This is a genomic window from Xinfangfangia pollutisoli (assembly GCF_020179405.1).
In the GTDB taxonomy this organism is placed as follows: domain Bacteria; phylum Pseudomonadota; class Alphaproteobacteria; order Rhodobacterales; family Rhodobacteraceae; genus Pseudogemmobacter; species Pseudogemmobacter pollutisoli.
In genome coordinates this window covers 1-48,092 of sequence record NZ_JAICBZ010000024.1, presented here as the reverse complement: position 1 = coordinate 48,092, position 48,092 = coordinate 1, and the positions used below count along the sequence as shown (strand labels likewise).

Below are 48,092 nucleotides of genomic sequence, written 5' to 3'. Positions count from 1 at the left end.
AGCAAAGGCAGAATATAGGTGATCAGGATGCCGTGATTCAGATAGGCCAGGCCAAAGGCCAGCGTGATGGCCCAGAAGGCGGGCCGGCGCAGCGCCGCCCGCAGCGCGCCGGGCGGATCGGGCGGGCGCTGCAGCGCCGCCGCCCTTGCCCGCCGGCGCAGCCGCAGCACCGCCAGCGCATTGACCGGCACCACGCCCAGCGCCACGATCGCGGCAAAGACCGCAAGCGCGCCCTGCCCGCCGAAGGCATGGCCCAACACCCGGCCCAGCGGGAAGGCCACCGTCCCGGCAAAGCCCGCGACCAGCGTGACCCTTGTGATCGCGGCCCGCGCGCCCGTGCCCAGCCTGCGGGTCAGGAAGGAAAAGCAGGTCTCGTACAGCGCGCCCGCCTGGGCCAGTCCGACCAGCGCCCAGCCCGCCATCCAGCCGGCAGGCGAGGTGACACAGGACAGGATCGCCAGCCCGGCCGCCGCCAGAACCGGCGCCACGATCAGCACCTCTCCGCCCAGGCCGCGGTCGATCAGCCGGCCCGACAGCGGCGTCAGCAGCGCCATGACCAGAAAGGCCGTGGTCGGCCCGGCGGCCAGCATGGCCTTGGTCCAGCCGGTATCCGCCTCAAGATCCGGCAGCAGGGCGGCAAAGGAATACAGCGTGCCGGCATAGATCAGCGTCTGGCCCAGCGCCAGAAGCCAGACGGCAAGGGAATCCCCCGCCGCCGGCCCTTCGGTCTGCCCCGCGCTGGACCCGGGCGCTTGCAGATCAGACCCCGTAGATCGCGCCGAACTTGGCTTCCAGATAATCCAGCAGCGGGCCCGCCGAGGGCGCGAAGCCGCAGGCCTGGCTGATCACCTCGGCCGGCGCCATCAGCGAGCCGTGCCGCTGCACCTTCTCGCGCAGCCAGCCGGTCGCGGCCGACAGATCGCCCGCCGCCATCTGCGCATCCAGATCGGGCAGATCGGCGCGCAGCGCCTTGTGCAGGCAGCCGGCATAAAGGTTGCCCAGCGAATAGGTGGGGAAATAGCCGAACAGCCCGATCGACCAATGCACATCCTGCAGCATGCCCTGGCTGGGCCGCTCGACCGCCACGCCGAAATCGGCCTTGAAGCGGTCATTCCAGGCCGCCTCCAGATCGCCCACCGCCAGATCGCCCAGCATCAGCGCGCGTTCCAGATCGAAGCGCAGCATCACATGCAGGTTGTAATGCACCTCATCGGCTTCGGTGCGGATGAAGCCGGGCTGCACCCGGTTCACCGCGGCGAAGAAGGCGCGCGCATCGCCGATGCCGAAGGCGCCGAAGCGTTCCAGCATCTGGGTATACAGCCAGGAGGTGAAGGCCTGGCTGCGGCCCAGCTGGTTTTCGTAGATCCGGCTCTGGCTTTCATGCACCCCCATCGAGGCGCCCTGCCCGATCGGCGTCAGCAGATAATCGGGATCGACATTCTGCTCGTAACAGGCATGCCCGGTTTCATGGATGGTGGAGTAGAAGCAGTTGAACGGCTCGCTTTCCACAACGCGGGTGGTGATGCGCACGTCATTGCCCGAGCCCGAGCTGAACGGATGCACCGCAATGTCCAGCCGGCCCCGGCTCCAGTCATAGCCGAAGGCGGTGGCCAGATCGCGCGACAGGCGGATCTGCGCATCGGCGCCGAACGCGCCGTCAAGCGGTTTCGGCTGATGGGCCGCCCCCAGAACCTTTTCGCGCAAGGCCACCAGACGCGGGCGCAATTCGCCGAACATCCGCGCGATATCGGCGCCGGTCATGCCCGGCTCGTAATCGTCGACCATGGCGTCATAAACATCGCCACCTGCCGCCAGGGCCGCGCCTTCCTCGCGCTTCAGGCGGATCACTTCGGCCAGGGTCGGCAGGAAGGCCGCCACATCGTCGCGCGACCGCGCCTCGGCCCAGATTCCCTGCGACAGGCTGGTGACGCGGGCGATTTCCTGCGCCAGCCGGGCCGGAACCTTCACCGCGCGGGCATGGGCGCGGGCGATCTTGGCCAGCTGCGCCGATGCCACCGCGTCGGCAGGCTCGACCGCCGCCAGCCAGTCGGCCAGGCGCGGGTCGGTGCGGCGGGCATGCAGGACCCCCTCCATCGCCGCCATTTCCTCGCCCCGCTGCTCGGCCGCGCCGCGGGGCATGGTGGTTTCCTGATCCCAGCCCAGCCGGCCCGAGACCTGTTCCAGCGCCGCGGTTTCGCGCGCATGCGCCATCAGGGCCTCGTAAGCATCGTTTCGCATCATGCCGTTCCTTTCCGGATCGACCCCTGAACGGGGTATTGCGCCAGGTGCCGGGCCCGCAGGATCAGCACCCAAAGGATCACCGCACCGATCTGATGGGTGATCGCGACATGCAGATGAACGCCGGTCAGGATCGTCGCCACGCCCAGCGCCGCCTGGGCCAGCAGCATGGCCATGACCATATGGAAGGCAAAGCGCGTCTGCGCATGGGCCGAGCGGCGGCCGCGCAGCCAGACGATCACACCGAAGATCACCAGAAGATAGCCCGAGACGCGGTGCATGAATTGCACGAGCCCCGGATTTTCAAAGAAGGCATGCCAGACCGGCAGGCTGCCGCCCGCACCATCGGGCACATAGAAAGCGTCAGCCGGGAAGAAGCTGTCGCCCATCAGGGGCCAGGTCGGGAAGGCAAGCCCCGCGTCGATGCCCGCGACCAGCGCGCCCAGAAGGATCTGCAGGAAGGCGAAATGCATCAGCCCCGTCGACATCGAGAACAGCTTCGCCTCGCGCCCGCGCCGGGCCGTCATCAGGGCCGCCTCGCTGCGGCCCAGAAGCATCGCATACCAGGCCAGAAGCCCCAGGATCACGAAAGCCACGCCCAGATGGAAGGCCAGCATGTAGCTTGCGACGCTGACCATCTGGCCGACCAGGCCGGATTTGACCATCAGCCAGCCGACCCCGCCCTGCAGCCCGCCCAGCAGGCCGACCGCCAGCAGCCGCCCCGTCCAGCCGGTGGGGATCTGGCCGCGGGCCAGGAACCACAGGAATCCCAGCGCCCAGACCAGGCCCACCGCCCGGCCCAGCTGCCGGTGGCCCCATTCCCACCAGAAGATCGACTTGAACTCTTCAACCGTCATCTGGCTGTTGACCAGGGCGAATTGCGGGGTGGCCTTGTACTTATCGAACTCGGCGGTCCAATCGGCCTCGGACAGGGGCGGCACCATGCCGGTGACCGGCTTCCATTCGGTGATCGACAGGCCGGATTCGGTCAGCCGGGTCAGCCCGCCCACGACGATCATCGCCGCCACCATCAGGAACAGCGCGACCAGCCACAGCCGGATCGCCCCGCGCGCGCCCTTCGGCCGCTGGTCGATCAGCCCGCCGCCCGCCAGGGACCGCGCCGGGCCCTCGGCCCCCACCTCTTCGAAAATGCTGCGCTTGCCGGCCATGCCTCGCCCCACCCTGATTGCCGGCGGAGACTAGGCGCCCCGTCCGGCAGCTTCAAGGCCGCCCGAGGTCAGCGCAGCAGCGCCAGCAGGTCCAGCGAGGGCTCTCCGGTCACCGCAAGGCCGCGCGCGGCCTGATAGGCGCTGATCGCCGACTTGGTCTTGGCGCCGATCACCCCGTCATGCCCGCCGGTATCATAGCCCGCCGCGGTCAGGCGTTCCTGCAATTCCTGCCGGTCGGCCTTGGTCATACCGGCCTTATCCGGCCCGAAAGTCCCGACCAGCGGCCCGCCGCCCCGGATCCGGTCCGACAGCGTGCCGACGCCCAGGGCGTAATTCTCGGCATTGTTGTAGCGCAGGATGGCGTTGAAATTCTGCGTCAGCAGGAAGGCGGGGCTTGCCAGACCCATCGGCGCGATGATCGACCCCGACTGCAGCCCGCCGCCCTGTGCCGCCCGCACGCCCAGGCCCGACCAGTCGGCTGCCGAGCGCCCCTTGCCGCGGCCCAGAAGGCCCGCATCAAAGCCCGCGGGCAGGATCACCTCCATGCCCCAGGGCAGGCCATGCACCCAGCCCGCCCGCTTCATGTAATTCGCGGTCGACGCCAGGGCATCGGTCGGATCGCTGGACCAGATGTCGCGATGCCCGTCGCCGGTGAAATCCACCGCATATTCCAGGAACGAGGTCGGGATGAACTGGGTATGCCCCATGGCGCCGGCCCAGCTGCCGGTCATCCGGTCGGGCGCGATGTCGCCGGCCTGCAGGATGCGCAGGGCCGCGGTCAGCTGCTGTTCGAAGAACGCCCCCCGCCGGCCGTCAAAGGCCAGCGTCGCCAGCGCCGAGACCACGGGCACATTGCCCTGCCGCGTGCCATAGAAGCTTTCCAGCCCCCAGAAGGCAGTGACGACATGGCCTTCAACCCCGTAGCGGCTTTCGATCGCCGACAGCACGGGGCGCAGCGCGGCATAGCGCTGGCGGCCCATCGACACCCGCTCCTCCGACATGGCGATGTTCAGATAATCTTCGGTCGTGCGGCTGAATTCGGTCTGGTTGCGGTCCTTCTCGATCACCTCGGGGATATAGCCCGCATGGCGGAAGGCGGCATTCATCGTGCCTGCGCTGATCCCCCGCACCGCGGCGCGGTCGCGGAAGCCCGCCAGCCAGGCGTCGAAGGCCGGATTGGCGACGATCCGCGGCGGTGCCGAGGGGCTGGCGCCGCCCCCGCCGCCCGAGACCCCGCCCACACAGGCCGACAGGCCCGAGCCAAGCGCCGCAATCGTGAAGAACCGCCGTGAAATCATCTGCCTGCCCGCCTTTGCCTGTTTCCAGTCAGGTTAGACGACAGACCCCGCCGACGGAAGCCTTTGCCCTTGGCCTTTGGCAGCGGATGGGCGGCGATCAGCCGTCGGCCTGATCCTGCTTCTTCAGCCGGAAGGCGATCTGGCGCAGCATGCCGTGAAAGGTCTGCACCTCGGCCTTGGTCAGCGCCAGGCGGCCCCACATGTTGCGCAGGTTCAGCTTCATGCCCGCGGCCTTGGTCGGCGGAAAGAAGAAGCCCGCCGTCTCAAGCCGTTCCTCGAAATGCCCGGCCAGGCGCTGGATATCCTCGCGGCTGGCCAGTTCCGTCCGCGCCAGTTCCATCGCCGAAGCCGGCACCTCGCTGCCCTGCCGACCCCATTCATAGGCCAAGAGAAGCACCGCCTGCGCCAGGTTCAGCGAGAAGAATTCGGGGTTCACCGGCACGGTCACGATGGCATTGGCATGGGCGATGTCGTCATTCTCCAGCCCCGCGCGTTCGGGGCCGAACAGGAAGCCCAGCTTCTTGCCCTGCGCCGCCATTTCCCGCGCCATGGCCATGGCCCGCTCGGGCGTGACGATTTCCTTCACCAATTCGCGCGAGCGCGCCGTGGTGGCGAAGACGAAATCGCAATCGGCCACCGCGGCGCCCAGATCGGGGAAGATCCCGGCGTGGTCCAGGATCCGCCCCGCGCCCGAGGCCATCGCCACCGCCTTGGGGTTCGGCCAGCCGTCGCGCGGATCGACCACGCGCATCCGCGTCAGGCCGAAATTCAGCATGGCGCGGGCGGCGGCGCCGATATTCTCGCCCATCTGCGGGCGCACAAGGATGAAGGCGGGTTCGATCATCCCGCCCTGATACGGCGCGCGCGCGTTGGGAGCAATCCCGCCAGGGGGCCAAGGTAGCCAAGCCGCCCCGATGCTGCTAGGACAGGCCGGATTTCCCTTGGAGCCCGCCCGAGAATGGCCGCTGAAGACCGCCCGCAGATCACCCTGATCACCCCCGCCGTTCTGGACCTTGAAACCTTCCCCGACCGTCTGGCCGCGGTGCTGGACACGGTCGAGGTCGCCTGCCTGCGCCTGTCGCTGGCCAGCCGCGACACCGACCTGCTGGGCCGCGCGGCGGATGCCTGCCGGCTGGTGGCGCATGCCCGCGACGTGGCGGTGGTGATCGACAACCACCTGCTGCTGGCGGAACGGCACGGGCTGGACGGGGTGCATCTGACCGACGGCGCGCGCCAGGTGCGCAAGGCGCGCAAGGATCTGGGCGCGGATGCGATCGTCGGCGCCTTCTGCGGCACCAGCCGGCACGAGGGGATCTCGGCCGGCGAGGCGGGGGCGGATTACGTGGCGTTCGGGCCGATCGGCGGCGCGGATCTGGGCGACGGCAGCCTGGCGCCGTTCGAGCTGTTCGAATGGTGGTCCGAGATGATCGAGGTCCCGGTGATCGCCGAGGGCGGGGTGAGCGAAGAGCTGGTGGCCCGCTTCGGCCCGGTCACCGATTTCTTCGCGGTGGGCGAGGAGATCTGGGCCGCAACGGATGCGGCCCAGAGCCTGAAGCGGCTGGTGTCCTGTCTGGGGTGAGGGGGTGTCCCACGGTGGGACAGGGGGGTGGCGTGAGGGATTTCAAGGGGTTAGGTGGGTGGAATTAAGGGGTTGTTAGAGGTTGATGTGTTTCAAAATTGCATGGTCGGGTATGCCATGGGCACAGAGCGGCCTGAATTTCGATGCGGCAACAGAATCGCAGAAAACATAAAAGCATTCACTCGCCAATGCAGCCGAGTTTCGCATTCTTCATCGCGAAGTGCTGCAACATTCGCGCCCCAAAACGAAATCAATTGGAATTGCCAATCTTTCGTTTTTACATCCATTTGGCTGATATATCTTATGGATCAATACGATCAACGACACTGTCTACTGCATCAAGGCCGGCTTTGAGCTGACTTTTATTCACCTTTACATCTGGATCGCTGTGTACGGGGTAGTAGTCTTGGCGCATCCTAGACATCGGCGTCCCATGGTGCGCAGCGACTACCCCTGCAGTATTGAAATCTCGAAGTTCACCAACATAATCCTTAAGGAACAGGTCTCTATTTCCAGGGATGACCGCGCGAGCTGTAAATCGATGAGGATTGGACTGGAACTCCGCCCATAACTGATCAGCTGTGGCGTCCGAAAAAGCTTGAAATGCCGCAGCCGCGCCTTTAAATTGTGTGAAGCGGTTTCCTATAGCAAGATGAACCTGCGGGATCGTTATTTTTCGGTTATCAGCCTTAGCAGCAAATGTGTAGTTTCCGAAGAACGGATGTGGCGGAACGGTGCCATAAAGTAAAGCGAATAGCGCCTTCACTGCAACGCGCGATGAATCGTCCGCATTAACGGGCACCAGAATGCGCGACGAGCCACAGATAGCCAGCTCTGTATAAATCGAGAACGAAGGATTGGTGTCAAAAAACACGGTCCATTTCTGACCGTCGAGTGCATCCGCCATTCTCTTGAATATGAGATGGACCCACTCCCACGGATCCGCCAACCCAGGAAATGGAGTTCGATTTGCTTCATCGTTGATGGCTGGCGCCATCAGTTCCAAATTTCCATCCCCACAAAGAAGGAATAGATTTTTCGAAATATTACCATTGATGGAGGAAACTTGAACTGAATAGTTATGAATCTGCGGAGTAGCTCTATTCAGAATAGCATCAGATATGTACCCCACCACGCTTTTCGGCGTAGCGAGTGAGCACAACTTGAGAAGCTCGGTCTCACCGGCCACACCGCCCCCCAATAACAACATCGAGCTATTGGCCTGAGGGCACAGATCCACAACTAAAACGTTGCGATCAGGATGAGTCTCCGCAAAGCGAGATGCAATATGGAAGGTAATCGTACTCTTCCCAGTCCCGCCTTTGTTGTTCCAAATAGAGTACGATTCCAAATTTTGCCCCCAGACTTACATTTGCACACCACCGCCGAAGACCACACAAAACACCTGCATCGTCCAGCTAGTGCAAGCTAGTTTCGTGCGTTTAGCACTCAGACGCAAGGGTGACGGAGATTATATAGGACAGATTTATTTCTGCCTGATTGTCCGGAACATGTCTAGTTGGTGACCTTGGGCCACGCGCTGTCCACGCGCTGGCCACACGCTGCGCCAGACAAGAACGTCTATTCTGGGCCGTCCCCTACCCTCCATGCGACGCCCGCACGACCCGCTCGCAATGGGCCGCCAGCTCCTTGCGGGTCGCAAAGGCGTCCACCGGGACCGGGGGGTGGTAGATCACCTCGACGCGGCCATGCCGCCTTGCGGCCAGCATCCGCAGCAGATGCGGGGCGAAATCCATCTCTCCCCACCAGCCATAGAAACGCGGGTCGGCGCCCGCAGGCGCGCGGTAGATCACCGTGACGGGCTGGATCTGCAATTCCCGGTACAGGTCGGGGGCGAAGAAGGCCTGGAACAGCGTGGGCTTGAAGGGCAGCACGCGCGCGGAATCGGTCGAGGTGCCCTCGGGGAAGAACAGCAATTGGTGGCCGGCCAGCAGGCGGGTCTCGAACAGGCGTTGCTGATCGCGCGCCTCGGCGGCGTTTCTGCGGATGAAGACGGTGCCGGTGGCGCGGGCAAGCCAGCCGATGAAGGCCCAGCCCGAGACCTCGGCCTTGGCGACGAAATAGATCCGCTGGCCGGCATTCAGCACGAAGATATCCAGCCAGGAGGAATGGTTGGCCACCACCGCGCCGCGCGCCGTCATCGGCCGGCCGGTGACGCGAAGCCGCAGGCCCAGAAGCGCCAGGTTCATCCGGCAGACCGCCTGGGTCAGATGCGGCGTCCAGGGCCGGACGGGGCCGAACAGCGGCGCCTCGACCAGCCGCAGCAGCAAGAGCAGCACCAGACCCAGATAGGTCAGGATCGCCATCGGAATGCCCCGGGCCAGCGCGCGCAGCCAGCCAGCCGGGCCGATGCGCGGATGCGGGGGCGGCGCGGTCAGCCAGTCGCTCAAGCCGAGCCCTTCTTGCGGGTGTAGAAATCGCGGTGGCGCGACGACATGCGGCCCGTATCCATCACCAGGCAGACATCGGTGGTGTTGAAGGGCCGGTCGATGAAGGCGCCATCGCCCACCGTGCCGCCCAGCCGCAGATAGGCCTTGATCAGCGCCGGCATCGCCTTCATCGCGGCGGCGCGGTCCAGCTGCTCGGCCGGGATCAGGTTCATCTCGGCCCGCCCCGGCGGCAGGGCGCGCACCCGCATCTCGGGCGGCGACAGATGGGTGTGGTACAGATAGCTCAGCGGCATGGCCAGCGCGGCCACATCGGTGCCATGGAACGAGGCCGCGCCGAACAGCACTTCGATGTCGCGTTCCAGCACATAATCGGCCAGCCCGTTCCACAGATGGAACATCGCCGCCCCGCCGCGATGGTCGGGATGCACGCAGGTGCGGCCCAGTTCCAACAGCCGGCGCCCCGAGGCTAGCAGCGCGGACAGATCGTATTCGGTCGAGGAATAGAAGCGCCCCGCCCGGTCCAGCCGGTCCGAGGGCAAGAGCCGGTAGGCGCCGACGACATGGTCGGCGCTGGCCGGGTCGACCCTTGTGTCGATCAAGACCAGATGGTCGAAGACCGGGTCGAATTCGTCCCGCTCCAGCCGCTGGGCATGGTCGACCAGCGGGCCCTCGGCCCCCAGTTCCTCAACGAATACGCGATAGCGCAGCCGCTGGGCCCCCCGCAGGTCGGCCGGATCGCTGGCAAGGCGCAGCGTATAGACTGTGTCTTCGGCCAGTAGCATGGACCCCATCCCGTCGCGCGCCTATGGCTTAAAGTCCCGGGCCGGGCAATGCAACGACAACCTCCCCTTCCGCGGGTGTTGCGGGCGCGCGGCCATCACAGGTTGCAATGCCGGCGGGAATGCCCAGTATGGAATTTACGACGGAAATTCGGCCAGAAGGTCGATCTGTCGCATGTCGATGACCTGCTTGCCCGCGTGTTCGAAATTCACCGTGCAGCGCCAGGCGATCACCGACTGGACCTGACCCAGGCCCCAATCGGGGCGCCCGGGATGCCGGACGAACATGCCGGGTTCAAGAAACGAATTCATCGCGCAGACCCCAGAGGCCAAAGATGCAAGACAAGCCAGACCTCGCCGCCCTGATCGGATCGCGAATCTGCCACGACCTCATCAGCCCGATCGGCGCGATCGGCAATGGGGTCGAGCTTCTGATGATGGAGCGTGGCGCCGCAAGCCCCGAACTGGCGCTGATCGCCGAAAGCGTCGCCCATGCCAATGCGCGGATCCGGTTTTTCCGCGTGGCCTTCGGGGCGGCGGGGCAGGATGCGCGGATCGCCCGGGGCGAGGTGGTCTCGATCCTGACCGACATGATGCGCGGCGGGCGGCTGCAGGTCGAATGGATCAGCCCCTCGGAACTGGCGCGCAGCGAGGTGAAGCTGGCCTTCCTGCTGCTGCAATGCCTGGAAACCGCGCTGGCCTATGGCGGCCGGATTAGGATCGAGCGGGGCGAGACGGGCTGGCTGATGCAGGCCGAGGCGGCGCGGCTGAAGATCGACCCGGCGCTATGGGAGGTGCTGACCGAACGCCACCCCCCGGCCGAGATCGGCGCCGCGCAGGTGCATTTCGCCCTGGTCCCCGAGGCCTTGGCCCAGCAGGGCCGCCGGCTGGTGGCCGAACTGAAGGAATCCGCGATCCGGCTGAGCTTCTGATCCGGGCGCCGGCCTGCCCGGGCCGCGCGGCATGGGCAGGGTCAGGGGCAAGGTCGCGGGCAGGCCGGTGCCGATCTGCCGGATTTTTGGGCAACTGCGGCGCAAATGCCGGGAGATGCCGAAAACTTCACCGCTCTTCCGGAGCCAGACTTTCTTTCACCGCCCGGCCGCGACAGGTTGGTCCGAACCGTCAGAACGTCGGACCCGGGACATGTCGATCAAGGCCAGCATCTACCACCTTACCCATTATCGCTACGACCGGCCGGTGATGCTGGGGCCGCAGATCATCCGCCTGCGCCCTGCCCCGCATTCGCGCACCCGGGTTCTGTCGCACAGTCTGAAGGTCAGCCCGGACAAGCATTTCGTGAACCACCAGCAGGACCCGTTCGGGAACTGGCTGTCGCGCTTCGTCTTCCCCGAACCCGTGCGCGAGTTGAAGATCGAGGTCGATCTGGTCGCCGACATGACGGTCTACAACCCGTTCGACTTCTTCGTCGAGGAACAGGCCGAGCATTGGCCCTTCGACTACGCGCTGGATCTGGCCGAAGACCTGGCGATCTACCGCAAGACCGAAGCCGTCGGGCCGTTCTTCCAGAAATTCCTGGATGCCGTGCCGCGCGACCGGGTGCGCACCGTGGATTTCGTGGTCAACCTGAACGCCGCCATTGCCGGCAAGGTGGCCTATACGATCCGGATGGAGCCCGGGGTGCAGACGCCCGAGGAAACGCTGGGCATCGGCTCGGGCTCGTGCCGCGATTCGACCTGGCTTCTGGTGCAGGCGCTGCGGCATTTCGGTTTCGCGGCGCGCTTCGTGTCGGGCTATCTGATCCAGCTGAAGCCCGATCTGAAATCGCTGGACGGGCCCTCGGGCACCGATCACGATTTCACCGATCTGCATGCCTGGGCCGAGGTCTATCTGCCCGGCGCGGGCTGGATCGGGCTTGACCCGACCTCGGGCCTGCTGGCGGGCGAAAGCCATATCCCGCTGGCCGCGACCCCGCATTACCGCTCTGCCGCGCCGATCGTTGGCGGGTTTTCGGCCGCGGGCACGCCCGAGACAAAATTCGCCTTCGACATGAAGGTCGCGCGGGTGGCCGAACATCCGCGCATCACCAAACCCTTCTCGGATACTGCCTGGGACGAGTTGAACGCCCTGGGCCAGAAGGTGGACGAGGCACTGGTCGCGGGCGATGTGCGGCTGACCATGGGCGGCGAGCCGACCTTCGTGTCGATCGACGATTACGAAAGTGCCGAATGGAACACCGCGGCGGTCGGCCCGACCAAGCGCATCCGCGCCGATCAGCTGATCCGCCGCCTGCGCAGCCGCTTCGCGCCGAACGGCTTTCTGCATTACGGCCAGGGCAAGTGGTATCCGGGCGAAACCCTGCCGCGCTGGACCTTCAGCCTGTATTGGCGCAAGGACGGGCTGCCGGTCTGGCAGAACCCCGATCTGATCGCCGATGAGGGCGAGGATTTCGCGGCCACCCCGCTGCAGGCGCAGGAATTCCTGCGCGAGATCGCGGCCGAGCTGGACCTGCCGGAAGACAATATCGAACCCGCCTATGAGGATCCGGCCGAATGGCTGGTGAAAGAGGCGAACCTGCCCGACAATGTGACGCCGGAAAACTCGCAACTGAAAGACTCCGAGGAACGCCACCGCCTGGCCACGGTCTTCAACCGCGGCCTGACCGAACCCGTGGGCTTCGTTCTGCCGGTGCAGCCCTGGCAGGCGCGGTCGGGCGGTCGGAAATGGCATTCCGAGAAATGGCGGCTGCGGCGCGGCAAGATCTTTCTGGTGCCCGGCGACAGCCCGGCGGGCTACCGGCTGCCGCTGGCCAGCCTGCCGCATCTGACGCCCGCGCAATATCCCTATATCAACCCGATGGACCCGACGGTCGATCTGCCCGACCTGCCCGATCCCCTGGATCACGATGCAAGGCGCAAAAGCCCGCCCTTGGCCCGTTTCCTGCCCGCAGCCCCGGCCCAGACGCAGGTGCCGCAAGAGATCTCGGAAGTCGACGGCTGGGTGCGCACCGCCCTGTCGGTGGAACCGCGCGACGGGCGGCTATGCGTCTTCATGCCGCCGGTGCCGATGCTGGAGGATTACCTCGACCTTCTGCACGCGGCCGAGGCGGCGGCGCTGCGGCTGGGGCTGAAAGTGCATATCGAAGGCTATCAGCCGCCGCAGGATTCGCGGCTGAACGTGATCCGCGTCGCCCCCGATCCGGGCGTGATCGAGGTGAACATCCACCCCGCCCACAGCTGGGACGACTGCGTGGCGATCACCACCGGCGTCTATGAGGAAGCCCGGCAAAGCCGGCTGGGCGCCGACAAGTTCATGATCGACGGCAAGCATTGCGGCACGGGCGGCGGCAATCATGTGGTCGTGGGCGGCAATACCACGCTGGACAGCCCGTTCCTGCGCCGGCCGGACCTGCTGAAATCGCTGATCCTGCACTGGAACCGCCACCCTTCGCTGTCCTATCTGTTCTCGGGCCTGTTCATCGGCCCCACCAGCCAGGCGCCGCGGATCGACGAGGCGCGGCATGACAGCCTGTACGAGCTGGAAATCGCCCTGGCGCAGATGCCGGCGCCGGGCTCGGGCCTGCCGCCCCTGCCCTGGCTGACCGACCGGCTGTTGCGCAACATCCTGACCGATGTCACCGGCAACACCCACCGGGCCGAGATCTGCATCGACAAGCTGTATTCCCCCGACGGGCCCACCGGCCGGCTGGGGCTGGTGGAATTCCGCGGCTTCGAGATGCCGCCCGATGCGCGGATGAGCCTGGCCCAGCAATTGCTGCTGCGCGCGCTGATCGCGCGGTTCTGGGTCTCGCCCGCGACGGGGGATCTGACCCGCTGGGGCACGGCGCTGCATGACCGTTTCATGCTGCCGCATTTCGTCTGGGAAGATTTCCAGGACGTGCTGCGCGACCTGAACCGCCACGGCTATCCGATGCGCGAGGAATGGTTCGTGGCCCAGCAGGAATTCCGCTTCCCCTTCTGCGGCGAGGTCTCGGTCGAAGGCGTGACGCTGGAGATCCGCCAGGCGCTGGAGCCCTGGCATGTCCTGGGCGAAACCGGGGCCATCGGCGGGACGGTGCGCTATACCGACAGTTCCACCGAACGGCTGCAGGCCCGGCTGACCGCGGCCCAGCCCGGCCGCTACGAGGTTCTGTGCAATGGCCGCCGCATGCCGCTGACCGATATCGGCGGCGGCGCTTCGGTCGCGGCGGTGCGCTACAAGGCCTGGCAGCCCGCCAGCGCCATGCATCCGGTCGTGCCGGTCGACACACCGTTGCATTTCGACATCTATGACAGCTGGTCAGGCCGGGCGATTGGCGGGGCGACCTATCACGTCGCCCATCCCGGCGGGCGGAATTACGAGACATTCCCGGTGAATGGCAACGAGGCCGAGGCGCGACGGCTGGCGCGGTTCGAACCCTATGGCCATCGTCCGGGCCATTGGCACCGCCCGCCGGCCGAACGCCGGTTTGCCGAATTCCCGTTCACGCTTGACCTGCGCCGCTCGGCCGGGGTCTAACCATCGCATGCAACCGCAGCAGGGCAAGGCTTTGGCGTCGGAGGGCGGCCTTCTGGCCTATCGCCCGCTTCCAGGCGTGCCCGATGAAATGGCCGATGCCCAGGGCCGGATCCGCCCGTTGTGGCAAGGGCTTGCGCGCTGGCTGGACAGTCTGACCCCGACCGAGCGGGTGCTGCATTTCGCCCGGGCCGACCAGTATCTGAACGATTCGGGCGTGTTCTACCGGATGTATGGCGCCGAGGGCTCGGTCGAGCGGCGCTGGCCCTTGTCGCCTGTGCCGGTGCTGGTGGACGAGGACGAATGGCTGGCGCTGGTGCCGGCCCTGGCGCAGCGCGCCGATCTGCTGGAACGGGTGATGGCCGATCTATACGGGCCGGGCGATCTGGTCGCCTCGGGCCGGCTGCCGCCGGATCTGGTGGCGGGCAACCCCGAATGGCTGCGCCCCCTGGTGGGCGTGCGCCCGCGCACCGGGCATTTCCTGCATTTCATCGCCTTCGAGCTGGGCCGCGGCCCGGATGGCAAATGGTGGGTGCTGTCGGACCGCACCCAGGCGCCCTCGGGCGCGGGCTATGCGCTGGAAAACCGCGTCGCCACCTCGCGCGCGCTGTCGGAATTCTACGCGACCGAGAATGTCCACCGCCTGGCCGGCTTCTTCCGCGACTTCCGCGACGCGCTGCTGGCCCATCGCACCGACCGCGAGGGGCGGGCCGCGATCCTGACCCCGGGCCCGCTGAACGAGACCTATTTCGAACACAGCTATATCGCCCGCTACCTGGCCTTCAACCTGGTGCAGGGCGACGACATGAGCGTCCAGGACGGCCGGCTTCTGTTGCGCACCGTCTCGGGGCCGAAGCCGGTCGAGGTGCTGTGGCGGCGGCTTGACAGCGCCTATGCCGATCCGCTGGAACTGGATCAGGGCTCGCGCATCGGCACGCCGGGGCTGATCGCCGCGCTGCGGGCCGGGCAGGTCAGCCTGATCAACGCGCTTGGCTCGGGCGTGCTGGAGATGCGGGCGCTGATGGCCTTCCTGCCCCAGCTTGCCCCCGAGCTGGTCGGCGCGCCGCTGCTGATCCCAAATGTCGCGACCTGGTGGTGCGGTGCGCCCGCGGCCCGCGCCACCGTGCTGGCCAATCCGGGCCGGATGATCCTGGGCGGCGCGCTGTCGACCGCCCTGCCCTTCGATCCGCATGCCGGGCGCGTGCCGGCCGATACGCTCAGCCGCGAGGCGCTGGCGCGCAAGCTGGACCGCGAGGGCGCGCAGCTGGTGGCGCAGGAATCGGTCACGCTGTCGACCACGCCCGCGCTGATCGACGGCACGATCCTGCCCCGGCCGATGACGCTGCGCGTCTTCCTGGCGCGCACGCAACAGGGCTGGCAGGTGCTGCCCGGCGGCTTTGCCCGCATCGGCGCCACGCCCGACCCAGCCGCCATCGCCATGCAAAGGGGCGGCAAGGCGGCCGATGTCTGGATCGTCGCCCGCCACAAGGTCGAAACCCTGTCGATGGTGCCGGCCCGCCCCGAAGCCTATCGCCGCCCGCTGCCCTCGGCCCTGCCCTCGCGCGCGGCCGACAACCTGTTCTGGCTCGGGCGCTATGTCGAACGGGCCGAGGGGATCATCCGGCTTCTGCGCGCGCGCAACACCCGTATGGCCGAAGCCGGGCTGGCCGCCGCCCCGCTGTTCGACTGTCTGGCGCCCCTGTTCGCAGCCCAGGGCGTGAAGCCCGACGAAGGCATTCCGAAAGGGCTGCTGGCCACGCTGGATGCGGCCATCACCAGCGCGGCCCAGGTGCGCGACCGGTTCTCGCCCGATGCCTGGTCGGCGCTGGCCGATCTGCAGAAGACCGCAAGGCGGATGGCAACCCGCGTCACGCCCGGCGACGATGCCGCCCGCGCCCTGTCGGCGCTGCTGCGCAAGCTGGCCGGGATCTCGGGCCTGGTGCATGAGAACATGTATCGCTTCGTCGGCTGGCGCTTCCTGTCGATCGGCCGGCTGCATGAACGCGCGCTGTCCATGGCCGGCTGGCTGTCGGTACTGGCCGATCCCGAGGCGCCGGTGGGCGCGCTGGAACTGGCGGTCGAGGTGGGCGATTCCGTCCTGACCCATCGGCGGCGCTTCTCGGTTTCGACCGCGCGCGCAACGGTGATCGACGTGCTGGCGCTGGACCCGATGAACCCCCGCGCGCTGCGCCATCAGATCGACGGGCTGCGCAGCCAGATCGACCTTCTGCCCGAGGCGCGCGACCATGGCGTCCTGTCGCCCATCGCCCGCGACATCCTGCGCATGCAGACCGATCTGGCGGTGGCCGATCCCGAAACGCTGGACACTGCCGCGCTGGAAGACTTCCGCGACCGGATCGCCGCCCTGTCGGACCGGCTGACCGCGACCTATCTGATCTGAACCGAGCCCCCGCCCCATGCGCTATCAGCTGCATCTTGCGATCCATTACGCCTTCGAGCGGCCGCCCGGCTCGGGCCGGCAGCTTCTGCGCGTGCAGCCGGCGCAGATCGCCCGGGTCCAGCGTGCCGACCAGATCGCGCTCAGCATGCAGCCGCCGCCGCAGGACCAGGACCGCTTCACCGATTTCTGGGGCTTCCAGGTCACCAGCTTCACCCTGCCGCCGGGCCTGTCCGAGCTGCGCTTCGACCTGACCGCCCGGGTCGAGCGGCAAGAGCCGGGACCGCGCTTTGACCTGTCGGTCCACCCGGCCGAATTGCCGGCCGAACTGGCCGCGGCGCCCGGCCTGGGCCCCGCCGCGCCGCATCATTTCCTGGCCGCCTCGCCGCATATTCCCGCGGTGCCCGCGATTTCCGCCTTCGCCGCCAGCGCCTGTGCCGGCGCGCCCACCGTGGCCGCCGCGGTCGAGGCGCTGGGGCAGGCGCTGCATGCGGCGATGACCTTCGATCCCCGCGCGACCGAGGTGGACACGCCGATCGCCACCGCCTTTGCCGCGCGCCGCGGCGTCTGCCAGGATCTGTCGCAGATCATGATCGCCGGACTGCGCAGCCAGGGCATTCCGGCCGCCTATGTCTCGGGCTATCTGCGCACCCTGCCGCCGCCGGGCAAGCCGCGGCTGGTGGGCGCCGATGCGATGCATGCCTGGGTGCGCGCCTGGACGGGGGTCGAGGGCGGCTGGCTGGATTACGACCCGACCAATGCCTGTTTCGTCGGCGGCGACCATATCACCGTGGGCGCGGCGCGCGACTATTCCGAAGCGGCGCCGGTCATCGGCATGCTGCGGATGCAGGGGCTGCAATCGGGCAGCCACGCGGTCGACATCGTGGCGCTGTAGCCCGCGCGCAGCCAGCCCTTGCCGCACGGGATGCGCCCGTGCTTTCATCGCCCAGCCGCGCCGGATGCGGGCGGCAGGGGGGGGCAATCCATGCGCATGATCCGGTCACTGGCCTGTCTGGCCCTAAGCCTGACCCTGACCTGCGGCCTTCTCGCCGCGCCGGCGCGGGCGGGCGATCCGGCCGAGGTGATGCAGCAATGGTACCGGCTGGTGCTGGAACTGGTGCGCCATACTGCCACCTATTCGCCCCCCGTCGCCGCGCGCGCCTTCGCCTATACCGGCATCATCGCGCATGAGGCGCAGGTCGGCGGCCCCGGCGGGGGGGTGACGCTGGCGGGTCAGGTAAACGAGCTGACCGCGCTTCCCGCCCGCGACCCGGGCCTGGCCTATGACGAGGCCATCGTCCTGAATGCCGCCCTGACCGAGGCGGTGGACGCGTTCTTCTTCAATACCGGCCCGACCGGGCAGCGGGCGATGGAAGCGATGGACAAGGCCTTGTCGGCGCAACTGGCCGAAGGCGTCGACCCCCAGGTCCTGCGCCGCAGTGTTGATCATGGCCAAGCCGTCGCGCGCCATATCATCGCCTGGTCCGATGGCGATGGCGGCGCGGTGATCGACAATATGGGCTTCCCCGAGACCTGGGTGCTGACCCCGGGCCCTGCGCATTGGGTGCCCACCTCGACCGTGGCGCTGCAGCAGAAACCGCTTCTGCCCTATTGGGGCAATCTGCGGCCCTTTGCCCTGCCCGATGGCGCGACCTGCGGCCTGCCGCCGCCGCCCGACTATTCCGAAGATCCCGGCTCGGATTTCTACCGCGAGGCGAAGGAAGTCTATGACGCGGTGAATGCGCTGACGCCCGAGCAGACCGCCATCGCCCGCTTCTGGTCGGATGATCCGATGCTGTCGCCCACGCCCCCCGGCCATTGGATTTCCATCGCGATGACCGAATTGCAGATCGAAGGCGCCGATGGCCCGCGCTGGGGCGCGGTGATGGCGCGGCTGGGCATCACCCTGGCCGACAGTTTCATCGGCTGCTGGCATACGAAATTCGAATACGATCTGGTCCGCCCGGTGACCTATATCAATCGGGTGATCGACCCGAACTGGCAGCCGATCCTGATCACCCCGCCCTTCCCCGAATACCCGTCGGGCCATTCCACCCAATCCGGCGCCGCGGCCGAGGTGCTGGCCGCGGTCTTCGGCGCCGATCACGCCTTTGTCGATGGCACGCATCTGGATGACGGCATCCCCGAACGCGCCTTCGCCTCGTTCCAGGCGGCCGCCGAAGAGGCCGCGATCTCAAGGCTTTACGGCGGCATCCATTTCCGCGCCGCCATCGAGCGCGGCCTGACCCAGGGCGCCTGCATCGGCGCCTATGCCGTGGCGCTGAGGATGTCGGAATGAAGGGCATCGTCCTGGCGCTGGCGCTGATGACCATGGCTCTGGCTGCGGCGGCGGCCAGCGGCGAAACCGCGATTCCGCGCTTTGCCGAGGAAACCGCGCCCTCGGGCCTTGCCCACAGCTTCACCGGCGAATGGACCTTCATGGTCGGCGGCGGGGCGGCGGTCTTCGACTGCAACGGCGATCTGCGCCCCGAGGTCTTGCTGGCCGGCGGCACCGCGCCCGCGCAACTGTTTCGCAATGACAGCGCCCCGGGCGGCGCGCTGGCCTTTGCCGCCCTGCCCGACAGCGGGCTTGCCATCGACCAGGTTTCGGGCGCCTGGCCTTTGGACATCGACGGCGACGGGATCACCGATCTGGCGCTGTTGCGCGTGGGCCCCGACCGGCTGATGCGCGGCCTGGGCGATTGCCGCTTTGAAGAGGCCAGCGCGGACTGGGGGTTCGACGGGCTGGATCTCTGGTCCACCGCCTTCGCCGCGACCTGGGAAAAAGGCCAGTCCTGGCCGACACTTGCGGTCGGAAGCTACATCGACCGCAGGCAAGAGGCCTTCCCCTGGGGCTCTTGCACGCCGAACCATCTGTACCGGCCTGCGCCGGGCGGCGGCTATGGCGCCGCCCTGCCGCTGAGCCCCGGCTTCTGCGCCCTGTCGATCCTGTTCACCGATTGGAACCGCTCGGGCAGGCCCAGCCTGCGCGTGTCGAATGACCGGGAATATTACAAGGGCGGGCAGGAACAGCTTTGGCATTTCCCCGCAGACGGGCCGCCGCGTCTGTACACGCCCGAGGAGGGCTGGGCGAAGCTGCGGATCTGGGGCATGGGCATCGCGCAATCCGATGTGACGGGCGATGGCTATCCCGACTATTTCCTGACCTCGATGGCCGACAACAAACTGCAGGTGCTGAAAGACCCCGCTTCGGGCAAACCGCAATATGCCGATCAGGCCTTCAAGCGCGGCGTGACCGCACATCGCCCCTTCACCGGCGGCGATCCGCGCCCCTCGACCGCCTGGCATGCGGAATTTACCGATGTCAACTTGGACGGGCGAGTCGATCTTTACGTCGTCAAGGGAAACGTCTGGCAGATGCCGGATTTCGCCGAGAAAGATCCCAACAACCTGTTGATCCAGAACGAAGATGGCAGCTTCACCGAAGCGGCGGAAACCGCCGGAGTGTTAAGCTTTGCCGAAGGCCGCGGCGGGGCGGCGGTGGATCTGAACGCCGATGGCCTGCCCGATCTGATCGCGGTCAACCGCAATGCGCCGACGCAAGTCTGGCGCAATCTGGGCGGGCCCGGCATGGGGCATTTCCTGGCGCTGCGCCTGTCGCAGCCGCAGGGCAACCGCGATGCAGTCGGCGCCATCGTCGAGATCCGCGCCCCGGGCCTGCCGGTACAGACGCGCGAGATCACCGTCGGTGGCGGCCATGGCGGCGGGCATCTGGCGCCCCTGCATGTCGGCCTGGGCACGGCCGAGACGGCCGAGATCCGCATCACCTGGCCCGGCACCGCCGGTCCCGGCCCCTGGCAAAGCCTGGCCGCCGACCGGGTCTGGCTGCTGGCAGAACAGGCGAAGCCGGTGCCGATCGCCCCCTGATGCCGCGCGCGCAGGACAAGCCCATTGACAGGTCCCCCCGGCAATTGTCCAACTGGTCAAAGAACCGGCCCCGTTCCCGAGGGCCGGACAACATCAGGGAGTTCCGAGATGATCCTTACCCGTGGGATCGGCCGCAGCGCGGCCCTTGCAATCCTTATGGCCGGCGCCGCCCCGGCCGCGCTTTTCGCCGAAACCCCGGCCGATACGCTGGTGATCGCCGATGCGATCGACGACATCGTCTCGATCGACCCGCATGAGGCCTTTGAATTCTCGGGCCTCGACCTGAACAACAACCTCTATGACACGCTGGTCGAATTGGATCCGACCAAGCCGGGTGAGCTGATTCCGGGCCTGGCCGAAAGCTGGTCGGTCTCGGAAGATGGGCTGACCTTCTCGTTCAAGATCAAGTCGGGCATCACCTTTGCCTCGGGCAATCCGCTGACCGCCGAAGACGCCGCCTATTCGCTGAAGCGGGTGATCAAGCTGGACAAGACCCCGGCCTTCATCCTGGCCCAGTTCGGTTTCACCAAGGACAATGTCGACGAGAAGATCACCTTCGACGGCGACACCGTCTCGTTCACCACCGACAAGGTCTATGCGCCGTCTTTCGTCTATAACTGCCTGACCGCGGGTGTTGCGAATATCGTCGACATGAAGACGGTCGAGGAGCATGCCGTCGATGGCGACATGGGCAATGAGTGGCTGAAGTCGAACTCGGCCGGGACCGGCGCCTATGTGCTGAAAAGCTTCAAGCCGAACGAGGGCTATATCCTTGAGGCGCGGCCGGGCTATTGGCGGGGCGATGCGAAGATCAAGAACATCTTCATGCAGCATATCCCCGAAGGCGCGACCGAACGGCTGCTGTTGGAAAAGGGCGATATCGACATCGCGCGCAAGCTGACGCCGACCGATGTGGAAGGGCTGTCCGGCAATGCCGATGTCACCATCACCAGCGATGTGGGCGGCCAGATTTATTATCTGGCGATGAACCAGAAGGTCGAGGCGCTGGCCAATCCCGATGTGCTGGATGCCATGCGCTATGCCGTTGATTACACCGGCATGGCCGACACGATCCTGAAGGGGCAATGGGGCGTTCACCAGGCCTTCCTGCCCAAGGGCTTCCTGGGGGCGCTGGATGACACGCCCTTCACGCTGGATCTGGCCAAGGCCAAGGAATTGCTTGAAAAGTCCGGCGTTCCGCTGCCCTTGAAGGTCTCGATCACCGTGCGCAACACCCAAGACCGGATGGATATTGCCCAGTCGATCCAGAACACCTTCGGCCAGATCGGCATCGAGCTGACGCTGGATGTGGGCGATGGCAAGCAGGTGTTGGAAAAGTACCGCGCCCGCCAGCATGAGATCACGCTGCAGACCTGGGGCCCGGATTATCCCGATCCGCATACCAATGCCTCGACCTTCGCGCAGAACCCCGACAATTCCGACGAGGCGAAGGCGACTGGTTATCTGGCCTGGCGCACCGCCTGGGATCCGGGCGAGCTGGGCGCGATGACCGAAGCCGCGGTGGTCGAACCCGATTCGGCCAAGCGCGCCGAGATGTACAAGGAAATCCAAGAAAAACACCGCCAGGATTCCGCCTTCGTCCTGATGTTCCAGGAAATGAAGGAGACCGGGCTGCGCACGAATGTGAAGGATTTCTACACCGGCGGCGCGGTTGATTCCGCGTCCTACTGGCTGGTCACCAAGTAAGCGAAGCGGCCCGCCCGTCGCAGAGCCTGCGGCGGGCGGGTCCCTTTCCCGATGGCAAATACCTCCTCCCCCGCCCCCGTCCCCCTCTCTGGCCCCTCGCCCTGGCGCGGTCGCCTGTTCGGGCTGGGCACCAGCCTTCTGTCGCTGATGCTGACCCTTCTGGGCCTTTTGACGATGACCTTCATCATCGCCCGCGTCGTGCCGATCGACCCGATCCTGTCGATTGTCGGCGAACGCGCGACGCCGGCGCAGATCGAGACCGCGCGCCAGCATTTCGGCCTGGATCGGCCCTGGTATGTGCAATACGGCATCTATCTGTGGGATGCGCTGCAGGGCGATCTGGGCGTGTCGATCCGCACCCGCGAGCCGGTTCTGCAAGAGGTTGCAAGGTATTTCCCCGCCACGCTGGAACTGGCCACGCTGGGCACGCTGTTCGGTGTTCTAGCGGGCGTGCCGGCGGGGGTTCTGGCCGCGACAAGGCCCGGCAGTTTCGCCGATCAGATCGTGCGGATCGTCGGGCTTGTGGGCTATTCCATGCCGGTCTTCTGGCTCGGGCTCCTGGGGCTTCTGGTGTTCTACGGCCAGCTTGACTGGGTGGCGGGGCCGGGGCGGCTGGATGCCAGCTATCAGATGCTGCTCGAGTTCCAGATGACGCAATATACCGGCATCATCCTGATCGACGCGGCGCTGAACGGCGCCTGGGACATGTTCCGCAACGCGATCAGCCACATCATCCTGCCCTCGGCTTTGCTGGGCTATGTCTCGATGGCCTATATCAGCCGGATGACCCGCAGCTTCATGATGAATGAACTGGGGCAGGAATACATCACCACCGCCCGCGTCAAGGGCATGCCGGAATGGCGGGTGATCTGGGTCCATGCGATGCGCAACGTCATGGTGCCGCTGATCACCGTCATCGCCTTGAGCTATGCCTATCTGCTGGAGGGCGCGGTGCTGACCGAGACGATCTTTGCCTGGCCGGGCCTGGGCCGCTACATCACCGATGCCTTGTTCGCCAATGACATGCCGGCGGTTCTGGGCGGCACGGTCGTGGTCGGCCTGGCCTTCGTCACCCTGAACATGATCAGCGACATCCTGTACCGGCTGGTCGACCCGAGGGCGCGCGCATGACCAGCCTTCCCGCAAGACAGGGCTGGCGCGGCTGGCTGACCGATCCGAACCCGCGTTCGCGCCGGCAGGCGCGGCTGGGACAGGCCTGGCTGGCCTGGCTGCGCATCCGCAGGAACGGGCTGGCGATGCTCGGGCTGGCGATCGTCGGGCTTTTGCTGCTGACGGCGCTGCTGGCGCCGCTGATCGCCCCGCATGATCCGGTGGTGCAGGATCTGTCGCGCCGCCTGCAGCCGCCCGGCACGCCCGGTTTCCTGCTGGGCACTGACGATTTCGGCCGCGACATCCTGAGCCGGATCATCTGGGGCAGCCGCGTCACCCTGTATATCATCGCGCTGGTCGCGGTGACGGCGCCGGTGCTGGGGCTGATGATCGGCACGGTCTCGGGCTATTTCGGCGGCTGGGTCGATGCGGTGCTGATGCGGCTGACCGATATCTTCATGGCCTTCCCGCGGCTGATCCTGGCCCTGGCCCTGGTGGCCGTTCTGGGCCCCGGCATCTTCAACGCCGTTCTGGCCATCGCGCTGACCGCCTGGCCGCCCTATGCCCGCGTCGCCCGGGCCGAGACGCTGACCGTGCGCAATTCCGACTATATCGCCGCCGTCCGCCTGCAGGGCGCCAGCCATCTGCGCATCATCGCCGGCCATATCGTGCCGATGTGCCTGCCTTCGGTCATCATCCGTGTCACGCTGGACATGGCCGGGGTGATCCTGATCGCCGCCGGGCTGGGCTTCCTGGGCCTGGGCGTGCAGCCGCCGATGCCGGAATGGGGGCAGATGATCTCGGCCGGGCGGAAATTCCTGTTCGAACAATGGTGGATCCCGACCATGCCGGGCCTGGCGATCTTCCTGGTCTCCCTGGGCTTCAACCTGCTGGGCGACGGGTTGCGCGATGTGCTGGACCCGCGGAGTGCCCCGAAATGAGCCCGCTGCTTGAGGTGCAGAACCTGCGCGTCACCTTCGACACCGAGACCGGCCCGGTCGAGGCGGTGCGCGGCGTGTCGTTCAGCCTTGGCCGGGAACGGCTGGGGATCGTGGGCGAATCGGGCTCGGGCAAGACCATGACCGGACGGTCGGTCTTGCGGCTGATCCGCCCGCCGGGCCGGATCCAGGCCGACCGGATGGTCTTTGACGGGCACGACCTGATGACGGCGGGCGAACGCGAGATGCGCGCGCTGCGCGGCAAGCGGATCGGCATGGTGATGCAGGATCCGAAATATTCGCTGAACCCGGTGATGAATGTCGGCGATCAGCTGACCGAGGGCCTGCGCCGCCGCGACGGTCTGGGCCGCGCGGATGCCCGCGCCAAGGCGCTGGCCGCGCTTGAGGCGGTGCAGATCCGCAACCCCGAACGGGTGCTGACCGCCTATCCGCATGAATTGTCGGGCGGCATGGGCCAGCGGGTGATGATCGCGATGATGCTGATCCCCGAACCCGACCTGCTGATCGCCGACGAACCCACCTCGGCGCTGGACGTGACCGTGCAGGCCGAAGTGCTGTCGATCCTGGACCGGCTGGTGCGCGATCGCGGCATGGGGCTGATCTTCATCAGCCACGACCTGCGGCTGGTGGCGCGGTTCTGCGACCGGGTTCTGGTGATGTACAAGGGCAAGATCGTCGAGGAAATCGCCGCCGGCCGGCTGATGCAGGCGCAGCACCCCTATACGCAGGGCCTGCTGAACTGCCTTCCGCGGATCGGCGGCAGCCGCGCCGCCCTGCCGGTGCTGGACCGCTCGGGCGGCTGGGCGCAGGAGGGCACGCAATGACCCCGCCCCTCGCGCCTCACCGGAATTTTCGAAAATTCCGGTCCGGAGCCTTCAAAGGCTCCGCTGCGATTTCTTCGAAGAAATCGCTTGCCCCGCAGCTGGGGGGCCCGCAATGGCGATGATCGACATCCAGGGCCTGTCCGTCACCTTCCGCTCGAAAGGGCATGAGGTGCGCGCGGTCGAAGACGTGTCGCTGTCGGTCGCGGCGCAGGAAAGCTATGGGCTGGTGGGCGAATCCGGCTCGGGCAAATCCACCATCCTGCGCGCGATCTGCGGGCTGGCGCCGGTCTCGGCCGGGCGGATCCTGATCGACGGCAAACCCCTGCCCCAGGGCCGCGCCTTTTCGCGCCAGGTGCAGATGGTGTTCCAGGACCCCTATGCCAGCCTGCATCCCCGCCACACCATCGACCGCACCCTGTCCGAGCCGCTGGCCATTCACGGCCTGCCCGGCTCGGATGCCAAGGTGGTGCAGGCGCTGCAGGATGTGGGCCTGCCGCCGGCCTTCCGCTTCCGCTATCCGCATCAGCTGTCGGGCGGCCAGCGCCAGCGCGTCGCCATCGCCCGCGCGCTGATGCTGGAACCGAAGATCCTGCTGCTGGACGAGCCGACCTCGGCGCTGGATGCCAGCGTCCAGGCCGAGGTGCTGAACCTTCTGAACCGGCTGCGCGCCGAACGCGGGCTGACTTTCCTGATGGTTTCTCATGACCTTGCGGTCATCGACCATATGTGCGACCGCGTGCTGGTGATGCAGCACGGCCGTGCCGTCGAAGAGCTTGCCCGCGCCGATCTTGCCAATGCCAGGATGCAGACCGGCTATGCCCGCAGCCTGTTCGAGGCCTCGGCCGACCGCCTGATGGAGACAAAGTGATGATCCCGGTTTTCGACGGCCATAACGACTTCCTTCTGCGCCTGCTGCTGGACCCGGCCCGGCGCGAAGAGATCTTCCTGACCGGCGAAGGCATCGGCCATCTGGATCTGCCGCGGATGCAGCAGGCGGGCTTCGCCGGTGGCTTCTTCGCCGTCTACCTGCCCTCGCCGCATGACGATGACGGCCCCGATTTCATGGCGATGATGGCGCACCCGCCCTTCGCCCTGCCCCTGCCCGACCCAATCCCCTTCCCGGCCGCCATCGGCCCGGCGATGCAGGCGGTCGGGCATCTGTACTGGATGGAACGCGCAGCCAAGGGCGCCTTGAAGATCGTGCGCTCGGCCGATGATCTGGATGCCTGCATCGCCACCGGCACCATCGCCGCGATCCTGCATTTCGAAGGCGCCGAGGCGATCGATGAAAGCCTGGATTCGCTGCATCTGTTCCATGCCGCCGGCCTGCGGTCCTTGGGCCCGGTCTGGTCGCGCCCAACGCTGTTCGGCCATGGCGTGCCCTTCGCCTTCCCCTCCTCGCCCGATACAGGCCCCGGCCTGACCGAGGCCGGACAGCGGCTGGTGCGCGAATGCAATGCGCTGAAGATCATGCTCGACCTCAGCCATCTGAACGAAAAGGGCTTTGACGATGTCGCCCGCCTGTCGGATGCGCCGCTGGTTGCCACCCATTCCAACGCCCATGCGCTGACGCCGTCGTCGCGCAACCTGACCGACCGGCAGCTGGCCATGATCCGCGAGTCGAAGGGCATGGTCGGGCTGAACTTCTCGACCTCGTTCCTGCGGGCCGATGGCCAGCAGAATGCCGCCACCGGCTGGGATCCGGTGCTGCGCCACATGGACCATCTGCTGGAACAACTGGGCGAGGATCATCTGGGCTTCGGCTCGGATTACGATGGCTGCACCACGCCCGAGGTGATCGGCGATGTGCTGGGCCTGCCCCGGCTGCTCGAGGCGCTGGCGGCGCATGGCTATGACCGGCCGCTGCTGCAAAAGCTGGCGCATCGCAACTGGCAGGCCGTCCTGCGCCGGACCTGGGGCGGCGCTGCATGATCCTGCACGCACCTGCCCTGCCTGCGCGCCCCCTTGCGGCGGGCCAGGACCTGCCGCCCGCGCCCCGAGGCTGACCGATGTGCTGGAGTGGCGAAGCCTCATACGCGCTGGCGGCGGCCGGCCTGGCGGCAACCGGCTATGCGGCCTGGAAGAAAGACAGCCCGCTTCTGTGGCTGCCCCTGATGTATTTCTCGGGCATGGAACTGCTGCAGGGCTATACCTACAGCGTGATCGACCAATGCGGGCTGGGCGCGAACCGCTTTGCCACGCTGCTCAGCTATCTGCATATCGCCTTCCAGCCCTTCTTCGGCGCGATGATGGCGCTGTATTTCGTGCCGGCCGCCGTGCGGCGCCTGGCCTGGCCGATCTGCCTTGCCGCCTGTTCGATCTCGGCCGCGGTGATGATCGTGCAATTGCAACCGCTTGAGGCGGCGGGGCTTTGTACGCCCGGCCGGCTGTTATGCGGGCCGCAGATGTGTTCGGTGACGGGCAATTGGCATATCGCCTGGCAGGTGCCGGTGAATGGCATGTTCGAGGGGATGGCCGCCGCAAGCCAGGGCTGGCCCTGGCACAGGCTGTTCGCCGATGCCTTCCCCACCTATCCGATCGCGATGTTCCTTGTCCCGTTCCTGCTGGGCTCGTGGAAGCTGGTGATCTACCATCTGCTGATGGGCCCGGTTCTGGCGCGGCTGACCACCTCGAACCCCAACGAGATTCCCGCCGTCTGGTGCCTGTTGTCGATCGGCTTCCTGATGATCGCGATCAAGACGCCGGTGCGGCGCTATCTGCAGGTCGAAAGCTGGCCGCTGTGGCGGATCTGGCCGGGCCTGTCGGGGGCGCGCGCCGCATGATCGCCGAACGGCTGTTCCTGGGCTTCCTGACCCGGATGCTGCGGGTCGGAGAGCTGACCCTGACCCTGCCTGACGGCACGACCCGCCGCTTCGGCCCTGGGGGCGAACCGCGCGCCGCGCTGGTCGTGCATGATGCGCGCGCCTTTGGCCGCATCCTGAAGAATCCTGATCTCGGCTTGGGCGAATGCTATATGGAGGGGCTGATCTCGGTCCCGGCCGAGGATCTGCGCAGCCTGATCCGGCTGGCGATCCTGAACGAGCAGGCCGGCGATTTCCCGCTGGCGCATCGGCTGGTCGAAGGCTTGCGCCTGGTCTGGCGCCGGGCGGTGCAGCGCAGCCCGATCCATGTCTCGCGCCGCAATGTCGCCGCGCATTACGACATTCCGGCCGAATTCTACGGGCTCTTCATGGAGCCGGGGCGGCAATATACCTGCGGCTATTTCCCGAAAGGCGACGAGACGCTGGAGGAAGCGCAGGAAAAGAAAAAGGCCCATATCGCGCGCAAGCTGCTGCTGCGGCCCGGCATGCGGGTGATGGATATCGGCTGCGGCTGGGGCGGGCTTGCGGTCACGCTGGCCAAGGATTGGGGCGTCCATGTCACCGGGATCACCCTGTCGGCCGAGCAGAAGGCCGCGGCCGAGGCCTTCGCGGCTGAAAATGGCGTGTCCGACCAGGTCGAGATCCGGCTTTGCGATTATCGCGAAGTGGCCGAACCCTTCGACCGCATCGTCTCGGTCGGCATGCTGGAACATGTGGGCGCGCCGCAATACCGCACCTATTTCCGCAAGTTGCATGACAACCTGACCGAAGACGGGCTGGCGCTGATCCATTTCATCGGCCGGGCGACGCCGCCGGGCGTGTCTTCGCCCTTCTTCATGAAATACATCTTCCCCGGCGCCTATACGCCCGCTTTGTCCGAAGTGCTGGCGGCGGTGGAAAAGTCGGGGCTTTACAGCTGCGATGTCGAGGTCTGGCGCGGGCATTACGAACGCACGGTGCGGCATTGGCAGCAACGCTTCGAGGCGAACCTGCCCCGCGTGCGCGAGATGTTCGATGAAGGCTTCGTGCGGATGTGGCGCTACTATCTGACCGCGGCAGAGCTGGTGTTTTCCGAACGCTACAACCTGTTGTTCCAGGTCCAGCTGGGCCGTGGCCGCTATGCCGCGCCCCGCACGCGCGACTATCTGTATCCCGATGCCGATCCGGTGCCGCGCTTTGGCCCGGGCGAGCCAGCCTGAAAGACGGGGCCTGAAAGACGGGGCCTGACGCGGGCACTTGAGCCGGGCCCCGCCGGGCGGCTAGGACTGATGCAGCGGCCCTGTGCCGCGAGGGGGAGCCTGTGGAATGACCGATCTGCCGCTGAAGCCATTGTTCGACCTGCCCGAGGGCGTGATCTATCTGGACGGCAACTCGCTGGGCCCGCTGCCGCGCGGCGCGGCCGAACGCGCGGCCGAGGTGATCGGCGCGCAATGGGGGCAAGAGCTGATCCGGGCCTGGAATTCGGCCGGCTGGATCAGTCTGCCGCGCCAGGTGGGCGACCGGATCGGCGGGCTGATCGGGGCGCCCGAAGGCTCGGTCGCAACGGGCGATACGCTGTCGATCAAGGTCTATCAGGCGCTGGCGGCGGCGCTGGCGCTGCGCCCCGACCGGCGCGTCGTGCTGTCGGACCGCGGCAATTTCCCGGCCGACCTGTACATGGCGCAGGGTCTGATCGACACGCTGGGAAAGGGGCATGAGTTGCGGCTTGTCGATCCCGACCAGGTGCAGGACGCGCTCGGCCCCGATGTGGCGGCGGTCTTGCTGACCCAGGTCGATTTCCGCAGCGGGCGGATGCATGACATGGCCGCGATCACCGCTGCCGCGCATCGGGCCGGCGCGGTGATGATCTGGGATCTGGCCCATAGCGCCGGGGCGGTGCCGGTCGACCTGACCGCCTGCCAGGCCGAATTCGCGGTGGGCTGCAGCTACAAGTTCCTGAACGGCGGGCCGGGCGCGCCGGCCTTCATCTATGCCCGCCCCGATCTGATCGCGGATCTGCGCCCGGCCCTGGCCGGCTGGATGGGCCATGATGCGCCCTTCGCGATGGAGCTGGCCTATCGCCCGGCACAGGGCGCCGAAAGGCTGCGCGTCGGCACGCCGCCGATCCTGCAGCTGGCGGTGCTGGACCGGGCGCTGGACGTCTGGCAGGGCGTTTCCATGGCCGATCTGCGCGCCGCCTCGATCGCGCTGTCCGAACGTTTCATCGCCGCGGTCGAGGCGCAATGCCCTGCCCTGCGCCTGGTCTCGCCCCGCGACCCGGCCCAGCGCGGCTCGCAAGTGTCTTTCGCCTTCCCGCAGGGCTATGCCGCCATTCAGGCGCTGATCGACCGCGGGGTGATCGGCGATTTCCGTGCCCCCGACATCATGCGTTTCGGCATCACGCCGCTGTATCTGGACGCCGCCGATATCGACCGCGCCGCGGCGCTGATCGCCGAGGTGATCGGCAGCGAAATCTGGCGCGATCCGAAATATCAGGTAAGGTCGCGGGTGACCTGACCGCAGCCCGAGATCCTGGATGCCCGCCGGCTTTGCCACGCCCCCGCCGCCCCGCGCCCGCGATCTGGGCCTGCCCTTTCCGGGCACGCCCGGGCCCCTGAACGCCATCACCGATGTCGAAGGCGTCGAGGTCGGCTTCTGCACCCTGACCGATCCGGCGCAAAGGCTGCGCAGCGGTGTGACGGCGGTGCTGCCCCGCGGCCACGACCCGCGCCCCCGCCCGGTCTGGGCCGGCCATGCCGCGCTGAACGGCAATGGCGAGATGACGGGCACGCATTGGATCGACCATGCCGGGCATGTCCTGGGCCCGATCCTGATCAGCAACACCCATGCCATCGGCGCCTGCCACAGCGGCGCCGTGCGCTGGATGATCGACACCTATGCCAGCCATTTCCGCGACCGCCACGCCTGGGCGATGCCGGTCGTGGCCGAAACCTATGACGGGGTGCTGAACGACATCACCCGGCTGGCGGTGACCCCCGATCATGCGCTGGCGGCCCTGGCCGCGGCCCGGCCGGGCCCGGTCGCCGAAGGCTCGACCGGCGGCGGCAACGGGATGATCGCCTATGAGTTCAAGGGCGGCACCGGCACCGCCTCGCGCCGGGTCGATCTGGGGGCCGGCTATACGGTCGGCGCGCTGGTTCAGGCCAATCACGGCATCCGGCCCTGGCTGACGATCCTGGGCCGGCCGGTCGGGCAGCTGATGCCCGAGGGCCGGCTGATCAAGCGCGAGACCGGCTCGATCATCGTGATCCTGGCCACCGACGCGCCGCTGTCGCCGCTGTCGCTGCAGGGCCTGGCGCGACGGGCGGCGATCGGCATCGGCCGCGGCGGCACGCCGGGCGGCAACAGTTCGGGCGATATCTTCCTGGCCTTCTCGACCGCCAATCCGCAAGAGCTGCCACAGACCGCCCTGCTGCGCCGGATCGACGAGCTGGCGCCCGACCATATCGACCCGGTCTATCTGGCCGCGGTCGAGGCGGTGGAAGAGGCGGTGGTGAATGCGCTTGTCGCGGGCGAGGATGTGCCCACCGTCAAGCCCGAGGGCGGCATCTGCCGGGCGATCGACCGCGCGCGGCTGGCGGCGCTGTTTCGCGACGGCGCGGGCTAAGCGGCCCCGGCGGCCTTGGCCTACCGGCGCGGCAGACCGATCCAGCGCGGCACCCGGCGCTGATAGGCGGCATAGGCGGGGCCATGCGCGGCCAGCATCAGCCGCTCTTCGCTGCGGATCTGCAGGCTTGCCGCGGCCAGAACCAGCAGCAGGGCAATCAGGGTCGGCAGCGCGGGCAAGGCCAGCGCCAGACCGAGCAGCAGCAGCACCTGGCCCAGGAAGGTGGGGTTGCGCGACAGCGAAAACAGCCCGCCCGTCACCAATTGCCCCGCAGCACCCTGCGCCACGCCGACCCGCCATGAGGCCCCCATGCCCGATTGCGCCACCAGCGCCAGCCCCGCCCCGGCCCAGGCCAGCAGCGCCGCCAGAACTGCGCCAAGCCCGGTTTGCGGCAGGTCGCGCCACAGCGGATCGGCCCTGTGCAGCGCGGGGACCGCCCGCCACAGAAGCGGGCCCAGGACCGCCAGTGCAAAGCCCGCGCGAAAGCCCAGCGCCGCCAGCCGGTCGGCCCCTTTGGCGCCGGGAAACAGCCAGACCCGCTGCCCCGCCGCCCTCAGCCGCAGAGTGCCCAGCGCGAACAGCGCCAGATACAGGCCCAGCGCCGCGAAAGCGGCCCAGCCGGAGGGCGCGATCATCCTAGCCCTCCCGCGTCGGATCGAAGCGCAACAGGCGCAGCGCGTTCAGCGTGACCAGCACCGTTGCGCCGGTATCGGCCAGGATCGCGATCCACAGACCCGTCAGCCCCAGAACCGAGGTGACCAGAAACACCGCCTTCAGCCCCAGCGCCACGGCGACATTCTGGCGGATATTGCCCATCGTCGCCCGCGCCAGCCGGATCAGCGCCGGCACATCCTGCACCCGGTCGCGCAGGATCGCCGCATCGGCGGTTTCCAGCGCCACATCGGTGCCCGAGCCCATGGCGACGCCCACGCCCGCCTGTTTCAGCGCCGGGGCGTCGTTGATGCCGTCGCCGATCATCATCACCCCGCCCTCGGCCGCCATCTCGCGGATCACGCCCAGCTTGTCTTCGGGCAGCATCTCGGCGCGGAAGGCCATGCCCAGCTGCCCGGCAATCGCCTCGGCGGTGCGGGGATTGTCGCCGGTCAGGATGACCGGAGCGATCCCCATCGCCCGCAATTGCCGCATCGCCTCGGCCGCATCGGCGCGCGGCTCGTCGCGCAGCGCGATCAGGCCCAGCGGCTGGCCTTCGCGGAAGACCGCGACCACCGTCTTGCCCTCGGCCTCCAGCGCGCGCGCCACGTCCTGCTGCGCCGGCGCCAGCCCGCCCGCCTCGGCCGCATGGCGGGGCGAGGCGACCCAGGCCTGGGCGCCTTCCACAAGCGCCTGAACCCCCTTGCCGGGGATCGCCCGCGCCTCGCGCGCCGGCAGGGGCGCCAGCGCCTGTTGGTCCGCGCGGCGCAGGATCGCCTGGGCCAGCGGATGGCTGGACCCGGCCTCGACCGCCGCCGCCACCGCCAGCAGATCGCCTTCCGCCACATCGGGCGCGGGGCGCAGATCGGTGACGACGGGCTTGCCATGGGTCAGCGTGCCGGTCTTGTCAAAGGCGATGCGCCGCACCGCCGCCGCCGCCTCGATCACAGCACCACCCTTCATCAAAAGCCCGCGCCGCGCCCCCGAAGACAGGGCCGAGGCGATCGAGGCCGGAACCGAGATCACCAGCGCGCAGGGGCAACCGATCAGCAGAAGCGCCAGGCCGCGATAGATCCAGACCTGCCAGTCCAGCCCCAGCGCCAGCGGCGGCAGCAGGACGACCAGCGCCGAGACCGCGACGATGGCGGGCATGTACCAGCGGCTGAACCGGTCGATGAAACGCTCGGTCGGCGCCCGCGCCTCTTCGGCCTCTTCGACCAGGCGGATGATCCGCGCGATGGTATTGTCGGCGGGTTCGCGGCTGACGCGGATCCGCAAGGCAGCCTCGGTGTTGATCGCGCCGGCATAGACCGCCGCCCCCGGGCCGCGGGTGACGGGCACGCTTTCGCCGGTGACCGGGCTTTCGTCGATGCCGCTTGTGCCCTCGACGATCTCGCCATCGGCGGGGATCCGGTCGCCCGGGCGCACCAGTACGGTCTGGCCGATCAGCAGACTGTCGGCCGGAACCTCGCTTATGCGTCCGTCCTGTTCCAGAAGCGCGGTCTTCGGCACCAGATCGCCCAGGGCACGGATACTGTCGCGCGCCTTGCCGGCCGCCACGCCTTCCAGCACCTCGCCCACCGCGAACAGGAACACGACCAAAGCCGCCTCTTCGGCCGCGCCGATCACCAGGGCACCCAGCGCGGCGATGGTCATCAGGCTTTCGATGGTGAAGGGCTGGCCCAGACGCAGCGCCGCGAAAGCCCGCTGCGCCACCGGCGCAAGGCCGATGACACAGGCCAGCGCGAAGGCCCAGCCGCCATATTCGGCCGAGACGAACAGCTCGAACCCCCAGGCCAGCGCCAGAAGCAGCCCGGTGCCCAGCACCAGCCGCCCCTTGCCGCTGCGATACCAGGGCTTGCCGCGATCGGCCGGATCGTCATGCAGATGGCCCGCAGCCGCAGGCGCCGCGCCGTGATCGTGGCCGTGGTCATGATCGTGATCATGGTCATGATCCGCCGTCGCGCCATGACCGGCGCAGCCCGGACCATGGACATGCGCGCGCGCGCCGCTGCGCGCCCCCGCCCCGTCGGACAGCGGCGCGATCTGATAGCCCAGCTTGCGCACCGTCTCTTCCACCTGGCCCGGCGCCGTCGCCCCCGGGGCAAGCGCCAGCGACAGACGCTCGCTCATCAGCGCGACCTTCACCTCGCTGACACCCGGCAGCCGCTCGACCGCCTTCGTCACCTTCACGGTGCAGGCGGCGCAATCCATGCCGCTGACCGTCCATTGATATTTCGTCGCTTCGCGCATCGCGGCCTCCTGCCCGGACTTGGGTCCGGTCGACTTGTCTGCATCGATTCGCAGGGATACATGCTCTAGCAACTAGAGCTTCAAGAGGTTTCTCATGCTGACGATCGGAAAGCTAAGCCAGGCCGCCGGGGTGAAGGTGCCGACCATCCGCTATTACGAACAGATCGGCCTTCTGCCCGAAGCCGACCGCAGCAGTGGCAACCAGCGGCTTTACGGCCAGAAGACGCTGGAGCGGCTTTGCTTCGTGCGCCATGCCCGCGACCTGGGCTTCCCGCTGGACGCGATCCGCGAATTGCTGCGCCTGGCGGACCAGCCCGACATGCCCTGCGCCTCGGCCGACGAGATCGCGCGGCGGCAGCTGATCGCGGTGAAGGAACGCATCCAGCGCTTGCAGGCCCTGCAGACCGAGCTGCAGCGGATGGTGGCGCAATGCGCCCATGGCACGATTTCGGACTGCCGGGTGATCGACGTTCTGGGCAATCACGACCTGTGCCTGCATGCCGATCACGGGCACTGACCGGCGGCGCAGTGCCTGACCCAAGGGGGGTGGCGATCGCGGAAGAGCAGGAATTTGCGTGCGATTCCAGAGGCATGGTCGGTATATCAGCCCAGAACCGAGCCTTGAGAAATCAAGGGGTTACAGTCGCGACTGTAAACGGGTGAGGCTTTGAATCCACGCCCCCGTGAAGGGGCGACCGAAGTGGAGCCAGAAGGTGATCCCCTCGCGCCTGTTTCGATCCACGCCCCGCGAAGGGGCGACCAGCGACCCCGGTGGCGATCGAGGGCGCCACCGGGGTTTCGATCCACGCCCCCGCGAAGGGGCGACCGGGCGACTATTGGGAAAACGACCCGTCCTGCTGGGTGTTTCGATCCACGCCCCCGCGAAGGGGCGACCATTCATGCGGCCTCCTTGAGCCAGCTGGTGACGGTGTTTCGATCCACGCCCCCGCGAAGGGGCGACGCTGGAACAGCTCGACGCCTCGGCTCTGGAGGTGTTTCGATCCACGCCCCCGCGAAGGGGCGACGGCGCGGCAGATCGTCCAGACAGAGAGACATGTCGTTTCGATCCACGCCCCCGCGAAGGGGCGACACGCGGTCGGCCTGATCGTCCAGGCCGCGGAGGTGTTTCGATCCACGCCCCCGCGAAGGGGCGACGGACCCTGCCAAGTCCATGCCGGCGCGCGAATTGTTTCGATCCACGCCCCCGCGAAGGGGCGACGCGGCGCACGATCTGGCCTATCACCTCGGCAAGTTTCGATCCACGCCCCCGCGAAGGGGCGACTGCCGGGGATGTATTCCTTCGTCCGGTTCGGCGACGTTTCGATCCACGCCCCCGCGAAGGGGCGACGGCGCGCGGCGTCCCTGAGGGGCCGGGCAGCGAGTTTCGATCCACGCCCCCGCGAAGGGGCGACCGCCGAAGGTGCGCGACCCGCGGCTGGACTGGCAGGTTTCGATCCACGCCCCCGCGAAGGGGCGACGTCGGTTCCTTTGGCGCGCCCGCGCCTCTGAAGGCGTTTCGATCCACGCCCCCGCGAAGGGGCGACGTGCAGCCGCCGGCGGTGCGGCAGGCATGACCATGTTTCGATCCACGCCCCCGCGAAGGGGCGACCTGCAGCCGCGTATGACCGGGCCGGTATCCTTGCTGTTTCGATCCACGCCCCCGCGAAGGGGCGACCGGCTGCGTCATCATCCGGTCCGGCCGTTCCAGCTGTTTCGATCCACGCCCCCGCGAAGGGGCGACCTTTCGTTCGGCTTCGACGGTCATGCCATTCCGGGGTTTCGATCCACGCCCCCGCGAAGGGGCGACGACTGCGGCCCGGACGGCCCGAGGCTAAAGGCATGGTTTCGATCCACGCCCCCGCGAAGGGGCGACGCGCCGATCCTTGCCAGGCCCTTGCCACCACGCCGTGTTTCGATCCACGCCCCCGCGAAGGGGCGACCGGCAACACCTTCTACAATGTCCCCACCGGGTTGTTTCGATCCACGCCCCCGCGAAGGGGCGACGCGCGGGTCTTGGCCGCGGCGGTTTCGGTGCCGGTGTTTCGATCCACGCCCCCGCGAAGGGGCGACCAACCTCGCCGCGCTGAATGAAGTTTTTCATGAGTTTCGATCCACGCCCCCGCGAAGGGGCGACTCTGGTCTCGCACACCGAAGGGGACCTTCGGCCGTTTCGATCCACGCCCCCGCGAAGGGGCGACCCACCGAATACCTGCTTTGAGCCCTTTATCATCGGCGTTTCGATCCACGCCCCCGCGAAGGGGCGACTGGTTGCCCCCACGGATGGCGGCATTGGTGTCGGGTTTCGATCCACGCCCCCGCGAAGGGGCGACCGGCATCGCAGGTTTGCGACGCCAACCAGAACTGGTTTCGATCCACGCCCCCGCGAAGGGGCGACCCAGCACAGCCCGGTGCGCGGCTCGGCCAATGTCGTTTCGATCCACGCCCCCGCGAAGGGGCGACCTGAGCGACGGTACCAAAGAGCGTCGGATCTGCGGCGTTTCGATCCACGCCCCCGCGAAGGGGCGACAGGAAACGCGGGAGTTTGCAATGCAGATTGAAAGGTTTCGATCCACGCCCCCGCGAAGGGGCGACTTGACCCGGCTTCCACTTCTGATCTGGATTTGGGTTTCGATCCACGCCCCCGCGAAGGGGCGACGCACAGGCGACCGGCAACGGTGATGCTGTCGATGTTTCGATCCACGCCCCCGCGAAGGGGCGACATCGGCAGCCCCGGTGGTTAGATGTGGTCGTAAAGTTTCGATCCACGCCCCCGCGAAGGGGCGACCGGATGGGGCCATTGCGGCAACCCAGATCGGCCTGTTTCGATCCACGCCCCCGCGAAGGGGCGACCGCCGCTTCCCGTTCTCTCGCTTCCACCCGAACAGAGTTTCGATCCACGCCCCCGCGAAGGGGCGACAAACCCCAGCCCGCCGTCTTGCCGCTCGTAGAAGTTTCGATCCACGCCCCCGCGAAGGGGCGACCATGGTGCGCCGCTGGGAAAAGCTGACCGGCCGGCCGTTTCGATCCACGCCCCCGCGAAGGGGCGACACCCCGTCCGGCGCGATCGGCGCCAAGCGCATGGTGTTTCGATCCACGCCCCCGCGAAGGGGCGACAAACACTCGCTGCCCGCGTTGCCGTTGGAACAGTGTTTCGATCCACGCCCCCGCGAAGGGGCGACCTGATTGATCAGCGCCTCAGTTGCGCCGAAGGTCTTGTTTCGATCCACGCCCCCGCGAAGGGGCGACTCTCGTGCCGACAGAACGAATGGCAGAAAAGCATCGCGTTTCGATCCACGCCCCCGCGAAGGGGCGACACCCCGAAGCCGAGAATATGCACGGTGTCCGGCTGTTTCGATCCACGCCCCCGCGAAGGGGCGACGACAGGGAGGACCGGCGGCGGAAATGGGAGGACGCGTTTCGATCCACGCCCCCGCGAAGGGGCGACCGCGGCACAGATATGCGCGACCGCGATGATGCGCGTTTCGATCCACGCCCCCGCGAAGGGGCGACGCTCCCCGGGCCTCTGAATGGCGGTGTTCATCAAGTTTCGATCCACGCCCCCGCGAAGGGGCGACACGGGGAGAGCAACCACCTCGCAATATAGAAGGCGGTTTCGATCCACGCCCCCGCGAAGGGGCGACCACATCTATGCTAAACGCTTCTCGAAACGGAGAGAAACAGCACAAAAATGCGAACTGCCCCCCCCTGCGACGCAATTTGCAGTCATACGGAGTTGCCGCGGTTTTTTATCTCACGTTTTCAAAGATCTGCCGCTCTGCGAACCTGGCGAAACTAGCGAACATGCTTGACCTTCGCAACATCGACCCGGAATCAGACGATGAGAGGCCCGTTCAGATCGGTCGACGGTTTCGCCCCGACATGCTCGACTTTCCGAGACCAATTGCTGCCAAGATAATAATAGCGAAGGCTGTCGACGTCCGAACGAATAATCCCCTCGATCCTGGCCTTCAGTTTCGCCCATTGCGCGGGGTCGATCTCGATTTCAAATACCGAAAACTGAACCCGCTGGCCGAAATCTTCGCAGGCGCGGGCCAGGCGCCGCAAGCGCTTCTTACCGCCGTCCTCCAACGTGTTCACATCATAGGTGACAAGCACCAGCATCTCAGCTCCAGAACCAGGGCGGATAGGCGTCGATATCGCCGCGCAAATGGCGGGCCAGCATCTGCGCCTGAAGATAGGGCACCAGACCGAAGGGCGCCTTTTCCTGCAGGAAAGGATGCAGACGCTCTTCCCTTTTGCGCTCTTGCCAGGCGGTCAGCACCAGTCGGCGCGCGTCATCGGTCATCAGAACCGCGCCGCCCTCCATCCGCCGAAAGTCGCCAGCCCGCAGCTGGCGGCGGTTGACCAGCGACAGCGCCAGCCGGTCGGCCAGCGGCGCGCGCAATTCCTCCATCAGATCAAGAGCCAGGCTTGGCCGGCCGGGCCGGTCGCGATGCAGGAAGCCGACGGCAGGATCCACCCCGATCGCTTCGCAGGCGGAACGGCAGTCATGGGTCAGCAGCGTGTAAAGAAAGGATAGAAGCGCGTTCATCCCGTCCAGCGGTGGACGGCGCGAGCGGCCGGTCCAGCGCAACTCGGCATCTGGAGAACGGATAAGATGGCCGAACACACCAAAATACAGCGTCGCCGCCTCGCCTTCCGAGCCGCGCATGAGATCGACTGTCTCATCCTTCAGCTGCACCCGTCGCAGAATCATCGCCATGCGTTCAGTCGCGGCAGCAAGGGCGTCGCGCGTCTCGGACGGCATCTCGTCACCATAGTCGCGCAAGGCGCGACGGATCACCGCGCGCTGATTGGCGATCTTTCCCATGACGATCGAGCGCACCACATCCTCGGCCCGGTCGGCCAGGCGGTACTGCGCGCGGCGCAAAAGGACATTGCCGCTGACCGGCCCTTCGATCCGGGCCTGGAACCGGCCGGCACGATCCAGAAGCGCCAGCGTGATCCCGCGTTCGGCACAAACACCGATCAGCGCCGGCGAGACCAGGATCGGCCCGAAAACCACAATCGAGGCCAACATGTGCAGCGGCACCCGCGCCTTCTCGGCGCCTTCGACCTCGGCCACCAGGTTTTCGCCGTCCTTTTTCAGGGCGGCACCTTCGCTGGTCACATAGACGGTATTGAGAAGCTTCTTCATTCCGAGGCCCCGGGCGCCAGCGCCTTTTCGACCATTCGGTCGCGCCATTGCCTGACCGGCCGGGCGAAAGTTTCGGGCCGGCATAGGTCAATCAGCGAACAGGCGCGGCAGCGGCTTTTATGCGGTGTCGGCGGCGGCGTCATGCGGCTGGCAAAGAGGGCGGCCAGATCGGCCACGGTGGCTTCGGTCAACCGGCGCAAATCGGCGTCGAAGGGCACGGTCACGCGGCGGCGGGTTTCAGCATAGTACAGCGCGCCTTCGGGAACGGGCTGACCGGTCATCTCTTCCAGACACAGGCCCTGCGCGCACAACTGCACCTCATCGGCGCGATGCAGCTTCGGCTTGCCGCGCTTGTATTCGACGGGAAAAGCCGTCTCGCCCGCCGGGCCCGGCAGGAACTCCACCAGATCCGCCGTGCCAGAAAGGTTCAGCCGCCGGCAGGCAAGCGGCAGCGCCAGAACCCGCCGCAGCCCCCGCATCTTCCGACTGCCGCCCTTGTCGGCGACCGCATGCAGGACATCGCCTTCTGCGGTGAAGCGGTTCTCGGCCCAAAGCCTTTCGATATGGATCAGCGCGGCCTGGCGCAGGCAGTAGACCGCATGTTGCAAGGCCGAGAGGGGTATGGGGTCCTCTTCGGCCGGCATGTCTAGGCCAGGTCCAGGATCTCGACGCCCGACGGCAGATCCTCCTGGTCGATCTTCACCATGTAATCCGAGAACTTGCGGGCCGGCGCCAGGTTGCCAAGCCCCTTGTCGTCAAGATCTCGAAACGCGCCATCCACGTTGCGGCCGATCTTCACCCGGTCGAACAGCACATGCGCCGGGGCATTGCCCAAGGCGTTCTCGTGGCGGAAGACGACCAGCTTGCGGGTGGTCATCTCGCCGCGCGCGGCCGAGCGGTCATGTTCGAACATCGAGACCAGCGCCTCGAACAGAAGATCGAGATCGGCGTCGGAAAAGCCCGTCCGTTCGGCGAATTTGGCCGAGATGAAGCCATGCGCGACGTAAAGGCCATAGGGAACGATATGTTTGCGGCCCATGGTACGATTGTCGCTGCGCTGGTCGCCATCGGCGCCCTCGGCCGTTTTCTTCTTTTCGGCCTCGTTCGTCGCGGCCATCCGGGTCACGGTGATCTCGACCGGCAGGATCGGCTCGACTGAACTGGCGAAGGTCATCTGGACCGGGCCCTTGACCTGGCCGCAATTGATGCCGGTGGACATCACCGCCCCGAAGGTGCGCACGTCGAAGAAGTTCCGGCACATGAAGTCGCGCAGGCGGATCGCTTCGGCATCATCTTTCGGGTTCAGCTTCGGCTCTTTCTGCGCCTTCGGGTCGTCAGGGCGCAGCGCGACATAGGCCTGACGATGCTTATCGTTCAGGATCGCACCCTCTTCCACGTAGATGTGGAACCCATCCTGGCCGGTGCGGGCAAGTTCCACATAGTTGCGGATCTTGCGTTTCAGGCTGACATCAGAGACCAGGCCGTGATTGGTCTCGGGGTCAAGCCGCGGCAGATTGCCGGCGTCGGGATCGCCATTCGGATTGCCATTCGTCACGTCGAAGATCAGCACGAAATCGTGGCGGCGGGAAAGCGTGGTCATTCTTCGGTCTCCGTCGAGGGGGTGGCGCCGGCGTCATGCTTGCGGAAAAAATCGCTGCGCTGGTGGTAATATCCGATGCCGAACAGCGCCTGTTCCTGACTGGACAGCGAGGCGGGGATCGGGTCGTTTCCCGCCTCCATCAGATCGGTGATCGTCATCAGAAGCCGCTCCAGATTGACGGCGCGGCCGGGGCTTTGCTTTTTCAGCTTCGAGAAATGCGGCTGAGAGCCTGAATTCAGCGCGGCAAACACCTTTTGCGGGGCGGCCGAGGCCGCGCCATAGAATTTGTCCTTGATGGTGGCATTCACATTGCCGCCCAGGGCGGCGCGCTGGACTTCCTCGTAGACGGCGAACAGCCGGCCAAGGGCATAGCCCTTGTTCGTATTGGCGGGATCGAGCGCCACGGGAACCTCCAGTTTGAAATTGCGGATCAGGACGGATTTCAGCAGCGCCACGCGCAGCGCATTGGCATCGCCATCGGCGCGCAGACGCATCAGCGCCGCCGTCATCAGCGTTAGGGGATAGGGCGTGCCGGTCAGGATCGCGCGCATCCATTCGCCAGCCAGATTGGGCGGCACGTTCTCCGATTTCCCTAGCACCGCGATGTCGCGCAAGTAGCGCCAGAGCGCCGGCCAGCCATCACGAGGCGGCGGCTCAAGCCGGGTGTCGGAGAGGAACCTTTGATAGTTCGCGGTCAGGGCGCCGAAATCATCTTCCCAGTAGAAGCGCACCGCCAGCCGGGCGGCATTGGGGGCAAGCCCCAGAACGTAAAACCGTACCCCCTTGTCCAGCCGCGGGGCGATCTCGGCCAGCCGCCGGCCGTCCCTGATCTGCGCAAGCCTGTCGGCGACGATCGCCGTCGCGGCCCTGTCTTCGCCGGCCGAGTCAAAAAAGGCCGCAAACATGACCTCAGCTTCGGCAGCATCTTCAAGATCGCTGGCATCCGCCCAGAACACCGTCGAGGCATCGCCGATCTGGATGCGATGACCGCTGCCCTTTTCCAAATAGCGGTTGAGCGCAGTGGTATAGGCAAAGACCGCTGCCTCTGAGACCGGGGCATTGTCGCCCTGTTCGTGGCCGTAAGAGGTGAAGGCATCGAGGTTAAAGGAAACGAGGCTGGCGCCCGAGGATTGCGCGCCCCAGACCCCTTTCACGGACGGGTGCAGACGCGCGACCGGCCCCGGCTCGCCCGTCACGAGGCAGATCTGCGGGTCCGAAGCCGCTTCGGCACCGATCTGCCGCCAAAGCGCCTTCGCTGCGGGCCGATCCTGAAGGAAGCGGTCTCGGTATTCATCAGCCAGCGCGAAAACCAGGTTCTGGTCGCGCAAATCGTCTGGCCAAAGCGGCGGCGCGAAGGTTTCGGGTGTCCAGGTTTCAAGAAACCGCAGGAAGGCCAGCAGGCCCGGATCCTCGGTCCCGGCAAGCCATTCCGAGTGCTGCGCGCGGAATTTCGCATGTTCTTCGGCGGTGCGTTTGCCCTCGCCCGCGGTCACGCCGAGGACATAGGCGGTCTTGTCCCACAGAAAATTCGGGGCGATGCCGACCGTGCGCTTCCGGGCCTGCGGCACCATCAGCATCCTGGGGCTGCGTTTCTTGTCGCTGTCGCGCAGGTCGACCACCTCGGCGACCGCGCCATCCCGGGCCAACACCACGCAGAATCCGATCTTTTCGGAAGAAAACCCGAAAGGCGGCGCGTCCGGCAGGCGGTCATAGGCGCGGACCAGCGCGGCAAGAAGGCTCATCGCCGCACCTCGGCACTGTCTGGCCCCGGCACCTCCATCACGCCATCGCGCAGGCCGGCGCGGAAGAAAAGCGAGGGGCGGCCCGGGGCGGCGTGGTCGATATCCCAAAGCATGAAGCCCAGATCGCGCGGCGTGCCGAAGCCAAGATCGGCGGTTTCGGCCTGGGGATCGCGGAAAGGCAGCGGCGCATCGGGCGGGATCAGGGCGAAGCTGGCGGCGAATTCCCGGGTGCCGAGGCAAGGCTGGTGAAAGCACTGCCCCCGCGCCGCCCGGCGGTTGAATATATCAAGATGCTTGCCTTCCGTATCCTCGGCACCCGCCTTTGCGGTCAGCTCGAAATGCGCCTCGATCACATAAGCGGGCGCGACAAGAACGGTCGAGGCACGCTGCTGGCGATCTTCATCGACAAGGATCTGCAGCCCTTCCAGATCGCCACGGTTCATCGCCCGCTTGATATTCCCGGCCGGGGCCTTGTGCCCCACCTCATTGCGCCGGATCGACTGGAAGCGGATCGGCTCCAGCACATGGATCCGATCAATCACCCAGCGGATCGCCGGTTTCCAGTGGATCGCCTCAAGCACGCCGCGCGCGGCCGATGGCGTCATCACGTCATAGGAAACCCGTTCCACCTTCATCTCGGGGCGCGTGAAAAGGCCGTAGCGGCCCCATACATGCAGGCGTATTCCGTAAGCCATGTTCCCCCCGCTCTTCCTGCCAAATTAGCCAGAGGCAGGAATCATACAAGCCGAATTTCCCGGAACCAGGTAGATTCCCGGCATCACCCCGACCGCGGCGCGCAATGGAAAACTTGCATTCTGGATGCAAAAAATCCCACTCAATTCCCGTTCAAATCACACTTTCTTCCAGCGACAGATATTCGGCACTTTCCCACCAAAGCCCAATATCCTCGCGGTAAAGCGACGGATCGCACAGGACGAAAAACTGATCGCCGCGCAGATCGGGATTGCGGAAGGTTCCCTTGCCGTTTTCCCGCATGATCGCCCGCGCTTTCGCCGGCACCTGCACCGTATGAGCCTGAAGCTTGCGGGCGATCAGGCTGGACGGGATCTGCGCAAGCCCCAGCTTCTCCACCCAGTCCGCGGCCTCGGGATCAAGGGGGACGATCACCGGGACCATCGCGCTTTCGATCATGCGGAACTGCGCCGCAACGCTGCGAAAAGCAAAATCCGTTCCGCTGCGGGAAAGACCGAATTGCTCAACCATCAGCTGGCCAAGCTATGTAACGCCGGCGCGCCAGTAGACATGCTCAAACCAGTCGCGGATCGCCTCAGGCGCCAGCAGATCGCCCGCAAAGCGCGCGGCCGTGCCAGTCATCGCCTGAGCAAGTACCCGGATCTCGTTCGGCATCGGCCGACCGGGTGCCGAGAAGATGGTCAATGTGCTGGTCATCACCGGCCGCTTGCCTTCCCGGTTGACCCGCCCCGCAGCCTGCACGCAGGAATCGAGCCCGGCTTCCGCGCGCCACCCGATCGGAAAGTCCAGGTCGATCCCCGCCTCGATCAGGCTGGTCGCAATCAAGCGACAGGGTAGGCCTGCGTCCAGCCTCTGTCGGATCTCGGCGATAACCCGGCGCCGATGGGCGGGATATTGGCGGGTCGTCAGATGGATCACCCCGTCCAATCCCGCAGCCCTTGCCGCTTCGAAGAGATCCAGAGCATGGGCGCGGCTGTTGACGATGACCATGCCCTGCGGCGCGCCACCAAGTGCCTCAACCAATGCGGCATCGTCCATCTCGCCAGCCCGAAGGATCGTCACCCGGCGCAGCTGGCGGGCCAGCTCTTCGGGGTCGGGCGCCAGCTCGCGGCCAGCCAGAGGCAAGCCTCCGGTCTGCAACTGTCGACTGTCGAAAGCGGGCTGCGTGGCGGTGCAAAGGACGATCGAACAGCCATACTGCACCGCAAGCGCATCAAGCATCCGCAGCACCGGCAGCAGCAGCTTGCGCGGCAGGCATTGTGCCTCGTCCAAAACAATGATCGAGCCCGCGATATTGTGCAGCTTGCGGCAGCGTGAGGGGCGGGCCGCGAACAGGCTTTCGAAAAGCTGCACATTGGTCGTGACCACGATCGGGGCGGCCCAATCCTCCATCGCAAGGCGCAGCTTGTCGCGCTGTTCAGCCCCCGGCTTTTCCTCGTCGATGCTGGAATGATGCTCCAGGACGACATCACCGAAGAGATTTCGGAAGATCTCGGCGGTCTGGTCGATCACCGAGGTGTAGGGAATTGCATAGATAATCCGGCGGTGGCCATACTTTGCCGCATGGTCTAACGCAAACCCCATCGAAGCCAGCGTCTTTCCGCCGCCCGTCGGCACGGTCAAGGTAAAAAGGCCGGGCGCCATCTCGGCTTTGGCGCGGACATGCGCCAGGATTCCGGCGCGAAGGCGGTTCAGATCGCCTGTGGCTGAGAAGCCGGCGATTTTCGCGTCGAAGGCCTGCGTCAGTTGCGGAAGGATGCTCTGCAGCACGGGCCAGTCCCGATCACGCAGACGCGCCTCAAGACGATCGTAAAAAGCTTCGGTATCGCGGAAGTCGGCATCCACCAGACAGGAAAACACCATACGCCCGGCGACCGACAGATCGAAAGCCTCCTGCTGCGTCCGCTGCTTCAGGTCTGCTGGTGAAAGGGAACGCGGATCGCGCCGGTCGCGGAAGCTCCGCGCCGACAGTTCTTTCAGCGCGGGCATTAGATCGACTGGTGCGGCGGCGATGTCGGCAGGAAGCTTGTCGACAGAACTGTCGATCCGGTTCTGGAGGCTCGCCTCAGACCCACGCCGGTCTGGCAAACCGGCGTGATGCCCGAGAATGGCATAGGCCAGAACTTCGGCGGCGTAGCGCGTCAGGGGCGTCGCCCGATCCAGAACCAACCGCCCGCCGGCAGTCGAGTGATCGACGCGCACCGCTTCTCCGCAGAGGATTCGATCGAAGGCCGGGTCATATTTCCCGAGATCATGCCATCGGGCCGCAAGCCCTGCGGTTTTCCCCAGACCAAATCGGGAGCCGCGGGCTTCGGCAAGTTCTGCTGTCGCCTGAAGGTGTTCTTCAAGATCTTGCCAGTCGCTTCGCGCAACAAGGTCATATCCAGAATGTGCAAATGCCTTTCTTGGTGGCATTGCTCTACTCCGCCGGCCTGTGTTTCAATTGGTCTGAGAGACGATGCATGGTGGATATTTCCGAAGCGCTGTTCCAGTTCAGCCCAGGCAAATGAGATCACCTAGGTTCAAAACAACGACCCACCCAGCATGCTGGCACGGATTTCGGTGTCAAGTGATCGGCGGCGCCTGAGTCGATCGGTCGCCTGTCAGGGTCCTTCCTGCGTCCTGCTCGCCGGTCATCGCCCCTTTCGACTGCGCCAGGAACCTGCGATTTCGGGCGCTCAGCTGCGGCGAGAGTTACGCGTGGCATTTGCGACTAGATCCGAATGCCTTCGCCAATCGACCTCGCACCTGTAGCCCTTCGTCGACAATGCAACACATGATAACTACAAGCGACATATGCCGAACGAAATCCGCCTCATCTCCACCTTCTGCGAATAGCTGGGCAGCCTCAAAGACCTCAAGGCCGTCGCCCTGGTGGCCGCCCGGTTCGAGCGGCTTGGCCCAGGTCTGATCAGGGATACCAAGGTTTTCGAAGGAATTGGTGAGCGTCGGATCTACCATGGCCCTGGCTATCGGGTGTAATTCTGCCGCCAGGACGGGATGCTTGACATCCTGCTCTGCGGGGCACGAAGCGGACACAGGATCGAGACATCAAGCGCGCCAAGAAGGTAGCGCAGGAGATCGGTTATGACCACCAAGACCACCCCTTTTGACGCGGCCATATATCTGGGTGACCCTGAGGCTGAGGCGGCTTTCCTCCGCGACGCGCTGGAGACCGGGGATGCGGGATATGTGGCCCACACCCTGGGTGTGATCGTGCGCGCCCGCGGCATGTCTCAGGTCGCGCGGGACGCAGGCCTGAGCCGCGAGGCGCTTTACAAGGCCCTGTCGCCGACCGGCAACCCGACGCTTTCCACCCTTCTTGGCGTGACCAAGGCGCTAAACATCCGCCTTGAGGCCTCGACCATCCCGGGCGGCTGACAATTGGAGACACCAGATGCGATACTATACCGCCATCGTGCATAAGGACGCAAACAGCCCCTATGGGCTGAGCTTCCCGGATCTTCCGGGCTGCTTTGCGGCTGCTGACGACTGGAACGAGATCCCGGCGGCAGCGACCGAAGTGCTGGATCTGTGGTTCGAGGATCAGCCGGACGTCGCCCCTGCCCCGCTCGACACCCTGCGCCAGCGCGCCGATGTTGCGGCTCAGATCGCCCAGGGCGCGACACTGATCCCGATCCCCTATATCCCCGCCGACCGGGGCCCATCTGGCGATAAAATGCGGAAAACTGCGCGCCGTTAGTCCGCCCACGAAGGCCCAGAGGATAATCAGGCTGTCCCTTTCTGGCTCTGCAGGTCACCAGCGCCGCACAGACCGGGCCCCGGAACGCGTCCACCTCGGCCCGGGGCCAGATCCCGCGCGGGCCGCTGCACCGGCCTTCTCATGTTGAGAGAATCGCTTCACCCTCCTAGCCTTTCAGAACTTTCACGCAAAAGTCAGGTCGCATCCTCGGTCTTCTTTGGGGGCGGCACTGGTGCTGAAAAAGAGAGGTGACGAAGATGAAAGTGATCTTGCCTATAGCCCTCTGCATGGCCATGGCGACCAGCGCGCAGGCCTCATGCGACAAGGCCTTTGACGGGCTTTGGGGTTGGGAAGCCGAAGTGCAGGGCCAATGCACCGTGATGACCTTCGCAAACGACAGCCGCAAGAAACAGGTCGGGTCTGGAACCTGGACCAATGTCGGCGGCAGCTGCGATTACCAGTCGCCAAACAAGATCCTCGAAGCCGAATATGACAATCTGCGCTACAAGAATTTCTCGGCCAAGATGATCAACGCCGAGACCTGCGAGCTGACTTTCGGAACTGCGCGCGTGGCGGTGGACACTTATGGTGTCTGGGCGCCGGTCTCCAAGAAAGCCTGGGTAAAAAAGTCCGGTCGGAACGCCGTTTCCTTCTGTTTCGAAAATTCCGGGCATCAGCTGGCCCAATGCACCGACCTGTCCTATTCCGGCGCATGGAATTAGGTGGACCCTGACCCTTCTTCCGGCAAGGCCCCAGCCGATGATCGAAGCCAGGATCTGCCGGCCCTTTTGAAAGCCCCCTACCCCGCCGGATCCACCCCCGCCGCGGCGGCGTGCCTTGCCCTGCAGGTCACCAGCGCGGCGCGGTCCTGGGCCCAGAAGGCGACCACCTCGGCGCGCGTCAAATCCCGCGCGGGCAGCAGCACCGGGCTTTCGCAATCAGCGAAGGCGGTTGAGGTTTTCGGCGTCGCGCAGGCCGAGGCCGCAAGCGCCAGCGTCAGGGGCAGCAT

The 48,092-nt window shown here is 66.4% G+C and carries 41 protein-coding genes and 1 CRISPR repeat array; of the genes, 21 read left to right on the top strand and 20 right to left on the bottom strand.

The window, feature by feature from the left end:
- The 5 genes from K1Y73_RS09595 to K1Y73_RS09575 all read right to left on the bottom strand — a co-directional run.
- A partial coding sequence (locus K1Y73_RS09595) for an MFS transporter (protein ID WP_263626576.1) occupies positions 1-629 on the bottom strand: 629 nt, incomplete at its 3' end.
- A 130-nt stretch (positions 630-759) separates the two neighbouring features.
- Entirely contained in the window at positions 760-2,238 is a 1,479-nt protein-coding gene (locus K1Y73_RS09590; RefSeq protein WP_404819080.1) for a carboxypeptidase M32, read from the bottom strand.
- Complete coding sequence (gene ctaA / locus K1Y73_RS09585; RefSeq protein ID WP_225028069.1) at positions 2,238-3,407, bottom strand: heme A synthase; 1,170 nt, start codon at positions 3,405-3,407, stop codon at positions 2,238-2,240. The genes K1Y73_RS09590 and ctaA overlap by 1 nt, the downstream gene beginning before the upstream one ends.
- Positions 3,408-3,475: 68 nt before the next feature.
- Positions 3,476-4,705, bottom strand: coding sequence for a lytic murein transglycosylase (locus K1Y73_RS09580; RefSeq protein ID WP_225028068.1), 1,230 nt, complete (start codon positions 4,703-4,705; stop codon positions 3,476-3,478).
- A gap of 97 nt (positions 4,706-4,802) precedes the next feature.
- Positions 4,803-5,549: an RNA methyltransferase gene (locus tag K1Y73_RS09575; RefSeq protein WP_225028067.1), complete on the bottom strand. Its 747-nt coding sequence runs from the start codon at positions 5,547-5,549 to the stop codon at positions 4,803-4,805.
- Between the two features lie 114 nt (positions 5,550-5,663).
- Here K1Y73_RS09575 and K1Y73_RS09570 point away from each other — a divergent pair, with 114 nt between their 5' ends.
- Positions 5,664-6,284, top strand: coding sequence for a thiamine phosphate synthase (locus K1Y73_RS09570; protein ID WP_225028066.1), 621 nt, complete (start codon positions 5,664-5,666; stop codon positions 6,282-6,284).
- A gap of 301 nt (positions 6,285-6,585) precedes the next feature.
- Here the strand turns inward: K1Y73_RS09570 and K1Y73_RS09565 are convergent, their stop codons facing one another.
- From K1Y73_RS09565 to K1Y73_RS09550, 4 genes are all read right to left on the bottom strand, one after another.
- Positions 6,586-7,635, bottom strand: coding sequence for a ParA family protein (locus tag K1Y73_RS09565; RefSeq protein ID WP_225028065.1), 1,050 nt, complete (start codon positions 7,633-7,635; stop codon positions 6,586-6,588).
- Between the two features lie 247 nt (positions 7,636-7,882).
- Positions 7,883-8,695 (bottom strand): lysophospholipid acyltransferase family protein, encoded by an 813-nt coding sequence (locus tag K1Y73_RS09560; protein WP_225028064.1) that lies wholly within the window; start codon positions 8,693-8,695, stop codon positions 7,883-7,885.
- Positions 8,692-9,477 (bottom strand): GNAT family N-acetyltransferase, encoded by a 786-nt coding sequence (locus tag K1Y73_RS09555; RefSeq protein WP_225028063.1) that lies wholly within the window; start codon positions 9,475-9,477, stop codon positions 8,692-8,694. Before K1Y73_RS09555 ends, K1Y73_RS09560 begins: the two co-directional genes overlap by 4 nt.
- Before the next feature lie 135 nt (positions 9,478-9,612).
- Positions 9,613-9,786, bottom strand: a complete 174-nt coding sequence (locus tag K1Y73_RS09550; protein ID WP_225028062.1) for a DUF3553 domain-containing protein — start codon at positions 9,784-9,786, stop codon at positions 9,613-9,615.
- Between the two features lie 23 nt (positions 9,787-9,809).
- On the opposite strand from K1Y73_RS09550, the gene K1Y73_RS09545 reads away from it, so the two are divergent.
- The 16 genes from K1Y73_RS09545 to K1Y73_RS09470 all read left to right on the top strand — a co-directional run bounded on the left by K1Y73_RS09545 (position 9,810) and on the right by K1Y73_RS09470 (position 31,262).
- The gene (locus K1Y73_RS09545) at positions 9,810-10,406 is read left to right on the top strand and encodes a histidine phosphotransferase family protein (RefSeq protein WP_225028061.1); all 597 of its coding nucleotides are present in this window, start codon (positions 9,810-9,812) and stop codon (positions 10,404-10,406) included.
- Between the two features lie 211 nt (positions 10,407-10,617).
- Entirely contained in the window at positions 10,618-13,950 is a 3,333-nt protein-coding gene (locus tag K1Y73_RS09540; RefSeq protein ID WP_225028060.1) for a transglutaminase family protein, read from the top strand.
- 7 nt (positions 13,951-13,957) lie between these two features.
- On the top strand, positions 13,958-16,348 hold the full coding sequence (locus K1Y73_RS09535) for a circularly permuted type 2 ATP-grasp protein (RefSeq protein WP_225028059.1): 2,391 nt from the start codon (positions 13,958-13,960) through the stop codon (positions 16,346-16,348).
- A gap of 16 nt (positions 16,349-16,364) precedes the next feature.
- A complete protein-coding gene (locus K1Y73_RS09530; RefSeq protein ID WP_225028058.1) occupies positions 16,365-17,240 on the top strand; it encodes a transglutaminase family protein in 876 nt (291 codons plus the stop codon).
- A gap of 90 nt (positions 17,241-17,330) precedes the next feature.
- Positions 17,331-18,644, top strand: coding sequence for a vanadium-dependent haloperoxidase (locus K1Y73_RS09525; RefSeq protein WP_225028057.1), 1,314 nt, complete (start codon positions 17,331-17,333; stop codon positions 18,642-18,644).
- Positions 18,641-20,233 (top strand): CRTAC1 family protein, encoded by a 1,593-nt coding sequence (locus tag K1Y73_RS09520; RefSeq protein WP_225028056.1) that lies wholly within the window; start codon positions 18,641-18,643, stop codon positions 20,231-20,233. Before K1Y73_RS09525 ends, K1Y73_RS09520 begins: the two co-directional genes overlap by 4 nt.
- A gap of 108 nt (positions 20,234-20,341) precedes the next feature.
- Positions 20,342-21,940 carry an ABC transporter substrate-binding protein gene (locus K1Y73_RS09515; RefSeq protein ID WP_225028055.1) on the top strand — a complete coding sequence of 533 codons (1,599 nt, stop codon included), beginning with the start codon at positions 20,342-20,344 and terminating at the stop codon, positions 21,938-21,940.
- A gap of 51 nt (positions 21,941-21,991) precedes the next feature.
- A complete protein-coding gene (locus K1Y73_RS09510) occupies positions 21,992-23,071 on the top strand; it encodes an ABC transporter permease (protein WP_404819079.1) in 1,080 nt (359 codons plus the stop codon).
- Positions 23,068-23,991 carry an ABC transporter permease gene (locus tag K1Y73_RS09505; RefSeq protein ID WP_225028054.1) on the top strand — a complete coding sequence of 308 codons (924 nt, stop codon included), beginning with the start codon at positions 23,068-23,070 and terminating at the stop codon, positions 23,989-23,991. The genes K1Y73_RS09510 and K1Y73_RS09505 overlap by 4 nt, the downstream gene beginning before the upstream one ends.
- Positions 23,988-24,833 (top strand): ABC transporter ATP-binding protein, encoded by an 846-nt coding sequence (locus K1Y73_RS09500; RefSeq protein WP_225028053.1) that lies wholly within the window; start codon positions 23,988-23,990, stop codon positions 24,831-24,833. Before K1Y73_RS09505 ends, K1Y73_RS09500 begins: the two co-directional genes overlap by 4 nt.
- A gap of 112 nt (positions 24,834-24,945) precedes the next feature.
- Positions 24,946-25,701, top strand: coding sequence for an ABC transporter ATP-binding protein (locus K1Y73_RS09495; RefSeq protein WP_225028052.1), 756 nt, complete (start codon positions 24,946-24,948; stop codon positions 25,699-25,701).
- Positions 25,701-26,765: a dipeptidase gene (locus K1Y73_RS09490; protein WP_225028051.1), complete on the top strand. Its 1,065-nt coding sequence runs from the start codon at positions 25,701-25,703 to the stop codon at positions 26,763-26,765. Before K1Y73_RS09495 ends, K1Y73_RS09490 begins: the two co-directional genes overlap by 1 nt.
- Positions 26,766-26,842: 77 nt before the next feature.
- On the top strand, positions 26,843-27,616 hold the full coding sequence (locus K1Y73_RS09485) for a DUF5765 domain-containing protein (RefSeq protein ID WP_225028050.1): 774 nt from the start codon (positions 26,843-26,845) through the stop codon (positions 27,614-27,616).
- Entirely contained in the window at positions 27,613-28,854 is a 1,242-nt protein-coding gene (locus K1Y73_RS09480) for an SAM-dependent methyltransferase (RefSeq protein ID WP_225028049.1), read from the top strand. Before K1Y73_RS09485 ends, K1Y73_RS09480 begins: the two co-directional genes overlap by 4 nt.
- 106 nt (positions 28,855-28,960) lie before the next feature.
- Positions 28,961-30,151 (top strand): kynureninase, encoded by a 1,191-nt coding sequence (gene kynU / locus K1Y73_RS09475; protein ID WP_225028048.1) that lies wholly within the window; start codon positions 28,961-28,963, stop codon positions 30,149-30,151.
- A 19-nt stretch (positions 30,152-30,170) separates the two neighbouring features.
- A complete protein-coding gene (locus K1Y73_RS09470) occupies positions 30,171-31,262 on the top strand; it encodes a P1 family peptidase (RefSeq protein ID WP_225028047.1) in 1,092 nt (363 codons plus the stop codon).
- Between the two features lie 20 nt (positions 31,263-31,282).
- Here K1Y73_RS09470 and K1Y73_RS09465 read toward each other — a convergent pair whose 3' ends face one another.
- Positions 31,283-31,897, bottom strand: a complete 615-nt coding sequence (locus K1Y73_RS09465) for a methyltransferase family protein (RefSeq protein ID WP_225028046.1) — start codon at positions 31,895-31,897, stop codon at positions 31,283-31,285.
- 1 nt (position 31,898) lies between these two features.
- Positions 31,899-34,166, bottom strand: coding sequence for a heavy metal translocating P-type ATPase (locus K1Y73_RS09460; RefSeq protein WP_225028045.1), 2,268 nt, complete (start codon positions 34,164-34,166; stop codon positions 31,899-31,901).
- A gap of 94 nt (positions 34,167-34,260) precedes the next feature.
- On the opposite strand from K1Y73_RS09460, the gene K1Y73_RS09455 reads away from it, so the two are divergent.
- Complete coding sequence (locus K1Y73_RS09455; RefSeq protein ID WP_225028044.1) at positions 34,261-34,683, top strand: MerR family transcriptional regulator; 423 nt, start codon at positions 34,261-34,263, stop codon at positions 34,681-34,683.
- A gap of 278 nt (positions 34,684-34,961) precedes the next feature.
- A CRISPR array of direct repeats spans positions 34,962-37,807; the repeat unit is 31 nt; unit sequence GTTTCGATCCACGCCCCCGCGAAGGGGCGAC.
- 190 nt (positions 37,808-37,997) lie between these two features.
- Here K1Y73_RS09455 and cas2 read toward each other — a convergent pair.
- From cas2 to K1Y73_RS09415, 8 genes are all read right to left on the bottom strand, one after another.
- Complete coding sequence (gene cas2, locus K1Y73_RS09450; RefSeq protein WP_225028043.1) at positions 37,998-38,288, bottom strand: CRISPR-associated endonuclease Cas2; 291 nt, start codon at positions 38,286-38,288, stop codon at positions 37,998-38,000.
- Position 38,289: 1 nt separating this feature from the next.
- Positions 38,290-39,324: a type I-C CRISPR-associated endonuclease Cas1c gene (gene cas1c, locus K1Y73_RS09445; protein WP_225028042.1), complete on the bottom strand. Its 1,035-nt coding sequence runs from the start codon at positions 39,322-39,324 to the stop codon at positions 38,290-38,292.
- A complete protein-coding gene (gene cas4 / locus K1Y73_RS09440; RefSeq protein ID WP_225028041.1) occupies positions 39,321-39,968 on the bottom strand; it encodes a CRISPR-associated protein Cas4 in 648 nt (215 codons plus the stop codon). The genes cas1c and cas4 overlap by 4 nt, the downstream gene beginning before the upstream one ends.
- Positions 39,969-39,970: 2 nt before the next feature.
- Positions 39,971-40,924: a type I-C CRISPR-associated protein Cas7/Csd2 gene (gene cas7c, locus K1Y73_RS09435; protein WP_225028040.1), complete on the bottom strand. Its 954-nt coding sequence runs from the start codon at positions 40,922-40,924 to the stop codon at positions 39,971-39,973.
- Positions 40,921-42,666 carry a type I-C CRISPR-associated protein Cas8c/Csd1 gene (gene cas8c, locus K1Y73_RS09430; RefSeq protein WP_225028039.1) on the bottom strand — a complete coding sequence of 582 codons (1,746 nt, stop codon included), beginning with the start codon at positions 42,664-42,666 and terminating at the stop codon, positions 40,921-40,923. Before cas8c ends, cas7c begins: the two co-directional genes overlap by 4 nt.
- On the bottom strand, positions 42,663-43,361 hold the full coding sequence (gene cas5c, locus K1Y73_RS09425; protein ID WP_225028038.1) for a type I-C CRISPR-associated protein Cas5c: 699 nt from the start codon (positions 43,359-43,361) through the stop codon (positions 42,663-42,665). The genes cas8c and cas5c overlap by 4 nt, the downstream gene beginning before the upstream one ends.
- A gap of 151 nt (positions 43,362-43,512) precedes the next feature.
- On the bottom strand, positions 43,513-43,818 hold the full coding sequence (locus K1Y73_RS09420) for a hypothetical protein (protein ID WP_225028037.1): 306 nt from the start codon (positions 43,816-43,818) through the stop codon (positions 43,513-43,515).
- A gap of 84 nt (positions 43,819-43,902) precedes the next feature.
- Complete coding sequence (locus K1Y73_RS09415) at positions 43,903-45,795, bottom strand: CRISPR-associated endonuclease Cas3'' (protein WP_225028036.1); 1,893 nt, start codon at positions 45,793-45,795, stop codon at positions 43,903-43,905.
- 672 nt (positions 45,796-46,467) lie between these two features.
- On the opposite strand from K1Y73_RS09415, the gene K1Y73_RS09410 reads away from it, so the two are divergent.
- From K1Y73_RS09410 to K1Y73_RS09400, 3 genes are all read left to right on the top strand, one after another.
- Positions 46,468-46,761, top strand: a complete 294-nt coding sequence (locus tag K1Y73_RS09410; RefSeq protein ID WP_225028035.1) for an addiction module antidote protein — start codon at positions 46,468-46,470, stop codon at positions 46,759-46,761.
- A 16-nt stretch (positions 46,762-46,777) separates the two neighbouring features.
- Entirely contained in the window at positions 46,778-47,083 is a 306-nt protein-coding gene (locus tag K1Y73_RS09405; protein WP_225028034.1) for a type II toxin-antitoxin system HicB family antitoxin, read from the top strand.
- 257 nt (positions 47,084-47,340) lie between these two features.
- Positions 47,341-47,805: a hypothetical protein gene (locus K1Y73_RS09400; protein ID WP_225028033.1), complete on the top strand. Its 465-nt coding sequence runs from the start codon at positions 47,341-47,343 to the stop codon at positions 47,803-47,805.
- 77 nt (positions 47,806-47,882) lie between these two features.
- Here the strand turns inward: K1Y73_RS09400 and K1Y73_RS09395 are convergent.
- Positions 47,883-48,092: hypothetical protein (locus K1Y73_RS09395; protein ID WP_225028032.1), on the bottom strand; the 210-nt coding region annotated here is incomplete at its 5' end.

Coding starts and splice junctions, on each gene's coding strand:
- K1Y73_RS09555 (WP_225028063.1), bottom strand. CDS start 9,477: ATGCTACTGGCCGAAGACACAGTCTATACGCTGCGCCTTGCCAGCGAT.
- K1Y73_RS09405 (WP_225028034.1), top strand. CDS start 46,778: ATGCGATACTATACCGCCATCGTGCATAAGGACGCAAACAGCCCCTAT.
- K1Y73_RS09570 (WP_225028066.1), top strand. CDS start 5,664: ATGGCCGCTGAAGACCGCCCGCAGATCACCCTGATCACCCCCGCCGTT.
- K1Y73_RS09550 (WP_225028062.1), bottom strand. CDS start 9,786: ATGAATTCGTTTCTTGAACCCGGCATGTTCGTCCGGCATCCCGGGCGC.
- K1Y73_RS09485 (WP_225028050.1), top strand. CDS start 26,843: ATGTGCTGGAGTGGCGAAGCCTCATACGCGCTGGCGGCGGCCGGCCTG.
- cas2 (WP_225028043.1), bottom strand. CDS start 38,288: ATGCTGGTGCTTGTCACCTATGATGTGAACACGTTGGAGGACGGCGGT.
- K1Y73_RS09540 (WP_225028060.1), top strand. CDS start 10,618: ATGTCGATCAAGGCCAGCATCTACCACCTTACCCATTATCGCTACGAC.
- K1Y73_RS09455 (WP_225028044.1), top strand. CDS start 34,261: ATGCTGACGATCGGAAAGCTAAGCCAGGCCGCCGGGGTGAAGGTGCCG.
- ctaA (WP_225028069.1), bottom strand. CDS start 3,407: ATGGCCGGCAAGCGCAGCATTTTCGAAGAGGTGGGGGCCGAGGGCCCG.
- K1Y73_RS09510 (WP_404819079.1), top strand. CDS start 21,992: ATGGCAAATACCTCCTCCCCCGCCCCCGTCCCCCTCTCTGGCCCCTCG.
- cas4 (WP_225028041.1), bottom strand. CDS start 39,968: ATGCCGGCCGAAGAGGACCCCATACCCCTCTCGGCCTTGCAACATGCG.
- K1Y73_RS09465 (WP_225028046.1), bottom strand. CDS start 31,897: ATGATCGCGCCCTCCGGCTGGGCCGCTTTCGCGGCGCTGGGCCTGTAT.
- K1Y73_RS09410 (WP_225028035.1), top strand. CDS start 46,468: ATGACCACCAAGACCACCCCTTTTGACGCGGCCATATATCTGGGTGAC.
- K1Y73_RS09420 (WP_225028037.1), bottom strand. CDS start 43,818: ATGATCGAAAGCGCGATGGTCCCGGTGATCGTCCCCCTTGATCCCGAG.
- K1Y73_RS09530 (WP_225028058.1), top strand. CDS start 16,365: ATGCGCTATCAGCTGCATCTTGCGATCCATTACGCCTTCGAGCGGCCG.
- K1Y73_RS09520 (WP_225028056.1), top strand. CDS start 18,641: ATGAAGGGCATCGTCCTGGCGCTGGCGCTGATGACCATGGCTCTGGCT.
- K1Y73_RS09525 (WP_225028057.1), top strand. CDS start 17,331: ATGCGCATGATCCGGTCACTGGCCTGTCTGGCCCTAAGCCTGACCCTG.
- cas8c (WP_225028039.1), bottom strand. CDS start 42,666: ATGAGCCTTCTTGCCGCGCTGGTCCGCGCCTATGACCGCCTGCCGGAC.
- K1Y73_RS09415 (WP_225028036.1), bottom strand. CDS start 45,795: ATGCCACCAAGAAAGGCATTTGCACATTCTGGATATGACCTTGTTGCG.
- K1Y73_RS09490 (WP_225028051.1), top strand. CDS start 25,701: ATGATCCCGGTTTTCGACGGCCATAACGACTTCCTTCTGCGCCTGCTG.
- cas1c (WP_225028042.1), bottom strand. CDS start 39,324: ATGAAGAAGCTTCTCAATACCGTCTATGTGACCAGCGAAGGTGCCGCC.
- K1Y73_RS09400 (WP_225028033.1), top strand. CDS start 47,341: ATGAAAGTGATCTTGCCTATAGCCCTCTGCATGGCCATGGCGACCAGC.
- K1Y73_RS09460 (WP_225028045.1), bottom strand. CDS start 34,166: ATGCGCGAAGCGACGAAATATCAATGGACGGTCAGCGGCATGGATTGC.
- K1Y73_RS09545 (WP_225028061.1), top strand. CDS start 9,810: ATGCAAGACAAGCCAGACCTCGCCGCCCTGATCGGATCGCGAATCTGC.
- K1Y73_RS09590 (WP_404819080.1), bottom strand. CDS start 2,238: ATGCGAAACGATGCTTACGAGGCCCTGATGGCGCATGCGCGCGAAACC.
- kynU (WP_225028048.1), top strand. CDS start 28,961: ATGACCGATCTGCCGCTGAAGCCATTGTTCGACCTGCCCGAGGGCGTG.
- K1Y73_RS09575 (WP_225028067.1), bottom strand. CDS start 5,549: ATGATCGAACCCGCCTTCATCCTTGTGCGCCCGCAGATGGGCGAGAAT.
- K1Y73_RS09480 (WP_225028049.1), top strand. CDS start 27,613: ATGATCGCCGAACGGCTGTTCCTGGGCTTCCTGACCCGGATGCTGCGG.
- cas5c (WP_225028038.1), bottom strand. CDS start 43,361: ATGGCTTACGGAATACGCCTGCATGTATGGGGCCGCTACGGCCTTTTC.
- K1Y73_RS09535 (WP_225028059.1), top strand. CDS start 13,958: ATGCAACCGCAGCAGGGCAAGGCTTTGGCGTCGGAGGGCGGCCTTCTG.
- K1Y73_RS09505 (WP_225028054.1), top strand. CDS start 23,068: ATGACCAGCCTTCCCGCAAGACAGGGCTGGCGCGGCTGGCTGACCGAT.
- K1Y73_RS09495 (WP_225028052.1), top strand. CDS start 24,946: ATGGCGATGATCGACATCCAGGGCCTGTCCGTCACCTTCCGCTCGAAA.
- K1Y73_RS09515 (WP_225028055.1), top strand. CDS start 20,342: ATGATCCTTACCCGTGGGATCGGCCGCAGCGCGGCCCTTGCAATCCTT.
- K1Y73_RS09500 (WP_225028053.1), top strand. CDS start 23,988: ATGAGCCCGCTGCTTGAGGTGCAGAACCTGCGCGTCACCTTCGACACC.
- K1Y73_RS09580 (WP_225028068.1), bottom strand. CDS start 4,705: ATGATTTCACGGCGGTTCTTCACGATTGCGGCGCTTGGCTCGGGCCTG.
- K1Y73_RS09470 (WP_225028047.1), top strand. CDS start 30,171: ATGCCCGCCGGCTTTGCCACGCCCCCGCCGCCCCGCGCCCGCGATCTG.
- cas7c (WP_225028040.1), bottom strand. CDS start 40,924: ATGACCACGCTTTCCCGCCGCCACGATTTCGTGCTGATCTTCGACGTG.